The organism is Nocardia sp. NPDC006982 (assembly GCF_042869435.1).
Lineage (GTDB): Bacteria > Actinomycetota > Actinomycetes > Mycobacteriales > Mycobacteriaceae > Nocardia.
On record NZ_JBIAFV010000008.1, the window covers coordinates 1 to 57671 of the forward strand.

42 protein-coding genes, 1 tRNA gene and 2 pseudogenes are annotated in these 57671 nt (G+C 65.5%); 24 read left to right on the forward strand and 21 right to left on the reverse strand.

Features of this window, described 5'->3' with window-relative positions:
• Positions 1-213: 213 nt before the first annotated feature.
• The 3 genes from ACFYOW_RS29260 to ACFYOW_RS29270 are packed head-to-tail and all read right to left on the reverse strand — an operon-like array spanning position 214 to position 3625.
• On the reverse strand, positions 214-1143 hold the full coding sequence (locus ACFYOW_RS29260) for a hypothetical protein (RefSeq protein WP_387293270.1): 930 nt from the start codon (positions 1141-1143) through the stop codon (positions 214-216).
• A complete protein-coding gene (locus ACFYOW_RS29265) occupies positions 1140-2579 on the reverse strand; it encodes a pyridoxal phosphate-dependent aminotransferase (RefSeq protein ID WP_387293272.1) in 1440 nt (479 codons plus the stop codon). Before ACFYOW_RS29265 ends, ACFYOW_RS29260 begins: the two co-directional genes overlap by 4 nt.
• On the reverse strand, positions 2576-3625 hold the full coding sequence (locus ACFYOW_RS29270) for a helix-turn-helix domain-containing protein (RefSeq protein WP_387293274.1): 1050 nt from the start codon (positions 3623-3625) through the stop codon (positions 2576-2578). Before ACFYOW_RS29270 ends, ACFYOW_RS29265 begins: the two co-directional genes overlap by 4 nt.
• Before the next feature lie 403 nt (positions 3626-4028).
• Here ACFYOW_RS29270 and ACFYOW_RS29275 point away from each other — a divergent pair, with 403 nt between their 5' ends.
• The gene (locus ACFYOW_RS29275) at positions 4029-4361 is read left to right on the forward strand and encodes a hypothetical protein (protein ID WP_357467908.1); all 333 of its coding nucleotides are present in this window, start codon (positions 4029-4031) and stop codon (positions 4359-4361) included.
• A 107-nt stretch (positions 4362-4468) separates the two neighbouring features.
• On the opposite strand, the gene ACFYOW_RS29280 is transcribed toward ACFYOW_RS29275, so the two are convergent.
• Positions 4469-4852: a MerR family transcriptional regulator gene (locus tag ACFYOW_RS29280; protein WP_387293276.1), complete on the reverse strand. Its 384-nt coding sequence runs from the start codon at positions 4850-4852 to the stop codon at positions 4469-4471.
• 46 nt (positions 4853-4898) lie between these two features.
• Between ACFYOW_RS29280 and ACFYOW_RS29285 the strand changes: the two genes are divergently transcribed.
• The gene (locus ACFYOW_RS29285; RefSeq protein ID WP_387293278.1) at positions 4899-5834 is read left to right on the forward strand and encodes an alpha/beta hydrolase; all 936 of its coding nucleotides are present in this window, start codon (positions 4899-4901) and stop codon (positions 5832-5834) included.
• Positions 5835-5843: 9 nt separating this feature from the next.
• Here the strand turns inward: ACFYOW_RS29285 and ACFYOW_RS29290 are convergent, their stop codons facing one another.
• Positions 5844-6344: a hypothetical protein gene (locus tag ACFYOW_RS29290; protein WP_387293280.1), complete on the reverse strand. Its 501-nt coding sequence runs from the start codon at positions 6342-6344 to the stop codon at positions 5844-5846.
• 442 nt (positions 6345-6786) lie between these two features.
• Here ACFYOW_RS29290 and ACFYOW_RS29295 point away from each other — a divergent pair, with 442 nt between their 5' ends.
• The gene (locus ACFYOW_RS29295) at positions 6787-7500 is read left to right on the forward strand and encodes a DsbA family oxidoreductase (protein WP_387293282.1); all 714 of its coding nucleotides are present in this window, start codon (positions 6787-6789) and stop codon (positions 7498-7500) included.
• Positions 7501-7514: 14 nt separating this feature from the next.
• Here ACFYOW_RS29295 and ACFYOW_RS29300 read toward each other — a convergent pair whose 3' ends face one another.
• Both ACFYOW_RS29300 and ACFYOW_RS29305 read right to left on the reverse strand, forming a co-directional pair.
• Complete coding sequence (locus ACFYOW_RS29300; protein WP_327093711.1) at positions 7515-7673, reverse strand: hypothetical protein; 159 nt, start codon at positions 7671-7673, stop codon at positions 7515-7517.
• A 232-nt stretch (positions 7674-7905) separates the two neighbouring features.
• Positions 7906-8826, reverse strand: coding sequence for a LysR family transcriptional regulator (locus ACFYOW_RS29305; protein WP_387293284.1), 921 nt, complete (start codon positions 8824-8826; stop codon positions 7906-7908).
• An 87-nt stretch (positions 8827-8913) separates the two neighbouring features.
• Between ACFYOW_RS29305 and ACFYOW_RS29310 the strand changes: the two genes are divergently transcribed.
• The gene (locus tag ACFYOW_RS29310) at positions 8914-10248 is read left to right on the forward strand and encodes an aspartate aminotransferase family protein (protein ID WP_387293286.1); all 1335 of its coding nucleotides are present in this window, start codon (positions 8914-8916) and stop codon (positions 10246-10248) included.
• A gap of 3 nt (positions 10249-10251) precedes the next feature.
• On the opposite strand, the gene ACFYOW_RS29315 is transcribed toward ACFYOW_RS29310, so the two are convergent.
• The 4 genes from ACFYOW_RS29315 to ACFYOW_RS29330 form a co-directional block, all read right to left on the reverse strand.
• Positions 10252-10593, reverse strand: coding sequence for a hypothetical protein (locus tag ACFYOW_RS29315; protein WP_387293288.1), 342 nt, complete (start codon positions 10591-10593; stop codon positions 10252-10254).
• A 94-nt stretch (positions 10594-10687) separates the two neighbouring features.
• Positions 10688-11254 (reverse strand): hypothetical protein, encoded by a 567-nt coding sequence (locus tag ACFYOW_RS29320; protein WP_387293290.1) that lies wholly within the window; start codon positions 11252-11254, stop codon positions 10688-10690.
• Positions 11255-11398: 144 nt separating this feature from the next.
• A complete protein-coding gene (locus tag ACFYOW_RS29325) occupies positions 11399-11620 on the reverse strand; it encodes a flavin reductase family protein (protein WP_387293292.1) in 222 nt (73 codons plus the stop codon).
• A 157-nt stretch (positions 11621-11777) separates the two neighbouring features.
• Positions 11778-13262: a long-chain fatty acid--CoA ligase gene (locus ACFYOW_RS29330; RefSeq protein ID WP_387293294.1), complete on the reverse strand. Its 1485-nt coding sequence runs from the start codon at positions 13260-13262 to the stop codon at positions 11778-11780.
• Between the two features lie 139 nt (positions 13263-13401).
• On the opposite strand from ACFYOW_RS29330, the gene ACFYOW_RS29335 reads away from it, so the two are divergent.
• From ACFYOW_RS29335 to ACFYOW_RS29345, 3 genes are all read left to right on the forward strand, one after another.
• Positions 13402-13683 carry a TetR/AcrR family transcriptional regulator gene (locus tag ACFYOW_RS29335; RefSeq protein WP_387293296.1) on the forward strand — a complete coding sequence of 94 codons (282 nt, stop codon included), beginning with the start codon at positions 13402-13404 and terminating at the stop codon, positions 13681-13683.
• Positions 13574-14047 carry a TetR/AcrR family transcriptional regulator C-terminal domain-containing protein gene (locus ACFYOW_RS29340; protein WP_387293298.1) on the forward strand — a complete coding sequence of 158 codons (474 nt, stop codon included), beginning with the start codon at positions 13574-13576 and terminating at the stop codon, positions 14045-14047. The genes ACFYOW_RS29335 and ACFYOW_RS29340 overlap by 110 nt, the downstream gene beginning before the upstream one ends.
• Positions 14048-14401: 354 nt before the next feature.
• Positions 14402-15265 carry a hypothetical protein gene (locus ACFYOW_RS29345; protein WP_387293300.1) on the forward strand — a complete coding sequence of 288 codons (864 nt, stop codon included), beginning with the start codon at positions 14402-14404 and terminating at the stop codon, positions 15263-15265.
• 93 nt (positions 15266-15358) lie between these two features.
• Here the strand turns inward: ACFYOW_RS29345 and ACFYOW_RS29350 are convergent, their stop codons facing one another.
• Complete coding sequence (locus ACFYOW_RS29350) at positions 15359-15910, reverse strand: hypothetical protein (RefSeq protein WP_387293302.1); 552 nt, start codon at positions 15908-15910, stop codon at positions 15359-15361.
• 311 nt (positions 15911-16221) lie between these two features.
• Here ACFYOW_RS29350 and ACFYOW_RS29355 point away from each other — a divergent pair.
• The 4 genes and pseudogenes from ACFYOW_RS29355 to ACFYOW_RS29370 all read left to right on the forward strand — a co-directional run.
• Positions 16222-16365, forward strand: a pseudogene (locus tag ACFYOW_RS29355) (phospholipase effector Tle1 domain-containing protein); the annotation flags it as partial.
• Positions 16331-16522 (forward strand): annotated as a pseudogene (locus ACFYOW_RS29360) (hypothetical protein); the annotation flags it as partial. The pseudogenes ACFYOW_RS29355 and ACFYOW_RS29360, both read left to right, overlap by 35 nt.
• A 268-nt stretch (positions 16523-16790) precedes the next feature.
• A complete protein-coding gene (locus ACFYOW_RS29365) occupies positions 16791-18584 on the forward strand; it encodes a hypothetical protein (RefSeq protein ID WP_387293304.1) in 1794 nt (597 codons plus the stop codon).
• A gap of 7 nt (positions 18585-18591) precedes the next feature.
• The gene (locus tag ACFYOW_RS29370) at positions 18592-19839 is read left to right on the forward strand and encodes a hypothetical protein (RefSeq protein ID WP_387293306.1); all 1248 of its coding nucleotides are present in this window, start codon (positions 18592-18594) and stop codon (positions 19837-19839) included.
• 25 nt (positions 19840-19864) lie between these two features.
• Here ACFYOW_RS29370 and ACFYOW_RS29375 read toward each other — a convergent pair whose 3' ends face one another.
• The gene (locus ACFYOW_RS29375; RefSeq protein WP_387293308.1) at positions 19865-20494 is read right to left on the reverse strand and encodes a TetR/AcrR family transcriptional regulator; all 630 of its coding nucleotides are present in this window, start codon (positions 20492-20494) and stop codon (positions 19865-19867) included.
• A 240-nt stretch (positions 20495-20734) separates the two neighbouring features.
• Between ACFYOW_RS29375 and ACFYOW_RS29380 the strand changes: the two genes are divergently transcribed.
• The 12 genes from ACFYOW_RS29380 to ACFYOW_RS29435 all read left to right on the forward strand — a co-directional run bounded on the left by ACFYOW_RS29380 (position 20735) and on the right by ACFYOW_RS29435 (position 31760).
• Positions 20735-21799, forward strand: a complete 1065-nt coding sequence (locus ACFYOW_RS29380; RefSeq protein ID WP_387293310.1) for a 2Fe-2S iron-sulfur cluster-binding protein — start codon at positions 20735-20737, stop codon at positions 21797-21799.
• A gap of 13 nt (positions 21800-21812) precedes the next feature.
• Positions 21813-22613: an SDR family NAD(P)-dependent oxidoreductase gene (locus ACFYOW_RS29385; RefSeq protein WP_387293313.1), complete on the forward strand. Its 801-nt coding sequence runs from the start codon at positions 21813-21815 to the stop codon at positions 22611-22613.
• Positions 22610-23227 carry a carboxymuconolactone decarboxylase family protein gene (locus ACFYOW_RS29390; protein ID WP_387293315.1) on the forward strand — a complete coding sequence of 206 codons (618 nt, stop codon included), beginning with the start codon at positions 22610-22612 and terminating at the stop codon, positions 23225-23227. The genes ACFYOW_RS29385 and ACFYOW_RS29390 overlap by 4 nt, the downstream gene beginning before the upstream one ends.
• Positions 23224-24489 carry an aromatic ring-hydroxylating dioxygenase subunit alpha gene (locus ACFYOW_RS29395; RefSeq protein WP_387293317.1) on the forward strand — a complete coding sequence of 422 codons (1266 nt, stop codon included), beginning with the start codon at positions 23224-23226 and terminating at the stop codon, positions 24487-24489. The genes ACFYOW_RS29390 and ACFYOW_RS29395 overlap by 4 nt, the downstream gene beginning before the upstream one ends.
• A gap of 5 nt (positions 24490-24494) precedes the next feature.
• Entirely contained in the window at positions 24495-24830 is a 336-nt protein-coding gene (locus ACFYOW_RS29400; protein WP_387293319.1) for a hypothetical protein, read from the forward strand.
• A gap of 27 nt (positions 24831-24857) precedes the next feature.
• Complete coding sequence (locus tag ACFYOW_RS29405; RefSeq protein ID WP_387293321.1) at positions 24858-25697, forward strand: TauD/TfdA dioxygenase family protein; 840 nt, start codon at positions 24858-24860, stop codon at positions 25695-25697.
• A gap of 38 nt (positions 25698-25735) precedes the next feature.
• The gene (locus tag ACFYOW_RS29410; RefSeq protein WP_387293323.1) at positions 25736-27010 is read left to right on the forward strand and encodes an aromatic ring-hydroxylating dioxygenase subunit alpha; all 1275 of its coding nucleotides are present in this window, start codon (positions 25736-25738) and stop codon (positions 27008-27010) included.
• On the forward strand, positions 27007-27342 hold the full coding sequence (locus tag ACFYOW_RS29415; RefSeq protein WP_387293325.1) for a hypothetical protein: 336 nt from the start codon (positions 27007-27009) through the stop codon (positions 27340-27342). The genes ACFYOW_RS29410 and ACFYOW_RS29415 overlap by 4 nt, the downstream gene beginning before the upstream one ends.
• Positions 27339-28607 (forward strand): amidohydrolase family protein, encoded by a 1269-nt coding sequence (locus tag ACFYOW_RS29420; protein WP_387293327.1) that lies wholly within the window; start codon positions 27339-27341, stop codon positions 28605-28607. The genes ACFYOW_RS29415 and ACFYOW_RS29420 overlap by 4 nt, the downstream gene beginning before the upstream one ends.
• A 2-nt stretch (positions 28608-28609) precedes the next feature.
• Positions 28610-30058 (forward strand): aldehyde dehydrogenase, encoded by a 1449-nt coding sequence (locus tag ACFYOW_RS29425; protein WP_387293329.1) that lies wholly within the window; start codon positions 28610-28612, stop codon positions 30056-30058.
• A gap of 104 nt (positions 30059-30162) precedes the next feature.
• Positions 30163-31044 (forward strand): alpha/beta fold hydrolase, encoded by an 882-nt coding sequence (locus tag ACFYOW_RS29430; RefSeq protein WP_387293331.1) that lies wholly within the window; start codon positions 30163-30165, stop codon positions 31042-31044.
• Positions 31045-31238: 194 nt separating this feature from the next.
• On the forward strand, positions 31239-31760 hold the full coding sequence (locus ACFYOW_RS29435; protein WP_387293333.1) for a hypothetical protein: 522 nt from the start codon (positions 31239-31241) through the stop codon (positions 31758-31760).
• A 6-nt stretch (positions 31761-31766) separates the two neighbouring features.
• Here ACFYOW_RS29435 and ACFYOW_RS29440 read toward each other — a convergent pair whose 3' ends face one another.
• The 3 genes from ACFYOW_RS29440 to ACFYOW_RS29450 form a co-directional block, all read right to left on the reverse strand.
• Complete coding sequence (locus tag ACFYOW_RS29440) at positions 31767-49955, reverse strand: amino acid adenylation domain-containing protein (protein ID WP_387293335.1); 18189 nt, start codon at positions 49953-49955, stop codon at positions 31767-31769.
• 34 nt (positions 49956-49989) lie between these two features.
• On the reverse strand, positions 49990-50298 hold the full coding sequence (locus tag ACFYOW_RS29445) for a hypothetical protein (protein WP_387293337.1): 309 nt from the start codon (positions 50296-50298) through the stop codon (positions 49990-49992).
• 366 nt (positions 50299-50664) lie between these two features.
• Positions 50665-51243, reverse strand: coding sequence for a TetR/AcrR family transcriptional regulator C-terminal ligand-binding domain-containing protein (locus ACFYOW_RS29450; protein ID WP_387293339.1), 579 nt, complete (start codon positions 51241-51243; stop codon positions 50665-50667).
• A 268-nt stretch (positions 51244-51511) separates the two neighbouring features.
• Between ACFYOW_RS29450 and ACFYOW_RS29455 the strand changes: the two genes are divergently transcribed.
• Positions 51512-52510 carry an SDR family NAD(P)-dependent oxidoreductase gene (locus ACFYOW_RS29455; protein WP_387293341.1) on the forward strand — a complete coding sequence of 333 codons (999 nt, stop codon included), beginning with the start codon at positions 51512-51514 and terminating at the stop codon, positions 52508-52510.
• Between the two features lie 91 nt (positions 52511-52601).
• Here ACFYOW_RS29455 and ACFYOW_RS29460 read toward each other — a convergent pair whose 3' ends face one another.
• From ACFYOW_RS29460 to ACFYOW_RS29480, 5 genes are all read right to left on the reverse strand, one after another.
• Positions 52602-53390, reverse strand: a complete 789-nt coding sequence (locus ACFYOW_RS29460; RefSeq protein WP_387293343.1) for an SDR family oxidoreductase — start codon at positions 53388-53390, stop codon at positions 52602-52604.
• Positions 53391-53459: 69 nt separating this feature from the next.
• The gene (locus ACFYOW_RS29465) at positions 53460-54035 is read right to left on the reverse strand and encodes a TetR/AcrR family transcriptional regulator (protein ID WP_387293345.1); all 576 of its coding nucleotides are present in this window, start codon (positions 54033-54035) and stop codon (positions 53460-53462) included.
• 369 nt (positions 54036-54404) lie between these two features.
• A tRNA-Leu gene (locus ACFYOW_RS29470) sits at positions 54405-54478 on the reverse strand.
• 98 nt (positions 54479-54576) lie between these two features.
• Positions 54577-56100 (reverse strand): amino acid permease, encoded by a 1524-nt coding sequence (locus tag ACFYOW_RS29475; protein ID WP_387293346.1) that lies wholly within the window; start codon positions 56098-56100, stop codon positions 54577-54579.
• 40 nt (positions 56101-56140) lie between these two features.
• Positions 56141-57607 carry a peptide MFS transporter gene (locus ACFYOW_RS29480; protein ID WP_387293347.1) on the reverse strand — a complete coding sequence of 489 codons (1467 nt, stop codon included), beginning with the start codon at positions 57605-57607 and terminating at the stop codon, positions 56141-56143.
• Positions 57608-57671: the final 64 nt, after the last annotated feature.

The window sequence follows — 57671 nt, forward strand, 5'->3', positions numbered from 1 at the left end:
GGTCGACCTGGCGGCGACGACACCAACACCAGGCGAAGCAAGCCCACTACCACCGAAGACAGGCATTACATCACGAAGTGATGCTGGAGTACTAGGCGCACAACGCCATCTACACCGCGATCACCCGCAATAGCGGTGTTCCCGGCGACTGACGTCCGACTCGGGCACCCCAGTGCTCACTGGTCGATGCGGCAGCCAGTTGCACCGACCCGATCACTGTTCCGCGCTGAACCCAGTACGGCTTTTCAGCAAGGCGGCGGTGGCGGCACTGTACGCGCGACTCGCTTCCAACGGACGCAGGGTCGGGTAGTTCGATCGGTGCGTGACGATTACGCCGTTCGACACGGTTACGGTGCGATCCGGGACGGTGGCAATGCAATTGCCGCCGGATTTGGCGACGAGATCGACGATCACTGTCCCTGGGCGGAGTGCGTCAAGCGCCGTGGCGTCCAGCAGCAGAGGGCCACGGGAGCCGCGGTGCACGGCGGCGCAGATGATGAGGGCGGGCGGGTCGGCGGCGAGGTGGGCGAGAAGCTCGTCCGGATTCGGCAGGAATGCCTTGGCGCCGTGCCGGATTGCGGTGGACTCCTGTTCCTTGCGGTTGCCCAATGCGGTCGGCTCGTCGCCGTGGGCGGCCGCCGTGGCGATGGCGGCGAGTCCGGCCCGACCGCAGCCGAGGATCAGGGCGCGCACGGGCCCCTCGGTCGAAAGGAGTTGTCGCCCTTGCTCGTAGGCGACTTCGCCCGCTATCCGGCTCATCGCGGAGAGCGCATCGATATCGGGGCGGGAGTGCGGAACGGTTTCATAGCCGACGGATTCGATACCGCGTGCGCGCAGTCCCGCGATCACGTCGTGGCGCTGCAGCGGATCCTGGAATCCGATGAGGGTCATCCCCGCGCGCACCGAATCCAGTTGGTATACCGGAGGTTTCACCCACACGACCACATCGCAACGCGCGAAGATCTCCGCACGCTCGCCCACCTGTGCCCCGGCCGCCGCGTAGTGCGCGTCGTCGAACCCGATAGACCGGCCCGCATCGTGCTCCACGATGACCCGCACGCCCGCGAGCCCGCGCACATCGTCCGGTATCAGCGCGACGCGCCGCTCCGCAGCAGCGGTCTCCCGTAGAACTCCGACAATCATTGTTGTCCGATGACCGGCAGACCGCACGCGGCCAGCACTTTGGGATAGGTCAGCCCATTCCGGATCTCATACAGGAGCTGTTCGAGCCGGTCGAACAATTCGTCGACCAGATCCGCCGACTCGTGCCCTGGCGCCTTGCGCGGCGCGAGCACGTTGAATCGGACACCGAGTCGCTCGGAGCCGGTCCGATCCAGCGCGACACTGTCGATTCCAGCGCCGGCGAGCAGCAGATCCTCTATCTCCGCACTGGTTTCGACGCCTGCCTGGTCGAGGACCGCATCGTCGAAGACCACGGTGAGGAACATGCCCTGTCGACTGCCCAGCGGCCGAATGAATTTCCCGCCGAACCGAGCATTGATCGCATCGATGTGCCCGTGCGCGCGACCGAGCTGGTCGAGCATCCGCACGCGGTTCTGCGCGAAGTAACTCTCGGGCGTGTGCTCGACAATCGCCCGCGCCAGATGCGTCGACTCACGCTGGAACGAAATGGTCAGCCGCTCGCGAATCCTGGCCAGCCATTCGGCATCACCCGAGCAGGCCGCGCCCAGCTTGCACGGTCCGAAGGCGTTATAGCCCTTGGAGTTTCCGGTAATGGTCAACACCTGGTCGTACAGCCGACGGGTGCCGTCGTCGGTCGCGATCTGCACTGCGGCGATCGGAATGTGCTGTTCCACCATGCAATCGAAGGCCATATCGCAGATGACGGGTACCCCACTGGCAACAAGCACCCGCCCGATCGCCAGCAACTCCTCGGCCGAATAGTCGGTGAACACCGGATTTCCGGGCAACGTGAGCAGCACGCCGCACAGTTCGTCACGGTCGGCGAAGTAGTCCAGGCAGGATGCGAGCAGGTCCGGGTCGATCTTGAAGGAGTCGTCCGGGGCGACCGGGCACGCCTCCATCCGCAGACCGTACTTCTCCACGTGAATGCCCGAGCTCTTGTACAGGCCTTCCGGATACACGATCACACCACCGGGGCGGGCCAGCGTCGCGACCGCCTCCTCCAGCAGCATGGTGCTCGAGTAAGGGCAGACAATAACCTCCTCCGGAGATACCCGGACTCCAGGTATCCCGTCGACGGGCTCGGCCAATCGCCCGAACAGCTTGTGCGCTGCCAACTCTCGCAATACCAGCGGCTGTCGCTTGTGATACAGCGTGCCGTCGGCGTATTCGTCCGGGGGTTGGGTATGCACCAGTTCGCGCCATGCCAGATCCAGGGCGGCGATGGCACTTTCGGCCAGCGGTAGACCGGTCTCGCCGTGGTAGGCGTCCAGCACATCCGAATACGTCCGCTCGCCCGTCCCCGCGAACTGCGGCCGCACACCCAGATGCCGCCGCACTTCCCGCTTGCGCTCCTCGGAGCGATTGGTGCGGGCGGCGAGACTGGGCGCCGGTGTCCGCCAAGGCAGCCGATCGTTTTCAGCCTGCCGAGTCACGACACCTCACTTTCGAAGGACGGCTCTCCCGGCGCGGTCATCTCGCGCCAACTCTGTTCCAGCGCCGCACGGAACAGAGCGCGGCAATCGCCCTCGGTGAGGCGCTCGTAGCCGGCCAGTTCCGGTGACGCGACGATATCGTTGACGACAATGCCCGAACCGGCGGCCTTGAGCTCATAAAGACGCTCGAACCGGCGCACCGCGAATGCGACATCGTGCTTCAAGGCCGAGAAACGAGTCGCCACGCGCGCCTGCCGGGAATAGTCGTATTCACCCACGGCGACGTACTTTTCGTCGACGATGAGCATGCTCTGCGCATTGCGCGCGTGCTCGCGCTTGACCAGCACGCTCTCCACTCCGGCACGCGCCTGCTTCCACAATTTGTCGTCATAGGGCCACACATCCTCGATCGTGTCGAGGACATACATGCGTCGCACATCGATTCGGGGCGGATGGGTCGTATCGGCCAACCGCAGAATCGCGGCGTGATAGTCGTCGCCGACATCGCCGCCGATGGTGCCCAGATCAGCGGTGTGGATCGCGCGAACCGACGCCTTGGCCTGCTCGAGGATCATCAACCAGTCGCTGACGGTATTCCATTCCCAGACGGTCGCGCTGCGCGAGGGGATCTGCGCCAGGATTTCCTCGGCCCGCTCCAACTGCCGATCCGCGATCATGCGCAGCGGTTCGATCTCCTCCCGCGCGGAGGTCGCATCGATCAGGCTGCCCGCTATGCCGAGCGCCCGCTCGACGAGTTCAGGGTCCTTGCCGAGCAGGACATTGAAGCGCATGCGCAGATCGTGATATCCGCCGCCGGCGATACCGTCGGCGATACCGTCGGTCGAGGGCAATTCCTGGCCGAGCGCCAGGCTGAGACGTTCGCGCAGCGGTAGCGGTGGCACCCGAGTCCCGTTCTCGATCTGCTGGATCAGGCTGCGCGAACAACCTGTCTTGGCCGCGAGTGCGGCCTGGGTGAACCCGCGTTCCGTGCGGAGCCGACGGACCAGATCCCCGAGCTGCTCATCGTCCGGCCCTGAGCCAGCCATGCGGCGCCTCCATCTCTACGCTCGGATTTTCAATGCTCACGATGTGTCATCCGACGTCATCATAGCTACGTTACGCCGCAAGACAGCAGTAGCGACGACGGAAGTTTTCTGGTCGATCGCTGGAAACCGAACGGGCGGGCCGATATTGCGCAAGGCCACTCCGATATCTACTACCTCGAACGCGCGTAGCGGTACTCAAAGCTGCTCTCACGGAGCAGATTCCAGATACACAAGTCCGAATTTGATGAAATATAAGCGATATTGATTGAGAAATATCTTCAGATAGCTTCTATGCTTAGTTGACATCCAGAAGTGGCTATCAATAGCATTGTTGTCAGCGTCACATCTGATTCGGAGCTCGCGCCCCGGGGACAGATGGTTTCGATCGACCAAGGGAGGGGTCATGACACTGAGGCTGACCGACTGGTTGATCACCAGCGACATCACCCCCGAAACCGCCCGCTACACCGGCAGCGGCTGGGTCCTGAGCTGGCTGCCCGGCCGACTGCTGACACGGGAACAGGCCATGACCGGCATGGTGCTCGACGAGACCCTGAGCGATCCGGATCCCGAAGACTACGTGCTCGCCATGGAGATTGCCGCCATCCGGGCCGCTGATCTCGGCCTCGAACTGGCTCAGGCGGTCGTGCTGCTGCACGCCCGCATCGTCGAACGAGACCGGCGGCAAGCCGGCGCCAACTGCCGCATCGCGGTACCGACCACACCAGCCGCGTAACGGCAGTTGGCGCCGCGGAGGGGTCGGCGCCACCTGACGTCGCGCCGAAACAGGGTCCGGCGAGTACCGCTCGCCGGGCCCTGTTTCACGAGCCGGAACGCCGAAGACTACGGCACCGAACCGAACGCCTGCTTGAAGTCGGGGCACTCGACCAGCGGTTGGTGGGTGCAGGTGGCTGCGTGGCGGAGGCTGTCGCGCATGCGAGTGAGTCGAGCGATGTCCTCGTCCAACTGCCGGGCCTTCTGCGCCATATGTCGGCGGAGTTCGGCATCCGCTGGCGTGGCCACGAGGAACCGCGCAATCTGCGCGAGTGTGAAACCCGCTGCGCTAGCGCAGGATACGAGCGCCAGACGGTCGATCACCTCGGGCCGATAGGTACGCCGCAGACCGTTGCGCCCGTCGGATTCGATGAGCCCGCGCTTCTCGTAGTACCGCAGCGCCGACGGCGCCAATCCGGACCGCGTGGCCACTTCCGCGATATCCAGCACCATCACTACTCCTTGACTTGAAGCATGCTTCAAGTCAGACGATAGGCCAATGAGCGAAATAAAAGAAGAGCTGCACCCCCAAGTCCAGGCGTATCTGGAACGTCTCGCACGCGCGGATTTCGGCTCGGTGCACACCTTTACCCCGGAGCAGGCGCGCGAGGGATGGCGGCGACAGATCGCCCTACTCGGTGAACCGGAACCCGTTGCCGATGTCGAGAACCGCACCGTCGCGGGCATAGGCGGACTCCGGATCTACACCCCGGATGGCGAAGGCCCATTCCCCGCATTGGTGTTCTTCCATGGTGGCGGCTTCATGCTCGGCGATCTGGACACCCATGACGGACTGTGCCGCAGTCTGGCCAACGGTGCGGAATGCGTCGTGGTCTCGGTCGACTATCCCCTGGCTCCAGAACACAAGTTTCCCGCCGCACCCGACGCGTGCTTCGCGGCGACGCAGTGGGTCGCCGAGCATGCGGGGAGCATCGGCGTCGACGCCACTCGCATTGCCGTCGGCGGTGACAGTGCGGGCGGCAATCTGGCGGCGGTTGTTGCGCGCACGGCACGCGACAACGGCGGTTCGGCACTGATTTTCCAACTGCTGATCTATCCCGATCTCGATTTCCGCAGAACGAATTTCAGCATCACGGAGTACGCGGGCAAGTACGGAAATATCAGCCGCGATGCCCAGCACTGGTTCATGGACGGTTACTTGAATACTTCCGAGGAGAAGCTCGACCCGCGGGTTTCCCCACTGCTCGCCCCCGACCTGGCCGGGCTACCTCCGGCACTCATTGTCACGGCCGAATACGACGCCCTGCGCGACGAGGGCGAAGAGTACGGTCAGCGACTCGAGCAGGCAGGGGTCCCGGTCACGGTCGCCCGCTATCCGGGGATGATCCACGAATTCGTCCGGCATCCTTTCGACGACAGCCAACGCGCCCGGCTCGATGCGACTACGGCGCTGCGGAAGGCATTCGCCCGGTAGCGAATTGCGTCAGTCGGGGTTCGACGGTGCTCGGGAAAGGACAATGGGCATCCGCCACAACAGGCGCACCGGATTGTCGGTCGCGCGACGCAGGAGCAGCCATTGTGCGATGGCCGCCATGGTCGAACCGAGCGAGGTCACCACGGCGAGAAATCCCCAGTGGGTAAGACTGGCGGATGCGTAGCTGGCGGTACTGGTGCCCGGGATGGCCAGTTTGCCTCGACCGGTAGCCCAGTTCAATATCTGTCCGATCTGACCGCCCAGATCATAGGTGCGACCGGTCATCGCCTTGAGTTCGGCACCTTTGCCATTGAGGTAGATCAAGCACAGGATTACAAAAAGTGCGGCACACGCCAATGAAATCACCGTCAGGCGGGCGAGAAGTTCATTGCGAAGGCGGATGTTCAGCACTATGGCGCAGAGCGCGATGATGATGGCAGCGCTGGCGAGGATCGCCCACATGCCGGTGACCGGCGGGGTTTTGGGCGCCACTTTCGACCAGACGTTCATGGCGTTCGTGGTTATTTCCAGCCGACCGAAGGCGTTGGCGGCGACCCTGCCGTCGGGCCCCTGCGCGGTGATCCACGATTGGAACAGCAGGATGAAGGTGGCGGCACTGCCGACCGCCGCCAGTACGTAGCCCCAATAGGTTTGGAGCGGTCCCAGCCGCGCCCGGAGCTCTGTCAGCTCCGCGGCGCGCCCCTGTGTCGCTCTCGTCGGAGCGGTCCCGTGTCGAGATGTAATGGCTCGGGCGGAGTTCGGCTGCTCCATCAGCTCAGCTTAAGTGGCGGAGAACACTCGAACTCACCTCCAGTGGGAAGCTCGGTCGAGCTGCGCGACTGGGTTTCGTGCCTGGTCCGGCCGGTCACTGAGCACCAACGCAGCCTGGGGAACAGATCCGGAACCCGAACTGTTGCCAATCCCGGGGGTTCGAACGAGAGTGAGGTCGACCGTGCGGGTCGAGATCTGGACCGATATCAATTGCCCCTTCTGTTACCTGGGCAAGAAGCGGTTCGAACAGGCATTGACCGACTTCCCGCACCGCGCCGACGTCGAGGTGGTGCACCGCTCGTTCGAACTGGATCCGACGCTGCCCGCCGACGAATCCGGACCGGTGATCGCCAAGATCGCGCACAAATACGGCATCAGCGAGGCGCAGGCGGCCGCCAATGAACGCGGCATCGGCGCACAAGCCGCGGCGATCGGTCTGCCCTATCTGACCGAAGGTCGCGATTACGGCAACTCCTTCGATATGCATCGCCTGCTGCACTTCGCACTCGCCGAAGGCAAACAGGACGGCCTCCTCGACGCCCTCTACCGCGCAAATTTCGCCGAAGAACAGTCCCTGTTCGCCGATAACGAGCGCCTGGTGCGACTCGCCGTCGCCGCCGGACTCGACGAATCAGCCGCGCGCACCGTCCTCGACGAACCCGATGCCTACGCCGACGCAGTCCGCGCCGACGAACAGGAAGCCGCCCAACTCGGCGCCCGCGGCGTCCCATTCTTCGTCTTCGACCGCAAATACGGTGTCTCCGGCGCCCAGCCCTCCGAAGTCTTCGCCCAAGCCCTGGACCAGGCCTGGGCCGATCGGGAGCCGGTCATCCAAACCATCGGTGGAGCCGAGGTCTGCGGGCCGGACGGATGCGAGTTGCCCGCGCGCAATTAAGCTGCGGCACAGTCCTATTCGGTTTCCTCAGTCGACTTCGCGGCAGGACCGAGCCGCACCACACCGGCGTCGAGATCGATCTCGACACGCGGGCGGTGCACCTGACCGTCGCTGTCCTCACTGCCCTCATCGGCCAGCTTCTGCCCGGGGAACAGTTCACCCATAACGCCCATAGTTCGACGATAGTCCGCGTAGCAAGGGACATCGCCAGGTCCGCCCCCTCCGGGTTCACCGGAAAGGCCGGTACTCAGGGAGCGGCCGAGATCACGCTCAACCCGACTTATCGGGTTTGCGCCAGGTTTCCCGAAGTAGCCCGTCCGCCACAGGACGCGGTTCGCCAGTTCGGCTATGCGCCAGCCGTCCGGCGTGCGCAGGAGATCCGCGGTGATAACACCACCTGCGCTGTCATGCTTCGAAAGTCGTCGATAGACGTGGGTCGACCGGCAGTTCGCGAATCCGGCGTAGCTCCTCGAGAACCAGATGGACGGCCGCACGTGGCGGTGCGCCGCGGCGGATGACGGCGGTGATCGTGCGGGTGACGGGATTGGCGAGTTCCCGGGTCGCGACGCGATAGCGCGGATCGACCGCCAAGCCGGGCAGCAGAGCGATCGAAAGTCCGGCCTCGACGTGCTGCAACGTCATCAGGTAATTGCTGAACCGGCACACCACCCGCGGTTCGAATCCGGATTCGCGGCACAGCCGGGTGGCCAGATTCGCCATATACGACTTCGGCATATCGAAGGCCCACGGCTCGTCGGCGTAGGCGGCGAGGTCGGCGGGTCCGCGGGCAGCGCGCTCCGGTGGCAGAACGAGCACGATCGGATCGGTGGCCAGCGGCACGATATCCACATCCGAGCCGAGCGGATGTTCGACGAAATCGGTTGTGGTGATGATGATGTCGGCGTCGCCTACCCGCAGCGCGGGCATGCTCTCGTGCGGTTCCAGCTCGACCAGTTCGACATCGAGATGCGGATGCGTCTGCGCGAGGCGCGTCACCGCGGGCACACACAGCGAATGGATGGCGCTCTGGAATGCGCCGAGCCGGACCGACCCGACCGGTTCCTCGCCGAGGCTGCGCAGCTCCGCCTCGACGCTGTCCATCTGATCGAGGATGCCTCTGGCGCGGCGCGCAAGCATCAGCCCGGCGGGGGTGAGCCGGACCCGCCGGCCGGTGCGTTCCAGCAGCTGGGTGCGGGTTTCGGCCTCCAGCACCGCGAGCTGCTGGGACACGCTGGACGCGCTGAGGTGGGCCGCCTGCGCGACCGCGCGGACGGTGCCGAGCGAGTCGAGCTGGCTGAGCAGGCGCAGTCGCCAAGGGTTCAGCATTGGTCCATTGTTGTGCGGCTCAGCCGAACAGCACAGCCGGAAATGTGAGATGGACCCGATGCTCGGACGGCCCTTACCGTCGAGAATATGGCCGCTCCAATCACCGCAGCACTGTCCACCGACGACTTCTGGGCCGACGCCGATCGGCACCTCATCCGCTATGCGGGCGCGGGCGAATTCACCCGCGAAATCATCACTCGCGCCGCAGGAAGCTTTCTGTACACCGAAAGTGGCAGGAAGATATTGGATTTCACCTCGGGCCAGATGAGTGCCATCCTCGGACACGCGCATCCGGATATCGTCGCGACGGTTCGACGCCAGGTCGGTGAGCTCGACCATTTGTTCAGCGGCATGCTGAGTCGTCCGGTCGTCGACCTCGCCCGGCGACTGGCCGAGACTCTGCCCGAGCCGCTGGAGAAGGTTCTGCTGCTGACCACCGGTGCGGAGTCGAACGAGGCCGCGATCCGAATGGCCAAGCTGGTCACCGGAAAACACGAGATCGTGTCGTTCGCGCGCTCCTGGCACGGTATGACGCAGGCGGCGGCGAGTGCCACCTACAGCGCGGGGCGCAAGGGCTACGGTCCCGCCGCACCAGGGAATTTCGCCATCCCCGTGCCGAATTCGTATCGTCCCGACTTCACCACGGCCGTCGGTGAACTCGACTGGCGGCGACAACTCGACTTCGCGTTCGATCTGATCGACGCTCAGTCGGTGGGCAGCCTCGCGGCCTGCCTGGTGGAGCCGATTCTCAGTTCCGGCGGCGTCGTCGAGCCGCCGCCCGGCTACTTCGCCGCGCTGCGGGACAAGTGCCGCGAGCGCGGCATGCTGCTGATCCTGGACGAGGCGCAAACCGGCCTGTGCCGCACCGGATCCTGGTACGCATTCGAGCGCGACGGTGTCGTCCCGGACATTCTGACCCTGTCCAAGACGCTCGGCGCGGGGCTGCCGCTCGCTGCCGTGATCACCAGTGCCGACATCGAAAAGCGGGCACACGAGCGCGGGTTCCTGTTCTTCACCACCCACGTCTCGGATCCGCTGGTCTCGGCGGTCGGCAATACCGTGCTGGATGTCCTCGTCCGCGACCGTCTCGACGAGCGTGCCGCGGAACTCGGCACCTTCCTCCGTCACGGTCTGGAGCGAATCGGCCGGCGGCACAGCGTAGTCGGCGATATCAGAGGCCGCGGCCTGCTCGTCGGATTGGAACTCGTCCTCGACCGCGAAACCGAACAGGGCTCCGACGAACTCGGCGCACTCGTCACGCGGCGCTGTTTGGCGCTGGGCCTGCACATGAATATCGTGCAGCTCCCAGGAATGGGCGGCGTCTTCCGCATCGCCCCGCCCCTGACCGCCACCGAAGACGAACTCGCCCTCGGCCTTTCCATCATCGATCAGGCCATCGGCGACGCAGTCACCAGCGGCTGAGGATCAGTTGCCGTTGACGCCGGTGTTGATCCGAACCACGACCTTGTCATCGGTGACGTCCTGCACCGTCGCGCTGAACCCGTTGGTGGCTTGGGTCTGCCCGACCGGAATATCGACCTGCTGACCGGCCACCTTCAGCGTGACCGTATTGCCTTTCACCGCAACGAGTTCCGCTTCGATGCCGAGCACACTGGCCTTCGCGTTCACGCCACGCGTGAAGGTGACCGTACAACCGCTGACCTGACACTCGGACTTATACCCGGCCCCTTCGGACGTGCACGCCGTCACCGCGAGGGGTGTGAGCAGGGCGAACGCGGACAATGCGAGCATCCGTGGCACAGACATGCGGGCCAGTGTAGGTGGCGATGGTCGCCGGGGACCGGCCACACCACTTGGCTCGGTGTGGCCGGTCGCCGGTATCACACGGGTCTGCGCCTGGTCAGCGGCTGAGCATCTGCAGGTGCCTGGCTTGCTGCCGGAGATGGTTCAGCTGCATGTCGGCCTGATTTGCCCGGTCCTCCGCCCGCGCCGCCAGATCCTCGGCCCGCTGCGCCAACTGGGTGGCCTCATCGGCCTGGCCTTGCGCACCGACCGCCCGCTGCTGCAGCTGATTGGCCTCCCCCTGAGCTTGCTGCGCCAGACTTTCGGCCTGCTGCGCCTGGCTCTGCGCCCGATCCGCCTCGCTCTGGGCCTGCTGCGCCTGATGTGTGGCCTGCTGTGCCTGATGACGAGCCTGCTGCGACTGCTGAACCGCCTGGATCGCGCTCTGGTGCGCGATCTGGGCCTGATTGTTCACCTGCCGCGCCTGCCCCTGCACCTGGCGTGCCAAGGCCGCAGCCTGGCTCGCGGCCTGGCGGGCGTTCTGTGCGTCTATGCGGGCCTCATTGCAGAAGGCCTGGCACTGGATCTGCGCCATTTCCGCATCCCGCCTGGCCACATCAATCTCGTCGCCTGCGTGGATGCCTTCCATCGACCGCTTTTCTGTAGCTACATCCTGTGCTGCCATATTCGAGCTCCCTTCCAGAAAGTGTGGGTGTTGCTGGGAAGAACTCGCATACCAACGGGTCTCATCCTTGCCGAAGCTGAGGAGTACCGCAGCAGCTTCCACACAATCGATAGAAAAAGCGGGAACACCCGTCGCTCGACGCCCTTAATGTGGCGCAGATCTAAGTGCCCGCCATCTCGGTGACCGGGGTCGGCTGATCGAACACCTGCGCCAGTAGACCAATGGCATTCGATTGCTGACGTAGATCGAGCGGACTCGGCCGGTCAGGATGCTGTGGTCGCCGCCGTCGACGACGTTCACGAGTTCGCAGGCCAGGCGGGCTGCGGTGTCGGGGAGGCCGGGTAGGTCTAACTCGCAGGGCCGCAACTCGCGCGGAGACGAAGGGGTGGGGGCTTGCTGATTTGTCCAGATAGATCAGTTGCTATGGGCCGGTCCAGGGACAGCGAGCTGAACGAGCTGTCGCTGAAGATCGCGATAATGCGTATATCGAATTATTTCGCCCTACCACGGCCGGGCGAAATTCTCAGGTGAACTGCTTCTTCAGCTCTCGCTTGAGCACCTTGTGACTCGGCCCGAGCGGAAGTTCCGTGACGAACTCGACCCGTCGCGGATACTTGTGCTTCGCCAAATGCGCACGCCCGTAGGCGATCACATCTTCGGCGGTCACCGGCGCCGCGGGCACGACGACCGCGCAGACCTCCTCACCGTAGGTCTCGTCCGGCACTCCGATGACGGCGACGGCGGCGATATCCGGATGCCGCAGTAGCGCCTCTTCGACCTCGGTCGGGTACACGTTGAACCCGCCGCGGATGATCATGTCCTTGATCCGGTCGACGATCCTCAGGTAGCCGTCGGCATCCTTGACACCCAGATCACCGGTGCGGAACCAGCCGTCGACCACCGCCGCCGCCGTGACCTCCGGCTTCCCGAGATACCCGTTGAAGACATTGTGGCCGCGGATGACCACCTCGCCGAGTTCACCGGTGGGCAGCAGCGCAATTCGCTTCGTTTCGGACGGATCCGCGATCTCCACATCGACGCCCCAGACCGAATGTCCGACCGTCCCGGGTTGCACGCCGAAGTCCGGCTGGTTCACCGCCGCCGTCGGCGAGGTCTCCGACAGCCCGTAGCCTTCCAGGATCCGCGCGCCGAAGACCTCCTCGAATGCCTCCAGCACCGGCTGCGGCAGCGATGCGCCACCGGAGATGCACAGCCGCAGCCGCGGCGGATCGGGCAAGTCGCGGGCTGCGTTGATCAAGCCGACATACATGGTCGGTACGCCGTGAAAAGTGTTGACACCCTGGGTCTTCATCAGGCGGATGGCTTCGGCGGCCGCGAAGCGGGGCAGCAGCACCAGGGTGGCACCGGCCCGCCAGGTGGCATTCATCGAGACCGTCTGTCCGAATACATGGAACAGCGGCAGCGCGCCGAGTGCCACGTCATCGCCGCGAACATCGTTGGCGTCGAAGGCATTCACCGTCGCGTTCAGCACCATATTCAGGTGGCTGAGCTCGGCGCCCTTGGGGCGACCGGTGGTCCCGCTGGTGTAGAACACCACTGCCGGATCCTCGGGGCGCCGCGTGACGAAGTTCGCAATGGGTTGTGCATCAAGGGAATTCGGCTCGACCAGGGACACCCCGGCGGCGGTCGCGGCCGCTCGGCCCACCTCCGCGAACCACGGATGACACACCAGCAAGCGAGCATCGCTGTCGCGCAGCACATGTTCGGCCTCACCCGCCGTCAGCAGCAGATGCACCGGGACCACCACCGCACCCGCGGCGATGATCGCGTAGTAGGCGGCCGGATACTCGGTGGTATTCGGGCACATCAGCGCCACCCGGTCGCCCGGCCGCACACCGAGTTCGATCAAGGCGGCGGCCTGGCTCCGCGCCCGGTGCCACAACTCCGCGAAGGTGATCCGCTGCACGCCTTCTATCAGCGCGATCCGCTCGGGTCGCCGTCTCGCCTGTTCGGCCGGGATGCTCGCCAGGGACAGTGTCGCGTTCATGCCGCACGCCCGGTGAATCTGGTCATCGCTCTCCAAAACTAGCAGCGCAAGTTTCCGGCCAAACCGTACGGGACGGAAACTAGCGGCGCAAGTTTTATCCGGCTGCTGCAAGAATACGAGCACCGAGAGGAGGCGATACATGGCCCGACCCCGCCGACCGCTGCTCACCCACGAGCGCATCATCGAGACCGCATTGGCCCTCGTCGATGCGGATGGGCTGGCTGCGGTTTCGACCCGCCGTCTCGCCGCCGAACTCGGCGTGCAGGGACCGTCGCTGTACAACCACGTCGGCACCAAGGACGAAATCATCGATGCGGTGGTCGATTCCGTGCTCGGCGAGGTGGACACCTCGATGTTCGGCGAACTGTCGGCCGATAATCCGGACTGGCGATCGGCGCCGCTGGGCCCATTCCTATCGTAGCGCGGTCGCCGCGCATCCCAATATCGTCCCGGCACTGGCGAGCGGCCCCGGTCTCCGGCCCAATGCATTGCGCATGGCCGATGCCGTATTCGGCGGTTTGGTCGCGGCGAATTGGCCGCGCCGGGAAGCCACGACCGTGGGCACGCTGATGCGGTACTTCCTCACCGGATCGTCGCTCGGCTCGTTCGTCGCAGGCTTCCCCGCCGACGCCGAGGTCTACGCCGAGGAGTACCCGCACCTGAACGAGGCACATCTGCTCGCCGAGCGGCAGCAGCGCATCGATCAGGACGCATTCGAGGTCGGTCTCGAATCGCTACTGGATGGGCTCGACGGGCGCTACCGGTTGCTGCCGCATACTCGGTAGCTCGATCCCGGTGCGCTGGTAGGCATCCCGAGCAGTCTGTCTATCAGGTCACAGGCGGCGCGGTTGTCGCGGCCGCACCAGCGCGACTGCCAGCGCATTTCGCCGACCGCGAAAACACCTATAAGAGAGCGGGTTTCATCGAATTCATCCGCCTCGGCGGCGCTCGTATCACGGCCGTTTCACAAGTTGCGTGTGCATGGGGTCACGTTGCCCCGCAGACCGCAGAGTCCTAACGTAACTTCTTGTTAACAGACGATGTCGTCTGTACCAATTCCTATTATTCGTCCCAGGAGGACATGCCCCGCAGCGTCCGCTTCCTCGAAACCGGAAGTGGCACAGCAGGTGTGGTTAGAAATGGCACACACAACGCCTTGGCAAGAAAACAATGTTCAGCTCGGTCGCCCCGGGAACGATGACGATCTCATCGGCGAGGTGACCGCACAACGTTTCGATCTACGATCCGATTGGGGGTATCTGTGTGCCCCGGGTCTGGGTCTGGTCACCTTCCTACTGCTGTTCCAGCCCTGGATTTCGGCAACCGGCCCCAACGGCACCGTCACCTCCAACGCCTTCGGCCGAATCGACGGATTCACCACCGGCTCATTCCAATCCGTGGTGAGCATCAGCAGCACCTGGGCCGTCCTCACCACATTGGCGGTCGCCGGTGCGGTCGTCGCGACCGTGATGTATTTCCGGCTCCGCAGTCGGCTGCTTTCCTATCTGGTGTTCGGCTGCAGCATTGCCGCCGCCCTTTTCGTACTCGCCGCTTTGTCCTACCTCAACGGCAAAGCGCCGGAGTTGCGTGAAATCACCGAATCCGGAAAACAGAGCGGACTTTTCAGCTGGCTCTTCGGTAATAATTCGGCGATCGACCTCGGGGGTGAGCACCGAATCGCCAGCGCCGGTCTCGATTTCGCCGCCACACTCAGCGCCGTCACCGCATGCGGTGCCGCACTGGCCGCCGGTGCCATGAGCCTGCGCAAGCAAGGCTTCACAGTTCGACTGATCTCGGCTCCACAGCCGAATGTCGCTGCGGCGGAAAGCACGCCGGAGCAGTCCGCCCAAGAAGCGTCGGACACCAACGTATTCCTCTGGGAACAGCTGGCTTTCGACGATGACCTGGCCGTTTACGACCCCCAGGTCCGCCGCCGGATGGTTCGTCGAACCAGGACAGCCGATCGCCGCCCGCCCGCGCGCGAAACGGCACTGACCAGGTAACGCCCGCAACGCAAGCGGACACGAGAGGGCCGGGCTGCCGATAGGCGCCCGGCCCGCTTGCATTGTGTTCGATTACCTCCGATGGGTCACCTATCACGGGAACGGCGAGAAGAAGCCGATCGCCGCACCGATGGCTGCCCCGATCGCGCAGCCGACGATGGCGCCGACCAGGAAGAACCAGATACCGATCGCAACGCCGACCAAGCAACCGATGGTTGCGCCGACAGCGATCGAAATCGGTCCCCAGGCCTGCTGCACGCCGGGCATATTCTGGGAGTTGACGGCCTCAGTTGTCGGTCCACCGACCGGCGTGAGGGTCAATTGCGTGCTGGTGCTGTCCAGCGCCGGTGTCACCGCGAGGCTCTGTCCAGCTTCGGTACGCAGGGTCGTCGGGATGCTGCCGACTACCGCACCATTGTCCGCGAGGACCGTGACGGCATCGGGTGTGACGACGAATCTGCCGGAGGCCAGGCTCACCAGAGCGCTCGTGTGATCGGCTGCGAGAGTCGTTGTGTAGGCGATCGGCCCGTCCGCGGCGTTGAGGCTGACATCTGTCAGCATCCCCTCACCGTGTGCGGTAGCAGTGGCTATGCCGGTCGCCGCGACGGCCATAAAGGCGGTCGCTATCAATTTCTTGACGAACATTGGACTTCCAATCATTTCCGATTTCAATTGACGTTCCCCGACAAACGGCACCGGATAGCTATAATGATGCTCCGCTCATTTGATTGAGTCGACAACTTCTTTACGGAATAAAGGTCGGTTTTATCCCCCTAGGGGATAGCGAAGTCGGATTCAGATCGAATAACACCGAGTGGTCGACTCGATTTCTCGCCGAGCGCGTCGTCGAACTGCGCGCAGCACCACCGAACGCCGAAAAACGATCGCCGATCGGGGCGAAATTCAGGTACCGCACTACTCGATACTTCGCGGCTCGACGGGCCCACACTCGTTGCGTGTCCACCGGTAAGAACATCGTCATCTGTCTCGACGGAACAGGCAATCAGGTCCGCGCCAGCGGTAGCACCAATGTGGTCCGCCTGTTCGAGATGCTGGACCTGAGCGATGCCACGAAACAGATCGCCTACTACGACCAGTACGTCGTCAGCGCCTACACCCGCAAGACCACGAACTGGCCGGAACTGCGCCGATACGCGCACCTTCTGCTCGAAGTCCGCGGACGGCGACTTCTCGATACCCATCGAATTCCTCGGCGTATGGGACACGGTCAAGGCGGCCGGACTGCTGCGCTGGGAACTGAAGTGGCCCTTCACCAGGCAGGTGCCCAATGTGGCGAAGGCGCACCACGCCGTTTCACCTACCGCCGACGGAAGGTTCCGGCGGGCGCTCGGGTGCACGCGAGCGTGCGGTCACGGAGCGAGAGCGACACAGCGTACGGAAAACGAATCCCCCGGGATGTCATGTGGGAAGACGAGAAATGGACGAAACTGCGAATTCAGTAGAGTACGCGAGCGGAATCTGTCCACCGGCCCGGCGCAGACTGCGTACCTTTGCGTTCGACCCGATGTCGACGCGGCTGTCCGGCCAATTCCTCACACTGGATATCCCATTCGAACACATCCGGGGTCCGGGCCCCGACGGCACACTCGTGCAGGTGGTCGACTTCGACGCCAGCCGCAATGCGTGGTACGACCCGGTCGACCTCGATGATCCATTTGTCTTGGCACAGGACGGAATTCGACCGACCGAAACCGATCCCCGTGCGCACCAACAGATCGTCTATGCGGTCGCGATGAGCGTCATCGAGCGATTCGAACGGTTCATGGGACGCCGATTTCGGTGGCACCGCGATCAGATCCTGCGTCTGGTCCCGCACGCCTTCGAAGGGCAGAACGCCTATTTCGATCCGCGGCGGCGCGCCTTGCTGTTCGGCTATTACCAAGCCGACGCCGAGAATCCGGGCGCCAATCTCCCCGGCCAGGTCATCTTCACCTGCCTGTCGAGCGACATCATCGCGCACGAGGTGACGCATGCGATCGTGCATCGAATCCGGCGGCTGTACAACGAATCCACCAACCGGGATGTCTTCGCCTGGCACGAGGCCGTCGCCGACTTGATCGCGCTGTTCCAGCATTTCTCCCACCGAGACGTGGTACTCGACGCGATCGCGACCACGTCGGGAGAACTCGAGAAGAGCGCGGGGCTGCTGGACCTGGCCCGGGAGTTCGGTGAGTCCACCGGACGCGGCGCGGCATTGCGTTCGGCGATAAAGGACCTCAGCCGCACACCCGAGCGATTTCGTGCGGCACAGGAGCCGCACGAACGCGGTGCATGTTTCGTGGCGGCGGTATTCGACGCGTACCGGGATTCTTACCAGAGCGCCATCGCGGATCTGCTGCGGATCGCCAGTGGCGGCACCGGAGTGTTGCCGCCCGGTCGCCTGCACCCGGATCTGGTATCTCGGATCGCCGACGAGGCGGTCAAGACCGCGGACCGGATGCTCGGGATGGTCGTGCGGAGTTTCGACTATCTCCCGGTACTGGACGTCACATTCGGCGATGTCGTCCGGGCGATCGTCACCGCGGATCGCGGACTTTATCCGGAGGATCGGCAACACCTGCGCAGCACCCTCGTGGAGGCGCTGCGGCGGCGCGGCATCTGGCCGGTAAGCGTCACCTCGCTGACCGATGAAGCGCTGGTCTGGCAACGACCGGACAATCCGATGAACCTCGGCGACGGCGATCACCCGGTGGATTTGTCCAGGGTCATCCTTTCCGCATCGAAGGATCTCGACCCGATCGGCATTCCGGGCGAATTGCGTACCCCCGCTGTGCTCGACGGCAACGGTGCCTCCGGCCGGGACAGTTCTTCGACCCGACATTCCGTTTTCGAGCAGGTCGCCCAGGAGCTCATCGGATGGGCCAAGGCGAACGCCGCTCGAATCGGACTGGATCCGAACTTCAAAATCAGCTGCGAGGGAATCCACGTCTCGTACCGCATGGCAGGCGATCGGTTACCGCGTCCCGAATTGGCCATCCAGTTGCTGCAGCGTCGCACGGATCTCGAGGATGCGGGCCAGGGGAAGCAGCAACCGGTGATTCGCGCAGGGACCGCGCTCGTCGTCAGCGCCGACGGGAGCGTGGACTATGTGATCGCCAAGCCGCTGCCGTTCAGCGACGAGTCGTCGGCGGTTGACGACACTGCCATCGCATTCCACCGGGCGGGCAAGCTGCGGCTGGCCGCGATGCGGGAATGGTTCGACCGGCTGGAAGCCGACGACGCGCTGAGTGCGTGGACTGCCGAGCACGCAATCCACCGCCTCGATTTCGCGGCGATACACGCGCTGACGGATGAGTAGGTACGAAATGTCAACGCCGACAACAATTGCCGTTCGGATGTACAACGTCGGATTCGGCGACGCCTTCACCGTGACGGTGCGGCGCAAGCACGAAACCTGGCGCATGCTGGTCGACTGCGGCGTGCACAGCCAGGGCCGAGCCCGCCCGATCCGCGACTCCGTGCAGGCCATCATCGCCGACCTCACCGAGGCCGATCCGCACCACCGACCGCATCTGGACATCGTGGTCGCCACCCATCACCACGCCGATCACATCACCGGATTCGCCTGCCGGGAATGGGAACAGGTGACCGTGGACGAGGTTTGGGTGCCATTCGTCGAGGACCCCGACGACAAAGACGCGCGACGGATCCGCAGCGGGCAGGTCGATGCCGCGAACGGTCTGCTCGCGCTGATCGACCGGCGCGGCAACGGGCGTCGCATGTCGGCGAGCGTCGAACAGGCACAGGCATTCGCGGTGAACTCGCAGGGCAATGCCGCCGCGACCGATCGTCTCCTCGGCCGCAATTTCAGTGGATTCGCCGCACCCCACCGGGTGCGGTACCTGCCGAGCAAGGACGAAACCGAGAATACGATCGCCGTGGATCGCGTCGGGCTCGTCGCACATATCCTCGGGCCGCCGCGGGATGCCCGATTCCTGAAGCGCATGGATCCGCCTGCGAAGCAATCGTGGCCCCTGGTACGCGCGGGCGCGTCCGCGGCGAGCGACGGCGGGCCGACGCCGCTGTTCAACCGTCGCTATATCGCGCGGAATACCCTGCCGGACCGCCTGCTTCAGGCGAAGGCGGATCTGGACCTGGACGATCTCGTCGACGATGACGATCGACTGCTGCGCGCCGCCTCGATTCTCGAGAACGCGGTCAACAACACCAGTGTCTTCTTCGTGCTGGATATCGCCGGAACCCGGTTGCTATTCCCGGGGGACGCGCAGCAGGGCGCATGGGAGCATGTCCTGTCCGATCCGCGCAATGTCGATCTCATGTCCCGCCTGGCCTTCTACAAGGTCGGACATCACGGTTCGCACAATGCCACACCCCGGCGTTTCGTCGAACAGGATTGGCAGACAGAGGGTTACGCGATGATTCCGTTCGGACTGGTCAAGCGCTGGGCGAAGACCATTCCGAAGAAATCGCTGGTCGATTCGCTGGTGAGTCACGATCACACCGTCATACGAGCCGACACGGCTCCCGATGCCGTCCCCGGCAAGGTTGCCGTGAACGGTGACCTGTGGTCCGAGGTAACGCTCACCGCCTGATAACAGCGATGGAGTTCCGACCGGTTCAGCTGGACTTGCCGAGGCGCGGCGTTGCGGTTGCCGGGGTGGGTCGGCGTTCACCTTCGAGGTCGCGCAGGAGGTTCTCGATGAGCTCGGTCGCGTCGCGGTGGCCGGCATCGACGTCGAAGGCCTCCTCCATGCGCAGGAACCTCGAGATGCTGGACATCAGCAGCACTACGGCGCCGGGCGTGTAGGTGTCGGATTCGAAGCCGTAGTCCGCCATGACTTTCGACACCGCGTCGAGCTGTAGTTTGCGAAATCGCTTGGAGGATTCGGCGATTTCGGTTCGGATTGCTTTGCGATGGTTGGCCAGGGCGATGAATTCCATCGTCAGCGCCGTCTGGGACTGGTCGTGGATCGATTCCCACAGTGCCCACAGCGGCTGCGCGGAGGCCAGCGCCTCGATCTGGCGCTGATAGCTGCGTTCGGCCCCGCGCCGGAACAATTCGATGAACAGATTGTCCATATTGCCGAAGTAGTAGTAGACGAGCGCGGAGTTCGCGCCTGCGCGGGTCGCCAACCGCCGGGTGGTCACGGCGGCGTAGCCCTCCTCGAGCATGATCTGCTCGGCCGCGTCGAGCAGCGCCGCACGTGTTGCGGAGTTCTCGGGATCCGCGGTGCGGCCCGGCTTCATCTGGTGGCCTCCTACGGACACACGATCACCCTTTCGCCCAGTGTATGGCGGTTTGCTGCTTCCTCGTCCGGGCTGTATGTGAACGCGCCTCCGCCGGAGGGCTATTGACAGGCGAGAACGGTCTGTCGTATATCTTAATCGATCGATTAATTAATCAGTCGATTAACCGCCCCGGAGCAGCGCTCCGGCAGGACCGAGACCTCGTCGACGGGCAGATTCGTCGCGGGTCGAGTTGAGAATGTGGTGTTGCTCGTGGCACTGATCCCGGCACTTGCTGTGAAAACGGAACCCTCGGCCGCGCGCGGCCTACATCGCGTGCGGATCACCCGGGTCGTACAGGAGACCCCGGATACTCGGTCGTTCGTTCTCGAGGTTCCGCCCCGCTACGCCTATCGAGCGGGGCAGTTCTTGACGTTCCGAGTGGTCGTCGACGGACAGGAGCACTACCGCTCGTATTCGTTGTCGTCCGCACCCGCGGTCGACGCGCTCGCTCAGGTCACCGTCAAGCGGATGCCGGGCGGGGTGGTGTCGAACTGGATGAACGATGTGCTGACCGTGGGCGACGAGGTCGAAACCAGCACCCCCGCAGGCGGATTCGTGCTCGATGCCCGAGACGGCGAGGTAGTCGCGTTCGCCGGTGGCAGCGGGATCACACCGGTGTTCTCCATCGTCAAGACGGTGCTGGCGACCTCGCCGCGGCGCGTGCGCTTGCTCTACGCCAATCGCGATCACGAATCGGTGATCTTCCGGCGGGACTTGGTCGAGCTGGCCGAACGATACGGCCCGCGGTTCGCGGTCACCTTCCATCACGATTGCGATGCCGACGTGGTGGACCGCGCGACCATCGAGCAGTGGCTGGACACCGTCGGCGGGGAAACCGCTGGTGATGCCGAGTACTTCGTCTGTGGCCCAGAGCCTTTCATGGAACTTGTCGAAAGCGTGCTCGCCACCGGCGGGGTCGACACCGAGCGGGTCCATTCCGAGCGATTCACCCCGGTGCAGTCACCGCCCAGCGATGTGGACACATCGACACCTGCGGAGCTGACCATCCGGTGCGGACGCACTACTACCACCGGTACGCATCGCCCGGGAGCGACGATCCTGCAGACGGCTCGCGCGCTGGGGCTGCGTCCGCCGTCGTCGTGCGAGGCGGGCAGTTGCGCGACCTGTATCGCGCAGGTCGTCGAGGGCAGTGCGGCGATGCGCCACAACGAGGCGCTCACACCCGACGAGGTGGCCGACGGGTGGGTCCTCACCTGCCAGGCATTTCCCATCGGTCCCGTAGTGCGCGTGGTCTACGAGTAAAGGTACGAATCGAATGACGAACAACCCCACGGCCGACCGGGGCCGATCAACCGAAACCGGGCAACGCCGGATCGAGCGCGTGGCCGTCGTGACCGGCGGAGCCTCCGGGATGGGATTGTCCATCTGCCGGGTATTCGCCGAACACGGCTACCGCACCGCCGTCCTGGACATCGACGGCGCCGCCGCACAGCGCGCGGCCGAGGAACTGCGGGCCGACGGCGGCGACGCGATGGCGTGCGAGGTGGACGTGGTGGATCGCCACGCGGTCGAGGAGGCGCTGCGCAAGGTGCGCGCGGAATTCGGTCCCGTCGAAATACTGGTCACCAGTGCGGGTTTGGTCGGTTTCGCGTCGTTCACCGAAATCTCGGCGGACGAATGGAACCGGGTGCTCGCGGTGAATCTGACCGGGACGTTCCACTGCGTGCAGGCCGCTGTCCCGGACATGCTGGCCGCCGGGTGGGGGCGCATCGTGACGATCTCGTCGTCGAGTGCGCAGCGTGGATCGCCGGGAATGGTCCACTACACCGCGGCCAAGGGCGGCGTCGTCGCGATGACCAAGGCGTTGGCCAGGGAATACGCCGCGTGCGGCATCACCGTCAACACCATCCCGCCCTCGGGCATCGACACTCCCATGTCCCGCTGGTCGCAGGCGGCCGGACATCTCCCGGACAACGACACCATGGCCAGGGCGATCCCGGTCGGTCACCTGGGTACCGGGGACGACATCGCGGCGGCCTGCCTGTTCCTGTGCTCCGAGCAGGCCGGGTACATCACCGGACAGGTGCTGGGTGTGAACGGCGGGTCCGTCATATGACCACGACCTCCACGCCCCGCCTGGCGCCGCTGCCGCCCGAACAGTGGGACGAGCGCGCGCGGGCCATGCTGCGCGGACGGGTGAAGCTGGCCGACCGCTATCTGACCGGCAGTCGCAACGCCCCGCAGATGCCGAATGTGCTTGGGATATTGGGACATCACGCCGAGCTGGCCGGTGCCTGGCTGGCCTACAACGGGGTCCTGCTGGAGCAACCCGCGCTCGATCCCCGATACCGGGAACTGCTGATCCTTCGGATCGCCTGGCGCAGCCGTTCGACCTACGAATGGGCCCAGCATGTGCGGTTGGCGACCGCGTGCGGCATGCACGACGAGCAGATCGCAGCGATTGCCCGGGGGCCCGCGACCGAGGTCTGGTCACCGGTGGAGCGGCTGCTGCTGACCGCGGTCGACGAGTTGCTCGACCGGTATCGCGTCGGCGATGGCACCTGGGCGGGTCTGGCCCGGCATTTCGACGCCCGGCAACTGATCGAGGTCCTGTTCGTGGCGGGGTCGTATCTCTGCCTGGCGCTGGTGTTCAACAGCGTCGACCTGCAACTCGACCCCGGCATGGATCAGACCGGTCCCGCACTACCGGAAATGGAGGAACGACTGTGAGTCGATGGCCAAAGCCCGCCGAGGGCAGCTGGACCCAGCACTATCCCGAGCTCGGCACCGCGGCGATCTCGTTCGAGGACTCGGTGTCCCCGGAGTTCTTCGAACTCGAGCGCGACGCGATCTTCAAACGCGCCTGGCTCAATGTCGGCCGGATCGAACAGCTTCCGCGCACCGGCAGCTATTTCACCAAGGAAATCGATGCCGCACACACCTCGGTCATCGTCGCGCGTGACCGCGATGGGGAGATCAACGCTTTCCACAATGTGTGCCGTCATCGGGGCAACAAGCTGGTCTGGGACGAATTCCCGCGCAAGGAAGCCGCAGGCACCTGCCGCCAGTTCACCTGTAAGTACCACGGCTGGCGGTACGGTCTCGACGGCGCACTGAATTTCGTGCAGCAGGAGGGGGAGTTCTTCGGCCTGGACAAGAAGGAGTACGGACTCACCCCGGTGCATTGTGACGTGTGGGCGGGTTTCATCTTCGTCAACCTCGATCCCGAGCCCCGCCAGACGCTGCGCGAATTCCTTGGCCCCATGATCACCGGACTCGACGGCTACCCCTTCGAGGCGATGACCGAGTGGTACGAGTTCGAGGCCGACAATCGCAGCAACTGGAAGCTGTTCGCCGATGCCTTCCAGGAGTACTACCACGTCCCCGGATTGCATCCGCAGCAGATACCGAGCGCGGTTCGCACCGGAAATGGTTTCGAATGCGCGCATTTCCAGATCGACGGCCCGCATCGCATGGTGTCCACCGGCGGCGCTCGCCGCTGGACGCTGCCGCCGGAATATATGTATCCGATCGAGCGGATCACGCGCAGCGGCCTGGTCGGACCGTGGGAATCGCCGGAACTCGGTGAGATGCCGCCGGGTCTGAATCCGGGGCGGGTAGAACCGTGGGGAATCGACAACTTCCAGATCTTCCCCAATATCGAGATCCTCATCTACCGCGGCTGGTATCTGCTCTACCGCTACTGGCCGACCTCCTACAACACGCACCGGTTCGAAGGCATGCTGTGCTTCCAACCGGCACGTACCGTCCGTGAACGCGTGGAGCACGAGGTCGCGTCCGTGGTGTTCAAGGAATTCGCCTTGCAGGACGCGGGCATGCTGACCGGAACGCAGACCGCCCTGGAATCCGCGTACCGTGCCGCCGGGCTGTCCCGTTTCCCCGTCAACGACCAGGAAATCCTGGTGCGGCACTTCCATAAAGCGGTCGCCGACTGGGTCGAGGCGTACCGGCACGATCTCGCGAAGGTGTGAACGACATGGCCGAGAACCTGCTGCCACCGGAATTCGCCGAATTCGAGCGATACGCGCAAACCTGGTGCCTGGCAACGGAATCCGAACGCTGGGCGCGCCGCATGGCCAGCTCGATGCCGGAGCTGGTCGATTTCCACGACGCGCTGCTCCCCCGGCTCGACGAAGCCATCAACTATTGCGACAAGTTCCCGCTCGAGGAGCTGCCCGACGACGCCATGCACCTGCTGCGGCTGGTGTATTCGCTGGCGATGGTCGCCATGGCGGTCGAGATCTTCCAGCAGACCAAACCCACCGACTGCGCCGACGCCGAAATGTACCGGGTCGCCGAGCCGCATCCGTAATGCCAAGCCCCGCAAAGGATCTCCGACATGACGATCACCATCGACAAACTCGGCCCCGACGTAGGCGCTGAGGTCAAAGGTGTCGACCACGAACAGCTGTTGACCGATGACGACGTCGCCGACACCGTGCTGGCAGCCCTCGAAAACCATGGCGTACTGGTCTTTCGCGATCTGCACCTGGATCCGGAAACCCAGGTGGCGTTCTGCCGCAAACTCGGGCCGATCGACACCGAGCCCGGCCACCATCCGGTCGCGGGCATCTACCGGGTCAGCCTCGACGCCACCAAGAACTCCTCGGCGAGCTATCTGCGCGCGACGTTCGACTGGCATATCGACGGGTGCACTCCCCAGGACGACGCCTACCCGCAGATGGCCACCATGCTCTCGGCGAAGGCGGTGGCCGCCACCGGCGGGGAAACCGAATTCGCCTCCACCTACAAGGCATTCGATGATCTGAGCGAATCGGACCGCACGCGGCTGGCGTCGCTGCGTGTCGTGCATTCGCTCGAGGCCTCGCAGCGTTCGGCCACGCCGGACCCCACGCCCGAGCAGTTGGCCGCGTGGCATCGCCGCCCGTCGAAAGAGCATCCGCTGATCTGGACGCACAAGTCGGGTCGCCGTTCCCTGGTGCTGGGCGCCTCGACCGACCATGTCGTCGGGATGGACCCGGCGCAGAGCCGGGCGCTGCTGGACGATCTGCTGCGGCGCTGCACCGCGCCCGAGCACGTCTACCGCCACAGGTGGTCCGTCGGCGACACGGTGATCTGGGACAACCGCGGCGTCATCCACCGCGCGACACCCTACGACCGGGATTCACCGCGAGAAATGTTGCGCACCACCGTACTCGGCGACGAACCGATCCGGTGACCCCTGCCGCCGACACCTATTCACCCCAGGAGAACACGATGCCCCGATGGCCCAAACCCGCCGAAGGCAGCTGGACCCAGCACTATCCAGAACTGGGCACTGCGCCGATGTCCTACGAGGACTCCATCTCACCGGAGTTCTTCGAACTCGAACGTGAAGCGATCTTCAAACGCGCCTGGCTCAATGTCGGTCGTGTCGAACAGCTTCCGCGCACCGGCAGCTATTTCACCAAGGAGATCGCCGCGGCGTACACCTCGGTCATCGTCGTGCGCGACCGCGAGGGAAATATCAACGCCTTCCACAACATCTGCCGCCACCGCGGCAACAAACTGGTCTGGGACGAGATTCCGCGCGACGAGGTATCCGGGACGTGCCGCCAATTCACCTGTAAGTATCACGGCTGGCGGTACGGGCTGGACGGCGCGCTGAATTTCGTGCAGCAGGAAGAGGAATTCTTCGACCTGGACAAGAGCGAGCACGGCCTCGTCCGAGTGCACTGCGAGGTCTGGTCGGGATTCATTTTCGTCAACCTCGCCCCGCAACCGCGCCAGACGCTGCGCGAATTTCTCGGGCCGATGGTCACCGGTCTGGAGGGCTATCCCTTCGACAAGCTGACCGAGCGGTTCTGCTTCCGGTCCGACGTGGGAGCCAACTGGAAGCTGTACATGGACGCCTTCCAGGAGTTCTATCACGCGCCGATACTGCACGGAAAACAGACTCCGGACAACTACTCGATCGCCGCGCAGCAGGCCGGTTTCGAGGCGCCGCACTATCAGCTCGACGGACCGCATCGCCTGGTCAGCACCTCCGGAGTGGTCACATGGGAGCTCGACCCCGAGATGCGCAAACCGATGGAAGACATCACCCGCAGCGGCCTGTTCGGCCCGTGGGACCAGCCCGATCTGGGGCCGATGCCCGCCGGACTCAATCCCGCCGGCTGCGACCCGTGGGGTCTCGACTCGTTCCAGCTGTGGCCCAACTTCGTGATCCTGATCTGGTCCAGCGGCTGGTATCTCACCTACCACTACTGGCCGACCTCGTATAACACCCACATCTTCGAAGGCAACATATATTTCGCACCGGCTCGGACCGCGCGCGAACGGGTCGCGCACGAGATGGCCGCGGTGACCTTCAAGGAATACGGGCTGCAGGACAGCAGCACCCTGGAGGCGACGCAGATTATGCTGGAATCCCGTGCGGTGAACGCCTTTCCGTTGAACGACCAGGAGATCCTGCTGCGGCACCTGCACAAGGTCGCAGGCGACTGGGTCGAGGACTACCGGCGTGAGCGTGCGGAGGTGGCGCAGCGATGACCGAGACCCTGCTGCCCAGCGAATTCGCCGATCTGGAGCCGTACGCCCAGGCCTGGTGTCTGCCCAGCGAACGCGAACGCTATGCCCGGCGCGTGGCCGCCACGATGCTCGAACTGCAGGAGTTCTACGACGCGATCACCCCGCGCGCCGAGGATGTGATCGCCTACTGCGACAAGTTCCCGCTGGACGACCTGCCCGACCAGGTGCAGAACCTGCTGTATCTGCTGTATTCGATGATCACCGTGTCGTTCCCGGTGGAGGTGTGGAGCCAGCCGCGAGTGCCCGACACCGGTGCGGCAGCGCTGGATTGCGTCATCGAGCCGGTGCCATGAGCGGACGTCCCATCGTGCTGCGTGCGGCGCGCCGGGTCGATGTCGACACCGGCGAGGTCCACTCCCCCGCCTCGATCGTGGTGGAAGACAACACCATCACCGCCCTCGACCCGGCGCAGCCGCCCCCCGAGGCGCAGATCGTCGATCTGGGTGACCTCACCCTGCTGCCGGGGTTGATGGATATGGAGATCAACCTGCTCATCGGTGGTCCCGACAACCCGTCTGGGTTGCCGAACCCCATGCACGGAGTGCAGGACGACCCGGTGTACCGGACGTTGCGGGCCACCATCAACGCCCGCACCACGCTGCACGCCGGATTCACCACCGTCCGCAACCTCGGACTGATGGTGAAGACCGGCGGCTACCTGCTCGATGTCGATCTGGCTCGCGCCATCGAGCAGGGGTGGGTCGAAGGGCCACGCATCGTGGCGGCCGGGCATGCCATTACTCCGACCGGCGGGCACCTCGACCCCACCATGTTCCAACGCCTTGCCCCCCACATCATGCCGCTCAGCGTGGAGGAAGGCCGCGCCAACGGCGTGCCCCAGGTGCGCGAATCGGTGCGCTACCAGATCAAATACGGCGCCGAGGTCATCAAGATCTCGGCCTCGGGCGGGGTGATGTCGCACGGTACCGTGGCCGGTGCCCAGCAGTACTCCGACGAGGAACTCGCCGCCATCGTCGACGAGGCGCACCGCGCCGGCGTCCGGGTCGCCGCCCACGCACACGGCGACGCCGGGATCCGAGCGTGCATCCGGGCCGGGGTCGACTGCATCGAGCACGGCTCGCTGGCCAGCGACGACACCATCGCGATGATGGTCGAGCACGGCACCTTCCTGGTGCCGACCAGCTACCTGTCCGAAGGATTGGATGTCTCCAAAGCCGCTCCCGCACTGCGGAAGAAGGCCGCCGAGGTCTTCCCCAAGGCGCGGGAAACCCTGCGCAAGGCGATCCGGGCCGGAGTCAAGATCGCATGCGGCACCGACGCACCCGCGGTGCCGCACGGAGACAACGCCAAGGAACTGTGGGCCCTGGTCGACCGGGGCATGACGCCGGCCCAAGCGCTGCGCGCCGCCACCGTCACCAGCGCCGAACTGATCGGCGTCGACGATCGTGGGCGGCTCGCACCCGGTCTGCTCGCCGATATCATCGCCGTCCCCGGCGACCCGACCACCGACATCACCATGGTGCAGGATGTGCGATTCGTCATGAAAGACGGCCGCTTCGTCAAACACATCCGACCTGCGAACTCCCAACCGAGGTAACCATGCCGACACGGCAGCAGCTGTTCATCGGTGGCGACTGGGTCGAACCCAGCGGCACCGACACGATCGATGTGATCTCCCCGCACACCGAGCAACCCGTCGCCCGAGTGCCCGCGGCGGCGGCCGCGGATGTCGACCGCGCGGTGTCGGCCGCGCGGGCGGCCTTCGATAGCGGCCCGTGGCCCCGGCTGGACCCGGACGACCGGATTGCGATCGTCCGCGAGCTGGCCGCCCGCTACGAACCGCGGCGGGAGGAGATCGCCCAGCTGATCACCACCGAGATGGGGGCGCCGATCACCTTCGCCCGATCCGCGCAGGCCCGGCTGCCGGGCGCCATGATCGGCGCCTTCGCCGACCTGGCCGCCGAACACCCCTGGCAGGAGACCAGGCGCGGCTCCTTCGGCGCGGACATCGCCGTCTACCGAGAGCCCGTCGGCGTGGTCGCCGCCATCATCCCGTGGAATATGCCGATGTTCCTTACTGTGGTGAAACTGGTGCCCGCGCTGCTCGCGGGATGCACGGTCGTGCTCAAACCGTCACCGGAGACGGCGCTGGACGCCAACCTCATGGCCGAGTTGCTCGCCGAGCTCGACCTGCCACCTGGCGTAGTGAGTATCCTGCCCGGCGATCGCGAGGTCGGCCGATACCTGGTATCACACCCGGGCGTGGACAAGGTGTCCTTCACCGGCTCCACTGCTGCCGGTCGGCAGGTCGCCGCGGCCTGTGGCTCCGCGCTGCGCAAGGTCAGCCTCGAACTCGGCGGCAAATCCGCCGCGGTCGTACTCGACGATGCCGATCCCGAAGCCGTCGCCGCCGGCATGACCGTGGCGGGCCTGATGAACAGCGGACAGGCATGTGTCGCACAGACCCGAATTCTGTTGCCGCACAAGCGGTACCGCGAATTCACCGACGCGTTGGCGCATATGGTCGATGGGCTCACCGTCGGCGACCCACACGATCCCACCACCCAGATCGGGCCGATGGTCGCCCGCCGTCAGCAACAACGCGTGCGCGACTACATCGACCAGGGACGACACGAAGGCGCCCGGCTGCTGGTCGGCGGCCCCGAGCTACCCGAAGGGATCGACCGCGGCTGGTACATCCGGCCCACCCTCTTCGCCGATGTCGACAATTCGATGCGCATCGCCCAGGAGGAAATCTTCGGTCCGGTCCTCAGCATCATCGCCTACCGCGACGACGCGGAGGCCATTCGGCTCGCCAACGCCAGCGCCTACGGACTCTCCGGCTCGGTCTGGACACCCGACATAGACCGCGGCCTGGCGATATCGCGCCAAATCCGCAGCGGCACACTGGGAATCAACCAGCCCTACAGTATGGACCCGGCCGCGCCCTTCGGCGGAGTCAAGGACAGCGGCATCGGTCGTGAGTTCGGCCGAGAGGGCCTCGACGGATTCCTCGACACCAAATCGGTCTCCATCGCCAAGCCATGAAATAACCCCGGGGCAACAAACACGTCAACCGATTGCACCCCGCTCGATCCGAATCGGAGCAGAATTCTCGTTGACCAACCCCTGCGGGAAGGAGACGATGCGCGATGGAAAGCAACGCCGAGATCCCCGCTAGACCGGCCTGGATCCCCGCGGACCTGTACCCGTTCGCAGACCACTTCGATGAGATCGACGGTTCACGGGTGCACTACGTGGACGAGGGCAGCGGCCCGCCGCTGATCATGCTGCACGGCAATCCGACGTGGTCGTTCCTCTATCGGGACGTGATCATCGGCTTACGAGATCGGTTCCGCTGTATCGCCGTCGACTATCCCGGTTTCGGGCTCTCCCAGGCGGCCCCCGGATACGGATTCACTCCAGCCGAGCATGCCCATGTGGTCGAGCAACTCCTCACGCGACTCGACCTGCGCGATGCGACACTGCTGGTGCAGGACTGGGGTGGCCCGATCGGATTCGCCGTTGCCACCCGACACCCCGACCGATTCGCCGCGTTCGTGATCGGGAACACCTGGGCTTGGCCCAAATCCGATCCGGGCACCCAGGCGTTCTCACGGTTCCTGGGCGGCCCGATCGGCGGCTGGCTGATCCTGCGCCGCAACTTCTTCGTCGAGCGGATCATTCCCGCGGGTGTCCGGCCCAAGAAACTGTCACCAGCAGTGATGGATGCCTACCGTGGTCCGTTCCCGACGCCGGAATCACGTAAGCCGGTGCACGTGTTCCCTCGCGAAATCCTCGGCAGCAGAACGTTGCTCGCCGAAGTCGAGCAGGGACTGGAGGCCGTCCGCGACCGCCCGGCATTGCTGGTGTGGGGCACGAAGGACGTCGCGTTCCGCGCAACCGAACGCCGCCGGTGGGAGCAGCTCTTCGCCGACCATCGAACCGTCCTGCTCGAAGGCGCCGGTCACTACATCCAAGAAGACGCCGCCGATGAGATCGTCTCCGCGATCATCGAATGGCACAAACGCTGAGGACGCCTGGGCATAGCCGCAGATTTGCGGTGACATACGGGATTTGACAGTTATCCCTGATCCGGCCGCGTCGGCCGCTTAAGCTGTCTGCGCCGCAACGTGCGACAAATGCTCGAGGTCGACAAACCAAGAGGTAGACGTCCAGGAGGTGCGGAATGCCGGAAGCCGGTCGTTGGCGTGGATCACGTCCGATATTGATTGCGAGCATATTGCCACTTGCGGTTGTCCTCGGCACCGGAGTAGCGAACGCATCCCCGGATGCCACCGCGCAGGCACCTGCCATCCCGTCGTGGACCCGAATCCAGACGGTGGACGCGCCGGACGCGCCGCCTGCCGTGGATCAGCAGCCGATCCAGGAGTTCTGCGAACGCGTCCCGGTAGATCCCGGCCGGTGCACCGCCACCGCGGTCGACGCGGGCGTCGGTGCGGCAATTGGGGCAGGCATCGCCGCGGGCGTGTCCGCGCCCGTCGCGATAGCCGCCGCAATGGCCGGCGCGGCCGCCGGGTTCATCGTCGGCATCCCGTTCATGCCGACCGGATTGGTTGTCGGCCCGCTCCTCGGTGCGGCCGTTGGTGTCGCCGTCGTAGCCGGACCTGCCGCCGTGCTCGGCGGGGCACTCGGGGCGTCGCTCGGGGCGATAGTCGGCATCACCACGCCCGTCCCGCAAGACGGCCGGACCGATGGATCCGGCGCGCCCACCACCTCGCCGAGATAAGCACGGTCATCGATCCAGTCGTGTGTTGAGAATCCTGGCGATCTGGGCAATCGCGCCCGGTTCGGTCATCGCGAGGTGGGTCGCATCGATGTCGAAAGTCGAAATCTGCCCGCGGATCACCTGCGCCCATCCCTCGTGTCCCGCGGCATCGGATCGCCTGTTACGTGTCGCGGTGAAGTAGAGCATGTCGCTGTCCAAGACCGCGGGCCGCCAGACGCCGGCCGCCCGGACCGCCAGGTTGTAGGCGTCGGTCAGACGCTCGATCCTTGCTGCGTCGATGCCGAGGCTGCCGCCCAGATGCCGTTCGATCAGGTCGGCGGCCTCCTCGGCGGTCGCATCGGCGCGCACGAAATCGACGCCCATGACCGGGCCGAGATTGCTGATCAGTTCTCCGGCCGTGACGGTGGAGATCGTCGACTCGTCGACACCGCCGACCTCGGCGTCCAACAGTGCCAGTAACGCAACCTGTTCACCGGCGGCGCGCATCTCGACGGCAATGGCATGGGCGATCGCACCACCCAGCGACCAGCCGAGGAGGTGATAGGGGCCGTGTGGCTGGACCGCGCGAATCTCGTCGAAGTAGCGTTCGGCCATTTCCTCGATCGACGTCGGACCGGGCACCTCGCCGCCGATCTGTGGCGCCTGAATGCCGTAGATCGGCCGACCGTCGGATAGGTACCGGTCGAGTGTGCGGTAACACCACGACAGGCCCGCGGCCGGATGGATACAGAACAGTGGTGGTCGCGCACCGCCGGTCCGGATCGGCAGCAGCACCTCGAAGCCGATGCTCCGATCGACCGTGGGCCCGGAGCGCATACCGGATTCGATCCGCTTTGCCAGGTCGGCCGGGCAGGGATCCGACAGCATCCAGCTGATCGGAACCTCGTAGTCGAGTTCCTTGCGCAACTCGCTCACCACTTGCACCGACTTCAGCGAGTTACCGCCCAATGCGTAGAAGTCGTCATCGGCGCCAACCCGGTCCACGCCGAGTACTGCTGCGAAGGTCCGGGCAACCTCCGCTTCCAGCCACGACGAGGGCTCCCTGAACTCCCCTACCGCGAGCACCGGCTCCGGTAGTCGCGTGCGGTCCAGCTTGCCCGACGCGGTGAGGGGCACGGTGTCGAGCACCATCACCGTGGTGGGCACCATGTAGTCGGGCAGTTCGGCCGCCGCGTGCGCCATGACGGCCGCGGTATCGACCGTGGCGCCGGCGGCGGGCACCAGGTAGCCGACGAGGTGGTCCACCGCACCGGTGGAGTGCACCACAGCGATCGCCCGGGCCACGCTCGGGTGCTCGGCGAGTACTGCCTCGATTTCACCGAGTTCGATGCGCAGGCCGCGCAGCTTCACCTGGAAATCGGTGCGGCCCAGGTATTCCAATTCGCCGGTGTGGCGCCAGCGCACCAAATCGCCGGTGCGGTACAGGCGCCGACCGTCACCGTAGGGGTCGGGTACGAACCGTTCCGCGGTGAGGCCCGGACGTGACCGATAGCCGCGCGCGAGCTGGTCGCCCGCCAGGTACAGCTCCCCGGCGACACCGGGCGGTACCGGATGTAGCCGGTTGTCGAGTACATATGCCCGCGCGTTCCACACCGGTGTGCCCATCGGCATGCTCCCGCGGTCGGCTTCGGTCACCTTGTGCGCGGTCGCACACACGGTGAACTCGGTCGGCCCGTACAGATTGTGCAACTCGATTCCGGGCACTATGCGCCGCACCGCGGCCGCCACCTCGGGGCCGAATGCCTCACCGCCCACCAGGAATGTCCGCACCGACGCCAGCGACTCCGCAGACACCGCGTCCGCGAATACCGCCAGCATCGACGGCACGAACGCGGCGACCGTGACCCGCTCGGTGGCAATGGTTTCGGCGAGGTAGGCCGGGTCGGCATGCCCGTCCGCGCGCGCGATCACCATCCGCGCCCCCATCGCCAGTGTCGCGAACAGCTCCCACACCGACATGTCGAACGTGGCCGGAGACTTCTGCAGCACCACGTCATTCGGCGTCAGTTCGTAGATCTCGTTGACCCACCGCAGCTGGTTCACCACCGAACCGTGCAATACCGCAACACCTTTCGGTCGCCCGGTCGATCCCGAAGTGAAGAGCACGTACGCGATGTTGTGCGGTCGCAGTGGTGCGAGCCGATCGGCGTCGGTGACCGGCGTGTCATCGAATCCGGACAGCTCCAGCCCATCGAGGGACGACAGCTCCAGCACCGGCGCGGCGATCGACAGCATGTACTCGATGCGGTCGCCCGGTTGGTCCGGATCGATCGGCAGGTACCCACCGCCCGCGGCGTGCACCGCGTACATGGCGGTGACCTGGTCCAGTGAACGCCGCATGCGCAGCGCCACCAACGACTCCGGACCCACGCCACGAGAGATCAACCACCGCGCCAACCGGTATACCCGAGACGCGAATTCCGCATAGGTCAGCGTCTGTTCGCCGAATGTCACCGCGGGCCGGTCCGCATTCGCCTGCACGGAGTGGGCGAACAGCGAGGCGAGCGTCTCGCCCGGAGGAAGCCGGCGATCGGTCGAATTCCACTGCGTCAGAACGGCTTCCCGCTCATCGGCGTCGAGCAGATCCACCTCGTGCACCGGCTGTGCCGCATCGGTGACCAGTGCACCGAGCAACCGCAGCAGGCGATCGACGATCGTGGTCACCGTCGTCGCGTCGAAGAGGTCGCTCGCGTAGGTCACCGCGCCGCTGATGCCGGCCGGGGCACCGGTGGCGTCATAGGAATCCGACACCGAGATCTGCAGATCGAACAGTGCGGTGTCGGTGTCGGCCGTGATGGCCGACGCCGAGAGCCCCGGCAGTTCGAACTCGGCCCTGCCGACATTCTGGAATCCCAGCATCACCTGGAACAGTGGATGGTGAGCGTGCGAGCGCACCGGATTCAGCTCCTGCACCAGCCGCTCGAACGGAACATCGGCGTGCGCGAACGCGGCCAGATCGGTCGCGCGCACCTGCTCGAGCAGCTCGGTGAACGTCATCCCAGGGGTCAGCCGGGTCCGCAGCACCAGGGTGTTGACGAACATCCCGACCAGATCATCGAGTTCGGGCTCGCCGCGTCCGGCATAGGGACTGCCGATCGCTATATCGTCCGTACCGGCCAGCCGGGCCAGCGTGGCCGCCAGCGCAGCGTGGAAGACCATGAACAGGGTCGTGTTGTGTGCTCGCGCGATCTGCTGCAATCCCGCGTGCAGATCGGCACCGACGGTCAACGGCACGCTCGCGCCCGCGTAGGTCTGTACGGGCGGACGCGGTCGGTCGGTCGGCAGCTCCAGCAAAACCGGGAGCTCCGCCAATTCGAGTGTCCAGTAGTCGATCTGGGCACGTAGCAACGATTCCGAATCGTCTTCGGCCCCCAGCACCGTCCGCTGCCAGATCGCGTAGTCGGCGTACTGCACCGGCAGCGGCGGAAGGTTCGGTGTCTCCCCGAGCAGGTGTGCCGTGTACGCGGTCATCATGTCCCGTGCCATCGGGCCCAGCGACGACCCGTCGCAGGAAATGTGGTGCACCACCACGGCCAGGACCCACTCGTTCGGCCCGAGCTCGAACAACCGCACCCGCACCGGCGCCTCGACCGTCACATCGAACACCCTCGACAGGAACGCCGACAGCGCCTCGGCCAGTTCCGGTTCCGCGATCGAGGTCACGGCGATCGGCGCGATTGCCTCGGCGGTGGGAAGGACGACCTGCGACGGCTCGCCCTCGGCATACGGATACACGGTCCGCAGTACCTCGTGCCGGTTCAGCACATCCTCGACGGCCGCGCGCAGCGCGGCGAGATCCAGCTTTCCGGACAGCCGCAGCACGATCGGAATGCTGTAGGCGGCCGAGCCGGGCTCGAGCCGGTTCAGGAACCACATCCGCTGCTGCGCGTACGACAGCGGAATTCGCTGCGGCCGTGGCTGTGCCGTCAACGCCACCCGGCCGGTATCGGCCCGCGATTCGGCGCGCGCGGCCAACCGCGCGACCGTCGGCGCCTCGAAAATCATCGATACCGGGATGGTCGCGTCGAGCGCGGCGCCGATCCGCGCGGCCAGGCGGGTGGCCACCAGGCTGTTGCCGCCCAGTTCGAAAAAGTCGTCGTCGACGCCTAGCGGACCGTCGATGCCGAGGACTTCGGCGAATACGCCTGCCACTATTTCCTCCACCGGTGACGACGGGGCCCGGAATTGCTTGGCTTGGACGACGGGTGCGGGCAGGGCCGCGCGATCGAGCTTGCCATTCGGCGACAGCGGGATCGCGTCGAGGATCATCACCGCAGAGGGCACCAGATATGACGGCAACACCTCGGCCAACGCCGCCCGCAACTGTTCGCCCGAGAGGCTCGCCCCGTTTTCGGGAACCGCATAGGACACCAACTGCGCCGGGCCCGTGCCTGCCTGCCAAGGCACCGTGACCGCGTACGCTACCTCCGCCCGCGCGCTCAGTACCGCGTCGATCTCGCCGAGCTCGACCCGATAGCCACGGATTTTCACCTGGGAATCGTTGCGCCCCAGGAACTCCAGGGCACCGTCGGTATTCCAGCGCACCACATCACCCGTGCGGTACATGCGACGACCCGGTTCCCCGAACGGATGCGCCACGAACCGCGCCGCATTCGTCGCCGCCCGGTTCAGGTACCCGCGCGCCAGCGCCTGGCCCGCCAGATACAGTTCTCCGGCCACCCCCACGGGCACCGGCTGCAACCGGGCATCCAGGACCAGTGCCTGTATTCCCGGCAGCGGGGCACCGATCGTCGGCCGGTCATCCGGTCGCAGTGCCCTCGTCGCCGTGGCGACGATCGTGGCCTCGGTCGGCCCGTACAGCACCTGGAACTTCCTGACGCCTGCGAGATCGGTGCCCGCCCATCGGCTCACCAGATCCGCCGGGACCTCCTCACCACCGGACATCACCAGCCGCAAGTCGTTCAGCCCGGCCGGATCCACCGACGCGAGCGCGGCCGGGGTCAGGAAGGCATGGGTGACCCGCTGCACGCGCAGGAACTCGGCCAGTTCACCGCCGCCGTAGATCCCCGTCGGCGCGACGACCAGTGCACCGGCCCGGCTGACCGCGATCAGGATCTCCATCAATGCGGCGTCGAACGACGGCGACGCGAAATGCAACACCCTGGACGTGTGCCGAAGCTCGGGGTCGGCGCGCCAGCTCGAGATGAAATCGGCAATGCCGGAATGGGTGATGGCGACGCCCTTCGGCACCCCGGTGGATCCGGAGGTGAAGACCACGTAGGCAACATCCGAGGCTCGCAGCGGCCGCGTCCGCTCGTCATCGCCGATCGGGCCGCTGCCCGTCGCGTCGATGTGCGCGGCAACGGCCGGGTCGTCGAGCACGATCCAGTGCACCGCATCGGGCACCTGTGCGCGCGCCGACGACACCGTAACTCCCAGCGTCGCACCAGAATCCGAGACCATCTGCTCGATCCGGCTCGCGGGATAGCCAGGGTCCACCGGTACGTACGCCGCACCCGTCTTGACCACCGCCCACCACGCGACGACGGAATCCATCGACCGCGCTGCCGCCACCAGCACCGGATTCTCCGGTCCGGCGCCACCGCGGATCAATACCCTCGCCAGCCGACTGGACCGCTCGTCCAGCTGCGCATACGACAACGTGGCCGCCCCCGCGACAACGGCGATGCCGTCGCCGTTGTCCCGGACGGCCGAGGCGAACACCTCCGGCAACAATCCGGACGGCCGCAGCGCCATGGTGTGTGCCCCCACCCGCGAGGTGAGCGCCGAGCGCTCGTCGTCTTCCAGCCAGTCGATATCGCCGATCACTACGGCCGGATCGTCGGCGACGGCTTCCAGCACCCGCACCAACCGTCGGACGATCGCCGCCGCGGTCGCCTCGTCGAACAGATCCCGCGCATAGGTCATCATTCCCGAGATGCCTTGTGCCACACCTGCATTGCCGGAGGATTCGGACAGCATCAGTTGCAGGTCGAACTGGGTCGCCCCGGTATCCACATCCGCAAGGGCAACCCGGACGCCGGGCAGCGCCATATCGATCGTCGACACGTTCTGGAACGCCAGGGCCACCTGGAACAACGGATGCCGCGCCGCCGATCGCTGCGGGCTCAACTCCTCCACGACCCGCTCGAACGGCACGTCCGCGTGCTCGAACGCAAGCAGGTCCGTCTCGCGCGTGCGCATCAGCAACTCGGTGAACGGCTCGCCGGTATCCACCCTGGTCCGCAACGCGAGGGTATTCACGAACATCCCCACCAGATCGTCCAGGCCGGGCTCGCCGCGCCCCGCGACCGGGGTGCCGATCACTACATCATCGCTGCCACCGAGCCGCCCCAATACCGTTGCCAGCGCCGAATGCATCACCATGAACAGCGACGACCCCCGCGACCGCGCCAGCGCGAGCAGCCGCTGGTGCAGCCGCGCATCGATCCGCACCGGTACCCGTCCTCCGGACAGCGAGGCGACGGCCGGGCGTGGTCGGTCCGCCGGTAGTTCCAGCCGGTCCGGTGCGCCCGCGAGCGTCGAGCGCCAGAACTCCAGCTGCGTGGACATCAACGAGGCCGGATCGTCCCGGGCACCGAGCAGCTGCCGTTGCCACGACGCGAAATCCGCGTACTGCACCGCGAGCGGCTCCCATTCCGGCGCGTGCCCGGCCAGTCGCGCGGCATACGCCGCCATCACGTCACGGGCCAGCGGTCCCATCGACTGACCATCGCCGGCAATGTGATGGACCACCAGCACCAGCAGGAATTCTCCTGTGTCACTGTCGATCTCGAACAATCCCACGCGCACCGGCACCCGGGCGGTCACATCGAATCCGCGCCGCACGAACTCGCCCACCACATCCGGGACCGAATCCGCAGGCACGCGCACCGGCTGCACCGGCAGCGCGAGCTCGTCGAGAACGATCTGGCGCGGCTCACCGGAGACTTCCGGATATATGGTCCGCAGTACCTCGTGACGTGCCATCACATCCGCGAGCGCGGCCGCCAGCGCCGCGGTGTCCAGCCGTCCCGACAGCCGCAGCATCACCGGAATGTTGTACGCCGCCGAGTCCGGGTCGAACCGGTTCAGGAACCACATCCGCTGCTGCGCCAGCGACAGCGGCACGGGGCCGTGGTGCACGCCGGGTAGCAGGGGCAACCGGCCCCTACCACTGAGTGTCCCTGCAAGCGCGGCCAATTCGGCGACGGTCGGCGCCTCGAACACCGACCGCACCGGCACGCGCACGTCCATGGCCGCACCTATGCGCGCCACCACCAGCGAGGCGCTCAGCGAATCGCCGCCCAGCGCGAAGAAGTCATCGTCGACTCCCACCCGGTTCACGTCGAGTACCTGCTCGAATGTCCGCGCGACCAACTCTTCGAACCCCGGCGATGGGGCCCGGAATTCGCGCACGACGGCAACCGGTTCGGGCAACCGCTCGCGATCCAGCTTCCCGTTCGCGGTCAGTGGTACCTCGTCCAGCACCACTACCGCGGACGGCACCATGTACCGGGGCAACGCCTCGGCCAGCGCGGCACGCAACTGCGCGCCCGATACCTGCGCCCCGGTCGCGGGCGCGACATAGGACACCAGCAGCACCGGTCGTCCCTCATCGCTGCGCGGCACGGTGACGGCGTATGCCACATCCGCCCGCGCACCCAGCACCGCGTCGATCTCCCCCAGCTCGATCCGGGTGCCGCGCACCTTCACCTGAAAATCGTTGCGCCCCAAGAACTCCATCTCACCGTCGGCGGTGCGGCGCACCATGTCACCGGTCGCGTACATGCGCTGACCCGGCTGCCCGAACGGGCATGCGACGAACCGCGCCGCGGTCAGCCCCATCCTGGCGACGTACCCATCGGCCAGGCCTGCGCCGAACAAGTACAGCTCGCCCGCGACGCCGACCGGCGCGGGCCGCAACCAGGTATCCAGGACCACGGCCGCGACCGGGCCGACCGGCTTGCCGATCGTGACCGCGGCACCCGGTGCCAGAGCGTTGCCGGAGGTAGCCCAGATAGTGCATTCCGTCGGCCCGTAGACATTGAACATGGCGCGATGCGGCGCCCACCGATCGACGAGTTCCGGCCCGACCGGCTCACCGGCCGCTGCCAGCACGCGCAACCTGTCGAGACCATCGCTCGGTACTGTCGCCAGCGCCGACGGGGTCACTATGGCATGCGAAACACCCTCTCGCCGAATCAGATTCGCCAGCTCGGGACCGGCGTAGACATCGGCAGGCGAGATGACGAGCCGACCGCCCGAACCGTGCGCCATCAACAGCTCGAAGATCGAAGCGTCGAAGCTGGGCGAGGCGACCTGCAGTACCACCGACATCGGGTCGACGCCGAGTATCCGCCGCTGCGCCGCGACGATATCGGCCAAGCCGCGATGGCTGACGAGAACACCCTTGGGCGTTCCGGTCGACCCGGAGGTGTAGCTCACATACGCGGTCTGATCCCGCCGAATCGGCCCTGCGCGTTCGGCATCGCTGATCGGCGCGGCAGGGACCGAGTCCAGGGCGCGCAGCGTCTGCTCCGCGTCGAGGATCAGCCAGTCGATACCCTCGGGAAGGTGCTTCCTTGTTGACGTATCGGTCAGTCCGAGAACAGTTTTCGAGTCCGACAGCAGATATTCGATGCGCTCCGCCGGCAGGATCGGATCGATCGGCAGCAAGGCGGCGCCGGTCTTGGCCACGGCCCACACGGCGACCGTCGCCGCAAGGGATCGCGGAAGCACGGAGGCGACGATCTGTCCCCGCCGGGCGCCGTGGCGCAGCAGGATCCGAGCCAGACGCGCGGATCGCTCGTCGAGCTGCCGGTAGGTCATGGCGGCCGTACCGCACCGCACGGCGATCGCGTCGAGTTCGGCGGCGGCCGAAGCTGCGAGCATGCGGTCCAACGTGTCCGGAATCGCTTCATCAACAACCGAAACCGGCCACAAGGGCCCCGGTTCCTCGTCCAGCGGCAGCTCGCACAGCGGCACGTCCGCGTTCGCGGCGATCCGGCACAGCAACTCGACGAAGCGGTCGAGGATGCGCCGCGCCGCGGCGGTGTCGAATGCGCGTTCGTGGAATCGGAGGATGATCCGCAGCCCCTGCGCCTCGCCGCCCGCGGACTGCTTCGGTTCCACGACCAGACTCAGCGGGTACGGCGCCGCGTCCACACCGCTGAGTTCGTCCACCCGCAGACCCGCCGAATCGACGAGTTCCTGCAGCGCCGTCCGGTCGACGGGGAACGACTGGAAGGTTATGGCGGTGTCGAAGAGTTCGGGCAGGCCGACGCTGCGGTGAATCTCGGGTAGACCGATATGGTGATGCTCCAGCATGCGAGCGTGCCGCGCCTGAATGCCGGTCAGCAACTCGCGCACCGTCATCGTAGGTTCGAGCGGGACTCGCACCGGCACCGTAGTCAGGAACATACCGAGCGTCTGATCGACCAGCGGCAACTCCGGAGGCCGGCCCGACACCGCGGCGCCGAAGATCACATCGCTCTCACCGGTCGATACGCGCAGATTCAGCGCCCAGGCCGCGGCCACCGCCGAATTGACGGTGACCGCCGTCTCCGCCGCCACTCGACGGAGTTCGGCGAAACGATCCCCCGTGAGTTCGGCCGCGACCTCAGCGGCGGATACGGAGCCCGCCGTGGCTTCGCGGGACACCCGGGTGGGTGCTTCGACATCCGAAAAGGCTTGCGCCCATGCCGCTTTGGATGCGGCGCTGTCCTGGCGACCCAGCCAGGACAGATAGTCGCGGTAGGAGGGAGCGGGACCGGCGGAGTCGATATGCGCGGGAGATCCGTAGTAGTCGAGCAGTTCTCGCATCAGCAACGGCATCGACCAGCCGTCCAGGATCACATGGTGATTCGTGACAAGCAGCCGGAAGGACCCGGCATCGAGACGGATCAGCGTCAGGCGCAGGAGCGGAGGAGCCGACAGGTCGAATCCCGCCGCCGCGTCCGCTGCCGCAATGGATTGCGGGTCGGCGGGCGACTGCGCATCGCCACTACCGGCGAGATCGATTTCCCGGAACGGGATTTCGGCATGGTCCAACACGATCTGGCACGGCCCTGCCGCCGTCTCCACAAAGGCGGCCCGCAGGATATCGTGCCGGTCGACCACGGCCTGGGCGGCGCGGCGCAGCCGCTCACCGTCGACCGCGCCGGACAATCCGATCATCGTCTGGACGGTGTAGTTGTCCCCGGCATCCGGGTCGAACGTCGAGTCGAAGTGCATCCCGGACTGCATGGGCGACAACGGCCACACGTCGGACAGCCCCCGGTACTGCCGTTCCAGCCGATCGATGTCCTGTTCTGTCAGCACGACGAGCGGATGATCCGAGGTTCGATCCGCCGTCGAGCGTCGAGCGGGTTCCTCGATGGTCACCGCAGCCGCGTCGCCGTCCGCCATTGCGGCGAGGGCGGCAACTGTCTTGCCTTCGAATACATCTCGCGGCGTGAGCGTGAGCCCGGCGGATCTCGCCAGCGCCACCAGCCGCATCGAGACGATGCTGTCCCCGCCGAGCGCGAAGAAGTTGCTATCGGCGGACACCGTGTCGAGATGGAGCACATCGGCGAACAGTTGCGCCACGACCTGCTCAGTATGCGTCGACGGCGACCTGCCTGCCGCGGCGTCGGATTCGAAGGCGCGCTGCCGCAACGCTTTCCGATCGATCTTTCCCGTAGGCGTGCACGGCATCTCCTCGAGCTGCACGATCGCCGCGGGATTCAGATAACGGGGTAGCCTGCCCGCGAGATCGTCGCCGAGTGCCGCCACATCGACGGCAGCGCCTGGCGCGGCGACGACATAGGACACCAGAAGCGGTTCGCCGGCAGGCCCCTGCACCGAGACGGTGGCGACGCTCGCCACATCCGGGTGGCGGGCCAGGTGGGCATCGATTTCCCCCGGCTCGATCCGCAGGCCGTGAATCTTGATCTGTTGATCGCCGCGGCCCAGGTATTCCAATGCCAACCCCGTGCGTCCGCGCACCCAGCGCACGGAATCACCGGTGCGATAGATCCGCTCGCCGCGGGGGGATCGCGGATCCGCAACGAACCGCGACGCGGTCACGCCCGGTCGATCGACGTACCCGCGGGCTAGTCCGGGCCCACCGATATAGAGTTCGCCCGCAACACCGACCGGCACCGGCCGCAGCCACGTGTCGAGAACCATCGCGGACGCGCCTCGGATCGGGCCACCGATCGTCACCGGCTCGCCGGGTGCGAGGGCATCCGACCCCGTCGCCCAGATCGTGCACTCGGTCGGTCCGTAATGATTCATCAGCCGTCGCCCCCGGCCCCACCGTTGCACGGTGTCCGGCCCGGTCGCTTCGCCGACGACCGCGAGCGACGTCAACGACGGCGTCCGGGACGGATCCATGGTGTTCAGCACGGACGGGGTGATGATCGCGTGCGAAACCTGCTGCGACCGAAGCAATTCCTCGAGGTCGGTCCCCGCGTACACCTCCGGTGGCGCCACCACCAGACACGCGCCGCTACTGTGCGCCAACAGCAACTCCGACAAGCAAGCGTCGAATCCCGGCGACGCGACCTGCAACACCACCGAATCCGTACTCACACCGAACGCGTCGACCTGCGCCGCGACCAGGTCGGCCAGACCTCGATGGCTGAGGTGGACCGCCTTCGGTTTGCCGGTCGATCCGGACGTGTAGATCACGTATGCCGCATTGTCGGCCGACAGCTTGCCGCCCCCGGCTGGACAAGGTCGGCCCGCATGAGCGTCCGAAGCCGAAGCGTCCAGCAGCAACCAGTCGACAGTATCCGGAAGCTTCGGTGCCACAGCGCTGGTCGTCACGCCCAGCGTGATCCGCGAGCCGGACAGCAACTCCCCGATCCGCGCGGCGGGATTGCTGGGATCCAAAGGCAGGAAGGCGGCACCTGTCTTCGCTACCGCCCAGATCGCGACGACCAGTTCCGCCGAACGGGAAACGGCCAATGCGACGATCGACTCGGCGCGCACACCATGGCCGGCCAGCAGGCGAGCGAGCCCGTCGGCACGACGGTCCAGCTCACGGTAGGTCCACGTGGTGTCACCACACCGGACAGCCACGGCATCCGGATACCTGCGCGCGGTGCCCGACAGGATGTCGCGCAGCACGAGTTGCGCGGTGGGCTCCGCACTGATGGCCGAAAGCAGTTCCGCGCGTTCGGAATCCCAGCAGCAGGAGATCGCGGCGACCTTCCGGGCGGGATCGCGGACGATCTGCGTGAGCAGCAACTCGAATCGTTCGAGCAGCGTGCGGGCCTCGTCGGAATCGAATCGGTCGGTGGCGAATTTCAGCGTGACCGTGTAGGTGCCGGGCTCGTCGGCGTCGGGTCGTCCGTCGCGACTCTTCCGCGGCGGGGTCACTTGCAAACTCAGCGGATATGGCGTGGCGTCGTGTGCGTCGATCTCGACGAGCCGCAGTCCGGCGTCGGATAGATTGCGCGCCAACAGTTCCCGGTCGAGCGGATAGGACTCGAGCACCGTCGCGGTGTCGAACATATCGGTGATGCCGGTGGCCCGTTGCAGCTCCGCCAAGCCGATGTGCTGGTGATCCAGCATTGCGGCCTGCTCGGATTGCACGCGGACGAGCAGGTCTCCGACGGTTTCGTCGGGTTCGAGCCGGACTCGGACGGGCAGCGTGTTGACGAGGAGCCCGACCATGCGCTCGACATCCGGAATCTGCGGCGGGCGGTGCGAGAGCGTATTGCCGAACACCACGTCCGACCGTCCGGTCAGGACGGCCACCAGCAACGCCCACGCCACCTGCAGGGCCGTGTTGGCAGTGACGCCGTGTGAGCGGCCCAGATCGAGAATCGCAGCGCTGGTCGCAGCGTCCAGGTTCAAGCCGACTTCGCCGGCCTGCGCGGTGACGGTCCGATCCGGTCCGCTCGTGACCCGCGTCGGACTGTCGATTCCGGCGAGCATCTCGCGCCACACGGCTGTTGCGGCGTCGCGATCCTGAGCCTGTAGCCACTGCAGATACTCTCGGTACGAACGAGGAGGAGCGAGCTCGGCGGTATCGCAATCGGATGTGTACAGCGCGAGCAATTCGTGGATCAGCAGGGGCATCGACCAGCCGTCGAGCACGAGGTGGTGGTTGGTCACCAGCAGCTGGAACATATCGACGCCGGTGCGCACGAGGTGGAAACGCACCAGCGGCGGTCGCGCCGGGTCGAACGGAGCCGCAGCCGCCGTCGCGAGTTGACGAATAGCTGCCGCCTGCTGGTCGACATCGGTGATACTCGACTCGTCCCAGTCGACCTCGGTGTCGCGCAACACGATCTGACGTGGCCCATCGGCACTCTCGACGAACGCGGTCCGCAAGCTGTCGTGCCGGTCGATGAGCGCCTGCGCGGCCCGCCGCATCCGCGCCCCATCCACCTGCCCGGCGAACGTCAGCGCCGCCTGCACGATGTAGCCGTCGTCGCCGTCTCGGTCGTAGATCGTGTGGAACAGCAGCCCGGACTGCAGGGCAGTGAGTGGCCAGACATCGGTCATCGACGGGTATTCCCGCAACCAGTGGTCGATATCGTCCTGCGATACCGCGGTGAGCGGGAAGTCGGATGGAGTGAAGCCGGGTGTGGTGTCGGATCGGACGTGCTCGGCCAGCGCCCCCAGGGCTCGAGCCCACAGCCCGGCGAGTTCGTCGACCTCGTCACCACTCAACACCCGTGAGGCGAACTCCCAGGTCGCGTCGATTTCGAGCCCGTCACGACCTTCCTCGGCGATCGCATTGATATCGAGCACGGCGGACAACGCCATATCCGGATCGCTCGTCGCGGTCAGTGCGGTGAATTCGGTGGTGGGTGCCCAGGGCCCCGAGCGTTCACCGACACCCACCCGCCCGAGGTAATTGAAACTGATTTGCGGTTCGGGCAGCCCTGCGAGCTCGGCGCTGCCCCGGGAATCGAGATGACGCAACATCTGATAGCCGATGCCGTTGCCGGGCACCGCGCGCAGCTGCTCCTTCACCAGCTTTATCGCCAGTCCCGCACTCTTGCCGCCGGTCAGCGCATCATCGAGGTCGACATTCCCGCATTCGATCCGGACCGGACAGCGGGTGGTAAACCAGCCCACGGTGGCGCTGAGATCGGCGCCGGGTACGGCCCGCTCCTCGCGGCCGTGTCCCTCCAGCGCGATCAACTCTCCGTCGGCCACCGCGGTACCGCGCCTGCGCCGCCACTCACCGAGTGCCAGTACCAGGGCCGCCAGCAGCGGATCGTTGGCACTGCAGTGGAAGCGGTTCGGAATGGTGGTGAGAACCGCCTCGGCAACCGCTGCCGGGATGCGCTGACGTACCCGCCCCGCGGTGGCCCCGACGTCTCGATCCGGGATCAGACGGCGCGATCCGAGTAGCTGGTCGCCGCGCGCGAGTACGTCCTTCCACAGGTCGAGTTCCGCCGAGCGCCTGTCCGGCGTCTGCTCGACCAAGCCGTGCACCCATCGTCGGAACGAGGTGGTGACCGGGCCGAAATGCGGTTCGCCGGCGCCGGAAACCTGCGACCATGCCTGCGCGAGGTCGGCGAGGATGATGCGCCACGACACCGCGTCGACGGCAAGATGGTGGATCACCAGCCACATCAGGTCGGGTCCCGAGCCATTGCGATCCTGAAGCCAGACGGCCTGAACGAGCACACCGTCGCCCGGGTCCAGGCGATCCGCGGCTTTGTGCAGGTGCCGGTCGACTTCGGCGGCATCACGTCGATCGAGCCGAACATCGATGAGCGCGGCATCCGGGTCGACCGCTTCCCGATCGAGTACCTCGACGTACCGATCAACCGAATCGCCGCCGCGCAGTACCGCGCGCAGCATGTCGTGGCGGTCCAGCAGGGATCCCAATGCGCGCACGAGACCCGCTCGATCGACCCCCTCGGGCAGCTGCACGAGCGCGGCCTGCGCAAATCGGTCGTAAAAACCCCGATCGAGCATTGCGTGCATGATCGGCGACAATGGCATCGGTCCTACGCCGTCACCGGGCAACTCGGCCAGCTCGGGGATATCGCCGGCTTCGGTCGCCGTGGCCGCCAGGCCCGCGACGGTCTTGTGCACGAACACATCCTGTGTGGAGAAACTCAGTCCCTCGGCCTTGGCCCGCGCCACCAGCCGGATCGACAGAATGCTGTCGCCGCCGAGGGCGAAGAAGCTGTCGTCCGCCCCGACCCGAGGCACGCCGAGCACCTCGGCGAACAGCCTTGCGATCGTGTTTTCCCGGCCGGTGGCCGGCGCCCGGCCGACCGGCGCGGTCCCGAATTCGGGCTTCGGCAAAGCGCGGCGATCGACCTTGCCGAAGGCGTTCACCGGGAGGCTGTCCAACGCGAGGATCACCGCCGGGACCAGATGCGGCGGCAGCGAATCGCGGGCGAAGCGCTGGAGTTCGGGCGGATCGATCCGACGGCCGCTGACCGGGACGACATAGGACGCCAGCACGGTCGTACCGGCATTGTTCTGCACCGGCACCGTGACGCAAAGATCCACGTCCTCGTGGGTGGCGAGCGCGGCGTCGATTTCACCCGGTTCGATCCGGTATCCGCGGATCTTGACCTGGAAGTCGCTGCGCCCCAGCATTTCCAGCGTCATTTCGCCGTCGTCGCCGGTCCAGCGCGCGATGTCGCCGGTGCGGTACATCCGCTCGCCGACGTCGCCGTACGGAGCGGCGACGAACCGGGCGGCGGTTTCGCCGGACAGATGGCTGTATCCACGGGCCAATCCCGGCCCGGCGAGATACAACTCGCCCGCGCTGCCCTTGGGCACCGGTTGCAGCGTTCGGTCCAGCACCATCGCCGAGAAGCCACGGATCGGGCCACCGACCGTGTGCGCGCGGCCGGGGCGCAGCACGGCACCGACGGCGGTCACGGTGGTTTCGGTGGGACCGTATTCGTTGTACATGGACAACGAGGTCCACCGCTCGACGACGTGCGGTGGACACACGTCACCACCGACCACGACCACCCGCAAGTCGGTCGTCGCACCCGGGTCCACGGTTGCCAGCATCGCGGGCGTCAGCGTCAGGTGCGTCACGTGCTCGTCGGCCAGCAGTTGCGTGAGCGGCTCACCGCCGGTCACCTCGGGCGGCACGATCACCAGCGTCGATCCGGTCGCGAAGCAGGTCAGAAACTGTTCCAGGGAGGCGTCGAAACTGGGCGAGAGGGCATAGGACACCCGGGATGTCGTGTCGATGCCGTACGTGGCGGCGCGGTCGGCAACGAGATTCGCGAGGCCGGTGTGGGTGACCTGGACGCCTTTCGGGGTTCCGGTGGATCCCGAGGTATACGTCATATAGGCGACATGAGAAGGCCGTAGTGGCCGGATACGGTCATCGTCGGAAATCGGGCCGCCCGCGGTGTCGGATTCCCACCGGGTCGCGGGGTCGTCGAGAACCACATGGTGTAGCTTCTGCGGGAGCCGCCCGCGCAGGGCATCGACCGTGATCGCCACGGCCGCGCCGCTGTCGGCGACCATATGCGCGATCCGCTTCGACGGGTACTCGGGGGCTAACTGGACGAACGCGGCCCCGCATTTCGCGACCGCCCACGTGGCCACGACCGATTCGACCGAGCGTCGCAGCATGATCGCGACCGCCGTGTCCGGCCCACAACCCAGAGCTATGAGATGCCGGGCCAACTGCGAAGATCTGGTGTCGAGCTCGCCATAGGTCATCGTCTGCCCGGCCGAGGCGATCGCGCACGCACTTCGATTCCGGTGCGCGCTCTCGCTCAGCAGCTCCGGAAGCAGCCGTGTTTCGACCCCGCTCGGCCCCCGCACCGGCAGCAGCGCAGACCGTTCCTGTACTTCGAGCAGCGGCAGGCTGCTGACCGGACATTCCGCTCCGCCGGCGAGGAACTCGTGCAGGAACATGAGGAACCGACGGTGGTGACCGGCGAGTTCCTCAGGGCTGTAGGAATTCGGATTCCCCTGGAAGTCGATATGTGTACTGCCCTTGCCCGCGCCCGAGTAGATATTGACGAAAAGGTCGGCGGTAGGGCCCGAGGTGAGAACGTGCAGGCGGCCTGTCGTATCGCCCAGCACAACCTCGTTCTCGATCATCATGAGGTTCACGGCCGGTCCGAAGGATGCCGCCTCGTCGCGCGCAATCCCCATATCGCGGAATATGTCCTCTTGCCGGTAGCGCTGCCGCCGAAGAGCACTCGTCAGCTCGCCCAGCACAGCGGCGACCAGTTCACCGACGGTGCGGCCCGCGACCTGCACTCGCAGCGGGACCACATTTGCCACCATCCCCCCGGAACGGCGCAGCACGGCAGAGTGCCGACCCGAGACCGGCAGGCTCAGCAATACTTCATCGCTTCCGGTCATCCGCGCGAGATACGCGGCGAATGCCGCGACGATGGTCGGAGTCGCGCTCGGGCCGTGTTCGACCGCGACGCTTTCCAGCAGCTGCGCGGTGGCGTCCGGCAGCTCTGCGCTGACCAGTGCCGGATGAATGGTGGGCTTGCCCATGCGACCGGCCAGGCTGACGACGGGAGGCGCGCCTGCCAGGTGCTCCAGCCAGTATCTGCGGTCGTTGTCGAGACGTTCCGAGCCCCGGTACGCCAGATCCTGCTCGACGACGGCCCCTAGGTCCTGCGCCGCGCATGGGGCCGCTTCCTCGAACTTCACCCAAGCGTTGTACAACTCGGTTATCCGGTGCAGCATCGTCACCGCGGCAAATCCGTCGAGCGCGATATGGTGCGCGCGCTGATACCACAGGAAGTGGTCCGCGCCGACCTGGAACACAATGCTCGTCATGAGGTCGTCGTGCAACAAGTCCAGCGGAGCAGAATAATCCTGAGCCATAATTCGGTGCGCAGTCGCAACCGGATCGGAATGTCGGCGCAAGTCCATGACCGACACCTGAGCTCCGTGTTCCTCGTCGACGAACTGGCATGGCTCTGCGTCGACCTCGATCAGGCGCATATGTCCGGATCCGAACTCGCGACTGGCGGTTCTACATGCCTCGGCAAGCAATTCCACGTCCAACTCGCCCGCGATCTCGACGTATTGGGCCACAGATATCGGCGACGACTCCGCGAGATGCTGAGCAAACCATATTCCCCGCTGCGCCGCAGTCAGTGGAAGAACGCCGGATGACGACGGTCGCGCGTATCCATCACCGTTGGAAATCGTGCCGGAACCGTTACCCGAATCCAGGTTTCCGGAAGAGCGGAATGAGCCGGTTCGCCTTGATTCAGACCGGTTCGGACTGCCATCCGTACCACTCTTCGACTGGTCCATTTAGACCTCCGCTTATATCGTTCATTTCAGGAACTCAATAAGCGCGAGCACCGGCTGCCGATACGGTGTCGCGCGCCGGACCGACGAGCACGAACAAGGTCTGGCCGTACACGATCTCCAACACGCGCGCGGTCTCGATCATGTCGGGCCCGCGTTCCTCCCTGGCCAGCTCAGCCAGCGCCGAATGCTCCGAGACCTGCGAAGACGACGCGCACTTCACCGCCGCCTGCGGCGCTACGATCGCCCGCCGCTCGGATACCATCCGATACTCGATGGCATCGTCGCCGCCTCCGGCGTCGTTACCCGACTCGTCGGCCACACCATCCAGGACACCAGTAATCACAGCGCTCCGCACAGCGGTCGCTGTACCGAATGCAAAACAATCCCCGGCGGCCCCGCCGCCGGAACAACCGCCCGAACCACCGATATACCGACTGTGGACATACCGGACACCTCTACTCGAAATCAACTGTCCTCAGGGATTCGCAACGGACACGTCAACCGATTGCATCCGGCACGGCCTAATTCCCGATTCGGATTCCTTCATGCGAACATGCCCATTTGGTATAGCAACCAGCAAGCAACCTCACCCGCACAATGCGACGATTCGCCGTTGTCATCCGACACCACGACCGATTTGCCGCATTTGTGAGCAAAGCGTCCTTTCCGCCGCATATGACGGCAATTGCGTTGTCGGTTCGCTGTGAATTCAGGGTATGAGTACCGCAACGAGTTCGCGAATACGTTTTTCATCGAGGGGCGCTCGCCCAATCGAAGCAAGGGTGAGGTACCCCACGATCAGATCGACGATCGTCCCCGTCGACACGCGCACAGCCAGATCACCAGCGCTCTGCGCGGCGTGCAGACGTTCGATGATCAGCTTATTGACCGGCTCGGTAAGAATGCGATCGAATGCGTCGCTTTGGTCAGGGGCGGCGGTCGATGCGGTGGCCAGCGCGCGAACGACCGAGCCGACGCCGGGCTGTCGCAGGTAGTCTGCGATGCCGTCGAGCCACGCGGCGAGGTCTCGGCGCAGATCACCGGTATTCGGCACCGGACTGGCGGTCATCACGAAGGCGCCCTGTAACACCGCGTCGGCCACGACTTCGGCCTTGGAGCCCCACACTCGGTACAGCGTCTGCTTGGCCGCGCCCGCCCGCGCGGCGATGGCCTCCATCGTGACCGAGTCGTAGCCGTGTTCGACGAGAAGTTCAGCGGTAGCGGCCACAACCGCCGATCGAAGCTGCAGATTCACCGGACGACCCGCCCGTGCCGCTCCCTCTGTCATCGAAACCACCATGCCGATTGTTCCATGAGCCGTATGTTCCGCTGATCGATTCGACCGTCGACCTCGTGTCCGGGATGCACCCCCACCTCTATTATGAGACTGCAGTAACATAATTGCTGGACGGTCAACACAAGCAGCGCACACCCCTTGCCCGAAGGCGCCTCCACCTGCCTTCCATCGCGACCGCTACGGCCGCACAGCGCACAGACCTGGAATCGGCATGTCCGAACCGCCACACAGATGTTGTCGACGAGAAACGAGGAGTCACATGTCCGCCAACGACAAGCCTTTGACCGGCAAAGACACGATCGGGCGCTGGATCGGCGATCCAGTGGGAAACGCGATCGTCGCGGAACTACTCACGACCATCGGCCAGAACGAGAGCGCCCTCGAGAAGGTCCGCAACCTTCCGCTGAACGCACTCGTCACCATGAGCCAGGGGCGATTGAGCCAGGACTACATCGATGGCCTCGTCGCCAAGGCCAACGGCGGCGTCATGCCCGCCGAGGCGGAGCAGCCCGCCCCAACCGCCCGTTTCGCGGGCCGCACAATCATCGTCACCGGCGCAGCCTCCGGCATCGGCAAAGCGACGGCCGAGCGGATCATTATCGAAGGCGGCCGAGTCATCGCCGTCGATATCGCCGCAGACCATCTCGAATCCCTCGTGGCAGCATCACCGGCCGACATGGTCGTGCCCGTCGGCACTGACATCACCAACGACGACGGCATCGAACACATCATGGACTCCGCCGGTGACGCGATCGACGGCTTGGCGAACATCGCCGGTGTCATGGACGGAATGCGGCCGCTGCACGAAATCGACAATGACGTGTGGGAGCGCGTCTTCGCCGTGAATGTCACCGGCACGTTCAAGCTCTGCCGCGCCGTTATCCCGAAATTCCTGGCCGCCGGCCGAGGTGCGGTCGTCAATGTGGCATCCGAAGCTTCATTGCGCGGCAATGCCGCCGGAACCGCCTACACCGCCTCCAAGCACGCCGTCGTCGGCATCACCAAGAGCGCCGCATTCCTGTACGGACCCAACGGCATCCGCGTCAACGCTGTCGCTCCCGGCCCCACCGCGACCGGTATTACCGGTGGGTTCGAATCGGCCTTCGCGCAGCGGCGACTCAGCGCCTTCAACGCGCTGATACCGCCGGTCACCACCGCGGAGACGCTCGCCTCCTCGATCACCTGGCTGCTCAGCGACGACAGCGAGAACATCAACGGCCAGATCCTCGCCTCCGACGGCGGCTGGTCGGTCCAGTAGTGCTATTTCTGAGCGCACGCCCCGTCGTCTGTTGAACGCCGATCGTTGATCGATGGCATCGGTCCGGAGTCGGAAAATAGCAGCGGACCGGTCAGAGCGTCTTGACGGTCCCGCCGTCGATGACGAAGTCCGAGCCGACGATGTTCGCGGCCTTGTCCGACGCCAGGAAGGTCACGAGCGCGGCCACCTCGCCCGGTTCGGAGATGCGGCCGGAGGCGATGCCGAACTGCGCGGGGACGGCCGCCAGGAAGTCTTCCTGCGCAAGGCCATTGGCTGCGGCGAGCTTCGCGCCGACATTGTCGGGTCCGCGCCAGATGTCCGTGCCGACCACACCCGGGGACACGGTGTTGACGCGGACCCCCTGCGGGCCGAACTCCTCGCTGAGGCGCTTGTTGAACGAGGTGAGGGCCGACTTGGCCTCGCTGTAGCCGACCGGTCCCGCCGCGGGCACGCGGGCATTGATCGACGAGACGGTTACGATCGCGCCGCGTCGCTCGATCAGGCTCGGCAGGGCGACGCGCGTGGTGGTGATGATGCCGAACAGATTGAGGTCGAACACCTTTCGCACCTGCTCGTCCGGAATGTCGAGGAACCCGTCGAGAAGGAGGTTGTCACCGTCGCCGCCGCCCACATTATTGACCAGGATGTCGATCCCCCCAAGCTCGACCAGTGCCGCGTCCACCGCGGCGACGGCACCCTCCGCGGTGCTGAGGTCGGCGGAAACCGTTCCGGCCGCGGCTTTTTCGAGCTCCGGTGTGATATTGCGGGCCACGCCGAACACCCGGACGCCTTCCTCGGCGAGCGCTTCGGTAATGGCCAGCCCGATACCACGGCTGGCGCCGGTGACTACAGCGGTCTTGCCGTCGAGTCCGAGATCCATGATGCATGCCTTTCTTGAACTATAGGTCAAAAACTATGACAGCAGAAGGTCGCCCGACGGCGCCCGAGGTCAGAGGGCGGTCAGTGCGGTGTCGATAATCCGGTACAGCGTCGTCTTGTCGGCAGTCTTGGCCGTAACCCGAAGTCCCATAATGGCATTCAGGATGAACTCGCCATAGGCCCGCGCATCGGCGTTTGCCCGGACGTCGCCGTCCCGCTGCCCCTGCTCGATGCGCAATCGGAAGGCCTCGACCATATGCTCCTGCGCGGCGGCGACAGCGCGGGCGGCTTCCGCGTCACGCCCGGCCAGCTCCGTGGCGGTGTTCACCACCATGCAGCCGCGCCGAATCGGTTCCGCCAGATCGGCATCCACGGTGAACCGCATCCAGGCCCGCAACCGCTCACGAGTAGTGCCAGGCCGATTCAGCATATCCAGACAAAGCTCAACGCCCTGCCGGTCATATCGATCAAGCGCCCGATCGAACAACTCCCGCTTACTGCCGAAGGTGTTGTACAGACTACCTTTTCCCACCCCGGTAGCCTCGGCTAGCTGTGCCGGGGAAGTATTGCCGTACCCATGGGTCCAGAACGCCTCCATCGCGCGATCCACCACCGCGTCCGCTTCGAAGTTGCGTGGCCGTCCCATGAAGAAGAAAGTACCCGTTCTTGACCTGAAGGTCAAGAACGGGTACTCCCGTGAATCTTCCAGAGGGCCTTTCATCACCCCAGCGCTTGCCCGCGTGAGTCTTTCGCGCGCTGGTCCGCGCTCGGTGGGGTGCACCGATGATCACTCTCGGTTTGGTTGTCGCCGTCGGCCTGCCGCTGGCGGTGTTCGTCGGCGCGATCTTCTGGCCCGACCGCATATCACAAGACCCACGGTGGAGGCGATATAGCGACGAATTGAAGACGAAGACCTACCACCCCGGTAACCAGCGGGATGGCACGGGGGTGGCACGGCAGGCGGCACTGACCTGTCACACCAACCCCCAAAAGCTACCTACCAGCGCTTTTGCAGTGCCCCCAGTCGGACTCGAACCGACACTTTGCAGATTTTAAGTCTGCTGCCTCTGCCAATTGGGCTATAGGGGCGCCCGGTCAGCGTACCGACTCGTACTGCCGTACCGGAATTCTGTTCTGCAGGCTAGTGCATCTCCGGTGGTGGCCAGAGTAATGCCGCGGTTTCGCAGTCATGTGCCGTCGTGGGCGGCTACCGATGCGGTGCCGCCGGAGGAATTCGCATCCGGCGGGTCGGCGAGTACGGAGTGGCGGCGACCGTAGGCGAAGTAGACGATCAGGCCGACGGCCATCCAGACGAGGAAGCGCAGCCAGGTTTCGACCGAGAGGTTGAGCATCAGCCACAGGCAGGCGAGTACGGCGAGGATCGGGATGAGCGGGACCAAGGGCACGCGGAAGCCGCGCGGGAGGTCAGGACGGGTGCGGCGCAGGATGAGGACGCCGATGGCGACCAGGACGAAGGCGAAGAGGGTGCCGATATTGACCATCTCCTCGAGGGTGCCGAAGTCAACGAAACCGGCGAGTGCGGCGCAGACGACGCCGACCACGATGGTCAGCCGTACCGGAGTGCCGTTCTTGCCGGTGTGTGCGAGCTGACGCGGCATCAGTCCGTCGCGCGACATGGCGAACAGCACGCGGGTCTGTCCGAGGAACATCACCATGACGACCGTGGTGAGTCCGGCGAGCGCGCCGATGGAGATGATGTTCTTGGTCCAGGTGGCGCCGTGCTGCGCGAAAGCCGTTGCGAGCGTTGCGCGGTCACCGGACAGCGCGGTATAGGGCACCATTCCGGTGAGGATCAGCGTTACCGCGACATAGAGAATCGTGACGATCACAAGCGAGCCGAGAATGCCGCGCGGCACCGAGCGCTGCGGATTTTTCGTCTCCTCCGCCGTGGTCGCGACGACATCGAAACCGATGAACGCGAAGAACACCAGACTGGCCGCGGCAAGCAGGCCGTACCAGCCGAAGGTGCTGTGTCCGGCTCCGGTGAAGTAGGAGAACAGCGACTGGTGCAACCCCTCCCCTCCCACGCCGGACTGCGACGGCGGGATGTAGGGCGTCAGGTTCGACTTGTCGAAGTAGGTGGCGCCGACAACGAGAACCACCGCGATAACGCTCAGCTTGATGGCGACGGCCACCGCCGAAACCCGCGACGACACCTTGGTGCCGACCGCCAGCAGCACACCCAGGACCGAGATGAGAAGTACCGCACCCCAGTCGAAGTCGATCGGCCCCACATGCACGATCGGCGAATGCGATCCCATCACCTCACCGAGGTACTGCGACCACCCCTTGGCGACCACCGAAACCGCGAGCGCGAACTCCAGGATCAGATCCCAGCCGATGATCCATGCGACGAGCTCGCCGAAGGTGGCGTAGGAGAACGTGTACGCGCTGCCGGCAACCGGGACCGTCGAGGCGAATTCGGCGTAGCACAGCGCGGTCAACCCGCAGGCGATGGCGGCGAAGACGAAGGCGAGGGAAACCGAAGGTCCGGCGACATTGCCCGCGGTCCGCGCGGTGAGCGTGAAGATGCCGGCGCCGACGACCACGGCGACACCGAAGACGGTGAGATCCCAGGCGGTCAGATCCTTGCGCAGTTTCGAATCGGGTTCGTCGGTGTCCCGGATGGACTGCTCGACCGATTTGGTGCGGAACAGACCGCCCCATCGAGTTCCTGGGGTCGCCAACACTGTCTCCTTGCTGTCGTCAACGGGTTCTCCGCTGATTTCCCTAATGCACACCGGCCATATGTCGGCTCACCCATGGTGTGAGTGCGGCGACGATCAGACCGGCGCAGATCGCTACTGCTCCGGTGATGCCGAAGTACGCGAATTCGTGGTCCGCGTCATAGAACCGAGCCAAAGTACCGGACATCGAGGTTCCGATGCCAACGGAGAAGAAGTACAGCGCCATCATCTGGGCCCGGAACGCCTCGGGCGCCAACTGCGTGGTGACCGAGAGGCCGATCGGGGAAAGCAGCAGCTCGGAGACCGCGAATGCGCCCATGATGACCAGTACCGCCAGCGCAGGCACCGATTTGCCGCTGCTTCCCGAGAACAGCACGAACAACCAGAACGCCAGCCCCATACCGATGACGCCGAGGGCGAATTTGCGCGGCGTACTCGGCGCGCGATTGCCCAGCTTGGTCCACATCAGCGCGAACAGCGGCGACAGGCAGATGATCCACACCGGCTCGACCGAACCGATCCAGTTCGACGGTGCGGTCCAGCCGAAGATGGTCCACTTCATCCGCTCATCGGAGTACACCGCGAGGACCGTGAAGATCTGCTGGAACAGCGACCAGAAGACCGCATTCGCGATGAACAGCGGAATGAAGGCGCGGACCCGGCTGCGCTCGACGGGCGTCACCTTGGCGCTGGTCAGCATGAGTACGAAATAGGCGAGCGAGGCCGCGATGATGACGCCGGTGGTGACCTCGGAGAGGTTGTCCAGGCTCACCAGCCCGGTGATCAATGCCAGCGCGACCACGATGGCCGTACCGGCCACGACGCCGAGGATCGGCCCGACGGCGTTGCGCGGTAACGGGTTGGGCACATGCCTACCGGCGGTGCCGAGGTTGCGCCGGAACACCACGTACTGCGTCAGACCCAACGCCATGCCGATGGCGGCCGCACCGAAACCGTAGTGGAAACCCCAATTCCGTTGCAGCAGACCGGTGAGCAGCGGACCGACGAACGCCCCCAGGTTGATGCCCAGATAGAACAGCGTGAAGCCGCCGTCGAAGCGCGGATCACCCGGCCGGTAGAGGGTGCCGAGCAGCGAGGACGCATTGGCCTTCAGTCCGCCGCTGCCGAGCGCGACCAGCACCAGGCCAACTCCGACACCGCTCAGTCCGGGCAGAATCGCCAGCGCGATATGCCCGGCCACCACCACGATGCCGCCGTAGAAGACGGTGCGCTCCATGCCGATCAACCGATCGGCGATCCACCCGCCGAGCACCGTGGACAGATACACCAGCCCGCCGTACGCGCCGACGATCCCGACGCCGGTGCTCTGCGATAGACCGAGTCCGCCCTCTGTCGTCGAGTAGTACAGGTAGTACCCGAGGATGGTGAGCATTCCGTAGAACGAGAAGCGCTCCCACAGTTCGACTCCGAAGAGATTGGCCAACCCGATGGGGTGGCCGAACAGGGTCCGCTCCCTAACTGGTTGCTCGGCCATTGCTGCGTCGGACATGCTCAGACCCTCCCATATGGGTAGGGAATTTCCGGCATCCTGAACAAAGTTCCCCTGCTCACCG

What these genes read in the sequence shown, in the direction of transcription:
- ACFYOW_RS29260 (WP_387293270.1), bottom strand. Translation starts at nt 1,143, where the DNA reads ATGATTGTCGGAGTTCTACGGGAGACCGCTGCTGCGGAGCGGCGCGTC.
- ACFYOW_RS29270 (WP_387293274.1), bottom strand. Translation starts at nt 3,625, where the DNA reads ATGGCTGGCTCAGGGCCGGACGATGAGCAGCTCGGGGATCTGGTCCGT.
- ACFYOW_RS29275 (WP_357467908.1), top strand. Translation starts at nt 4,029, where the DNA reads ATGACACTGAGGCTGACCGACTGGTTGATCACCAGCGACATCACCCCC.
- ACFYOW_RS29280 (WP_387293276.1), bottom strand. Translation starts at nt 4,852, where the DNA reads ATGGTGCTGGATATCGCGGAAGTGGCCACGCGGTCCGGATTGGCGCCG.
- ACFYOW_RS29285 (WP_387293278.1), top strand. Translation starts at nt 4,899, where the DNA reads ATGAGCGAAATAAAAGAAGAGCTGCACCCCCAAGTCCAGGCGTATCTG.
- ACFYOW_RS29290 (WP_387293280.1), bottom strand. Translation starts at nt 6,344, where the DNA reads ATGAACGTCTGGTCGAAAGTGGCGCCCAAAACCCCGCCGGTCACCGGC.
- ACFYOW_RS29300 (WP_327093711.1), bottom strand. Translation starts at nt 7,673, where the DNA reads ATGGGCGTTATGGGTGAACTGTTCCCCGGGCAGAAGCTGGCCGATGAG.
- ACFYOW_RS29305 (WP_387293284.1), bottom strand. Translation starts at nt 8,826, where the DNA reads ATGCTGAACCCTTGGCGACTGCGCCTGCTCAGCCAGCTCGACTCGCTC.
- ACFYOW_RS29310 (WP_387293286.1), top strand. Translation starts at nt 8,914, where the DNA reads ATGGCCGCTCCAATCACCGCAGCACTGTCCACCGACGACTTCTGGGCC.
- ACFYOW_RS29315 (WP_387293288.1), bottom strand. Translation starts at nt 10,593, where the DNA reads ATGTCTGTGCCACGGATGCTCGCATTGTCCGCGTTCGCCCTGCTCACA.
- ACFYOW_RS29320 (WP_387293290.1), bottom strand. Translation starts at nt 11,254, where the DNA reads ATGGCAGCACAGGATGTAGCTACAGAAAAGCGGTCGATGGAAGGCATC.
- ACFYOW_RS29330 (WP_387293294.1), bottom strand. Translation starts at nt 13,262, where the DNA reads ATGAACGCGACACTGTCCCTGGCGAGCATCCCGGCCGAACAGGCGAGA.
- ACFYOW_RS29335 (WP_387293296.1), top strand. Translation starts at nt 13,402, where the DNA reads ATGGCCCGACCCCGCCGACCGCTGCTCACCCACGAGCGCATCATCGAG.
- ACFYOW_RS29340 (WP_387293298.1), top strand. Translation starts at nt 13,574, where the DNA reads ATGCGGTGGTCGATTCCGTGCTCGGCGAGGTGGACACCTCGATGTTCG.
- ACFYOW_RS29345 (WP_387293300.1), top strand. Translation starts at nt 14,402, where the DNA reads ATGGCACACACAACGCCTTGGCAAGAAAACAATGTTCAGCTCGGTCGC.
- ACFYOW_RS29350 (WP_387293302.1), bottom strand. Translation starts at nt 15,910, where the DNA reads ATGTTCGTCAAGAAATTGATAGCGACCGCCTTTATGGCCGTCGCGGCG.
- ACFYOW_RS29365 (WP_387293304.1), top strand. Translation starts at nt 16,791, where the DNA reads ATGTCGACGCGGCTGTCCGGCCAATTCCTCACACTGGATATCCCATTC.
- ACFYOW_RS29370 (WP_387293306.1), top strand. Translation starts at nt 18,592, where the DNA reads ATGTCAACGCCGACAACAATTGCCGTTCGGATGTACAACGTCGGATTC.
- ACFYOW_RS29375 (WP_387293308.1), bottom strand. Translation starts at nt 20,494, where the DNA reads ATGAAGCCGGGCCGCACCGCGGATCCCGAGAACTCCGCAACACGTGCG.
- ACFYOW_RS29385 (WP_387293313.1), top strand. Translation starts at nt 21,813, where the DNA reads ATGACGAACAACCCCACGGCCGACCGGGGCCGATCAACCGAAACCGGG.
- ACFYOW_RS29390 (WP_387293315.1), top strand. Translation starts at nt 22,610, where the DNA reads ATGACCACGACCTCCACGCCCCGCCTGGCGCCGCTGCCGCCCGAACAG.
- ACFYOW_RS29400 (WP_387293319.1), top strand. Translation starts at nt 24,495, where the DNA reads ATGGCCGAGAACCTGCTGCCACCGGAATTCGCCGAATTCGAGCGATAC.
- ACFYOW_RS29405 (WP_387293321.1), top strand. Translation starts at nt 24,858, where the DNA reads ATGACGATCACCATCGACAAACTCGGCCCCGACGTAGGCGCTGAGGTC.
- ACFYOW_RS29410 (WP_387293323.1), top strand. Translation starts at nt 25,736, where the DNA reads ATGCCCCGATGGCCCAAACCCGCCGAAGGCAGCTGGACCCAGCACTAT.
- ACFYOW_RS29415 (WP_387293325.1), top strand. Translation starts at nt 27,007, where the DNA reads ATGACCGAGACCCTGCTGCCCAGCGAATTCGCCGATCTGGAGCCGTAC.
- ACFYOW_RS29420 (WP_387293327.1), top strand. Translation starts at nt 27,339, where the DNA reads ATGAGCGGACGTCCCATCGTGCTGCGTGCGGCGCGCCGGGTCGATGTC.
- ACFYOW_RS29425 (WP_387293329.1), top strand. Translation starts at nt 28,610, where the DNA reads ATGCCGACACGGCAGCAGCTGTTCATCGGTGGCGACTGGGTCGAACCC.
- ACFYOW_RS29430 (WP_387293331.1), top strand. Translation starts at nt 30,163, where the DNA reads ATGGAAAGCAACGCCGAGATCCCCGCTAGACCGGCCTGGATCCCCGCG.
- ACFYOW_RS29440 (WP_387293335.1), bottom strand. Translation starts at nt 49,955, where the DNA reads ATGGACCAGTCGAAGAGTGGTACGGATGGCAGTCCGAACCGGTCTGAA.
- ACFYOW_RS29450 (WP_387293339.1), bottom strand. Translation starts at nt 51,243, where the DNA reads ATGACAGAGGGAGCGGCACGGGCGGGTCGTCCGGTGAATCTGCAGCTT.
- ACFYOW_RS29455 (WP_387293341.1), top strand. Translation starts at nt 51,512, where the DNA reads ATGTCCGCCAACGACAAGCCTTTGACCGGCAAAGACACGATCGGGCGC.
- ACFYOW_RS29460 (WP_387293343.1), bottom strand. Translation starts at nt 53,390, where the DNA reads ATGGATCTCGGACTCGACGGCAAGACCGCTGTAGTCACCGGCGCCAGC.
- ACFYOW_RS29465 (WP_387293345.1), bottom strand. Translation starts at nt 54,035, where the DNA reads ATGGGACGGCCACGCAACTTCGAAGCGGACGCGGTGGTGGATCGCGCG.
- ACFYOW_RS29480 (WP_387293347.1), bottom strand. Translation starts at nt 57,607, where the DNA reads ATGTCCGACGCAGCAATGGCCGAGCAACCAGTTAGGGAGCGGACCCTG.